Origin of the sequence: uncultured Comamonas sp., assembly GCF_964277875.1 — a bacterium.
GTDB classification, from domain to species: domain Bacteria; phylum Pseudomonadota; class Gammaproteobacteria; order Burkholderiales; family Burkholderiaceae_C; genus Comamonas; species Comamonas sediminis.
The window spans coordinates 112,244-169,914 of sequence record NZ_CAXYJV010000020.1 but is presented as its reverse complement, the minus strand read 5'-3'; the positions used below and the strand labels follow the sequence as shown (position 1 = coordinate 169,914).

Below are 57,671 nucleotides of genomic sequence, written 5' to 3'. Positions count from 1 at the left end.
GGCCGGTCGGCTCGTGCCCCGGGTCCTCCAACACTGCTGCGTAGCTGAAGCGCACATGCAGCTTGCCGTCGCCCGGGTCACGGTCGGTTTCGGCGATCACGCCCTTTTGGCTGATCTCGTTGATGTGGGCGCCGTTGTCATCGTCATTGACCTTGGCCGAGAAGTTGCCCTGGCGCGGCAGCACCAGTTGCGGTGCGCGCGGGTCAAAACGGCCGTCCACCACGGTGACTTTTTCAACACCTCCGCCATTGAAGCGCACATCACCCACCTGGAACGGAGGCGCACCGGTCAAGCCCGGGTTCAGGCCAAAGCGCTTGGTCCAGCCTGTCAGGGTCTGGCTTTCAAAATCGCCATTGACAAAGATCGCGTGCGAATCGCCGCCCGCACCCAGGCCCAGCACCAGCAGCAAGGCCAGGGTCCAGCCGCGCCGGCTGCGCAGCGCGTCTCTACGCTGCAGCCACAGGGCGCCCAACACCAGGGTACTGACCGACAGCACGCTCAGCGCCAGCCATCCCATCGCAGGAATGGCCTTGAGCGCACCGGCAGGTGCATTGATGGAGGCCGAGGCACGGTTGTTCGACAGCACCGGATCGGGCAGCTCTGAAGCCAAGGTCACGGTGTTGACCAGCGGGCCATCCGCCTGCGCCATCACGCCGGTCACATCGATGGTGATGGAGGCGCCCACCGGCATTTCGGCGCGCACGCGGACATCGCTGCCCTGGCCAGATGCTGCGCCGCATACAGCGCCGCCCCGGGCGCTGCAGGTCCAGCGCACCGCTTCCACGCCCGAGGGCACCAGGTCTTCCAGTTGCGCAGCGGTGACTGCTGCCGGGCCATGGTTGACCGCCACCAGCTGGAAGGCCACTGGGCCACCAGGCAACACATGGGGCGTACTGGTGGTCTTGGATACGGCCAGATCGGCCTGCGCAGCGCCTGCCGAGCCGACGCTGACCTGCACCAGGCTGTCGTTATTGGCTGCATCGGTGTCCACCGTATCGGTGTGCGTGGGCGCCACCCTGGCGCGGTGCGTCAACACGCCGTCTACGGTCGCTGTGCCGGTGACCGTGACCACCACCTGGTTGCCCGTGCCCGCAGGCACCTGGGCATCGACCCGCAGCTGGTGGTCTGTGCGAGGGCTCGCATCGCAGGTGGCCAGTCCCTGGGCACTGCACGACCACTGCACATCGGCCAGCGACGCGGGCACGGCGCTGCTCAGCGTCACGCCCGTGCCGGCAGCCAGACCGGCGTTGCTGACCACCAGGCGGTACTGCACCCGCTCGCCCACCTGGTAGTGGGCCTGTGCCACTGTCTGCGTGACCGCGTAATCCACCTGCGCCCGGGTATCGGGAGCGGCACCTTTGAACAGATAAAACTGGGCAAAATGCCTGCGCGCCGATGCCAGGTCATTTTGCGTGGCACCGGCATTTTCTTCGTCGCCGACCACCAGCCAGACACGGACATCCTGCCCGGGTGCGATGGCCCCTGGTACTGCGGACATCGCAATGGCCATATCCTCACCGCCGGCATTCGGCAAGGTACTGTTACTGAGATCGCCGGTTGCCGCACGCGCGAGCAGGGAGCCATTCCAATAACCCATCTCCCCCGCTTCCCAGCGGTCTGCAGCGATATGGCCGGCAGGCGCTGTCAGCGACGGGGCCACCACCGCTTCGTTGAAGAAGGTATTTTGGGCGGCATCCTGGTCTATATCCACAAAGCCGGTAATACGGACATTTTCCAGCGGCAATGCGGAGTTATTGCGAAGTAACCACTTCCACTGCACCCCGTCCTTGCCAAAGCTGGACTTCTCGGTATTGACGAGGGTCAAGCCATTTTGAAGCGGCGCCAGGCTTTCAGCCGGAATCTGGCGTATTTCTTCGGTAGCGGCTCCATCGCTGAGAAAAAGGCTTACCCGTTCCACAGTGAAACTGGCCGCCTGTGCGGCGGCCATGCCGGCCACTAGCAAAAACCATACACCTAACCAAAAACTGCTTACTTGAATTATTTTTCGTTGCAGCTTTGTTTTTTGTCGCTGCGGCGCCTGCTGACCTGTCATACCCCACCCGATCGCTTGATTATAGAAATGGGCGAGATTCTCGCTTGAAACCTTTGTTTTCAACTATCACTGTTTTTAAAAAGCACTATAGTTACTTATGGTTTCTTAACTTATTTATTTCTTACACCCATAACCCGCGGGTATTTTTGGGGCATGTTGGGATGCCACGCCCGCATTTCCTCAGAGGGCGCAGCCCCCATTTATGGAACACAGGCCTTTATCGGTCTCCGGGCTACCACCGCGAGATAGACGCCAAAACAACGCAGCGCCGTTACAACACCATTCCCGACAAATTCCCCAGTTTCAGGGATGGCATTTTTTGTCCACTCGCATACCATCGCGGGGGTCCACCCCCGCGTTTGTCTGGTTGCCCATGCTTGAACCCTCGTTGCTTGTTGAAGATGCCCTTTTGCCGGTCCCGGTGTTGGTCGTGGAGGACGAGCCGCTTTTGCAGCAACGCTTGCGCCAGGTGCTCAGGCAGCTGGGCTATGAGGACGATGCGCTGATTTTTACCGGCACCTTGGCCGAAGCCCGTGCCGTGGTGGCCGAAGAGCCGGTGGGCCTGGCCTTGGTGGATCTGCGCCTGCCTGATGGCAATGGCCAGTCGCTGATCGAAGAGCTGCGGGCCGAAGACCCGGGCCTGGGCATTCTGGTGGTGTCGGCCTGGAGCTCCGAAGAGCTGATCCTGAGCGCGCTGCGCGCCGGGGCCACCGGCTATGTGCTCAAGCAGCGCGATGATTTTGAGGTGATGCTGTCCATCCGCAGCGTACTGCGCGGTGGTGCACCGATAGACCCTTTCATCGCGCGGCGCATCTTGCAGCTGCTGCCCATGCGTGCGCCCAAGCCGGCCGGCAGCGCCACCCCCGCAGCCCACAGTGGCGAGCTGGACGTGGGCCTGACACCCCGTGAGGCCGAGATTTTGCGCCTGGTCGCCGATGGCATGAGCAACCGGGAAATCGCCAACGAAGTGCATCTGTCGCGCCACACCGTGGAGAGCCATGTCAAGCGCATTTACCGCAAGCTCGCGGTCTCGTCGCGCATGATGGCCGTGCGCGAAGCGCGTGCCCGGGGAATGATTGAGTGAGCCGGCGCTGGACCCCCCTTCCCCGGCTGCTGCAAGCCGGGGCGTATCTGCTCGCACTGTGGTTTTGGCTGTGGGCAGGGCCGGCCATGGCCCAACACCCGCCATCGGGCACCAGCAACGTGGCCAGCTGCAGCGTGCGGATTCTGCAGACCGATGCCGCCCGCGCCAGCACGCTCAACCCCGCCCTGCCCGCCCCGGCCGATGGCTGGGAGCCGGTCACGCTGCCCGATCTGTGGACCAGCCGCTGGCCCACGCACGATGGCGCCGTCTGGTACCGCATTGCCTGGGAACGCGCCTGTGATGGCCCACCACAGGTGCTCGATGCCGAGTCTGCGGTGGCACCGACGGCGGTTGCGCTGGGCATCGATGGCATCAGCGTGGCGGGAGCGGTCTATGTGAACCATGACCTGCTGTGGAGCGATGCCTCGCTGGTCGAGCCGCTGTCGCGCAGCTGGAATGTTCCGCGCTGGTGGCTGCTGCCGGAATCGACGCTGCAGCCAGGCACCAATACCATCTATGTTTACGCGGTCGGCCACCGGGCGCTGAGCCCCGGTCTGGGCCAGCTGCGCCTGGGCACGCCGCAGGATGTAGCCGATGTACAAGCGGGCAAGCAATGGCGCCAGCGCACGGTCTACTTTGTCAATGCCGTGCTCTGTGCGATGGCGGGTGTGCTGTTTTTCAGCATCTGGCTGCTGCAGCGCAAGGCCCGCACCTATGGCTGGTTTGCGCTGATGGCCCTGTGCTGGATGCTGTACCTGAGCACCTACCTGGCGGGCACCCAGTGGCCCTGGCCCGATTCGCTGACCCGCAGCCGCTTCAGCCTTATTGCGTTGCTCGGCTATGTGCTGAGCGTGTGCATTTTCACATTCCGCTTTGGCGGGCAGAAGCTGCCCTGGGTGGAGCGCTTTTTGTGGCTGCTGGCCTTCATCGGCGCTGCCATTACCTGCCTGGTACAGCCCGAGCACGCACGCCAGGGCTTCAGCCTGGTGTGGCAGGGCGCGACGGCGGTGTTTCTGGTCAATGGGCTGCAGTTCCAGGTCCATGCCTGGTTTCCGCGCAAACGGCCGCGCAATCTGGCGCATATCCTGCTCGCCTGCATCTGGCTGCTGCTGACCTTGGTGGCGCTGAACAACCTCTATTCGGTATTGGACCGCTGGCAGGTGGCGCGCGACTGGGCGGCGCTCAGCGGCGTGCTGGTGATCGGCCTGCTGATGCTGCTGCTGGGTGGCCAGCTGGTACGGCAGATGCACGAGGTGCGGCGCTTCAACCGCGAGCTGAAGGTGGGCGTGGAATCGGCCCGCAGCGAGCTGGCCCAGGCCCTGCAGCGCGAGCATCTGCAGGCGTTGGAGAACGCCAAGCTGCAAGAGCGCATGGCCCTGGCCCATGACCTGCACGACGGCCTGGGCGGTGCCCTGGTGCGCAGCATGGCCTTGGTGGAGCAGTCGCCCGACACCATCAGCACGGCACGCGTGCTGTCCCTGCTCAAAGGCATGCGCGATGACCTCAACCAGCTGATCGACTATGGCTCCAGCGCCGGCGCATCGGTCCCCGATACGCCCGTGCAATGGGCCGCACCGCTGCGCCACCGCATCACCCGCATCCTCGATGAGATTGGCGTGCAAACGCACTGGAGCATTGCCGCGCAGTGGCAGGGCACGGTCGAAGAAGGCAAGCGCCCCAATGCGCTGCAGTGCCTGCTGCTGACCCGGCTGGTGGAAGAGGCGCTGTCCAACGTCATCAAGCACAGCCATGCCAGCAAGGTGCGGGTGGAGTATTCACAGCCCAAGCCCAACCAGCTGCTGGTGCGGGTCGAGGACGATGGCGTGGGCTTTGATGTGCAGGCGGTGCAGCGCGCCGGGCAATCGGTGGGCATGCGCAGCATGGCCGCCCGCGCCCAGCGCCTGGGCGCCAGCTTCAGCGTGCAATCGAGCCCTGCCGGGACAATGGTGACGGCGGTACTGCAGCTGGGCACCGGTTTGCCGGCGGCGGCGCCAGGGGCGGAGCCCCGGTGAGTGCTGGGCCCCATCCCCGAACGCCTGACCAGCCACAGCGCCCACCGTACGCTGCACGGTAAAAAAGGCCACCACAGATCAATAGCTGTGGTGGCCTTTGACTTTGCGTGTGAGCGGCTCAGTGCTTAGTTGGTCACCGCCTCGCGCCAGCTGATGCGTTTGCCCTGTGGCTTGGGGGTCGCCACGGGGATGACGATATCAATCGGCGTTCCTACGACACCGGTCTGGATGTGGCTGGTCACGGTGCCATCCCGGTTAGCCGTCAGTGCATTGCCGACGATCATCGTATCGGGTACCTGCTCGCCAGCGGGGCCGCCTTCCGGGTTGCCATTCACCGCCAACCCCGTCTCAAAGTTGAGGTAGTTGAGCCAGCCATAGCCACCGGCCAGGCAAGGCTCGTCGGATGGCACATTGCTGGCTACTACCAAGGTGGTGCCGGCCAACAGCATATTGACGTTCACCCGTTCCCGATCGATGGGCAGATCGACATACCAGCCTTTGCGGCGGTCATTGCAGACGGCATGGTCGCGGCTTGCGCAGCGCAGTCTGCGCACAAGTTTGCCCTCGGTATCCCTGTATTCTTCCAATATGGATTCTTTGAGATCCGCCCGGAATGAGGCTGCGCTGATGGCATAGCCTTCCGGCTTGTCATCAAAGCCGTAGATGGACTGCTTGCTTTTATCCGTCATATCACCAGACCCGAACAAGCGGCCAGTGGCGACCAGAATGCGCGGCAGTTGTGTGCCGCCTTGCACCAGCTCTATGCGGGTGGTGATGGGTTGGGGCTTGGTATCCTCGGCCAGCTGTACCACGCGCTGCACCTGGAACCGGCTCGCGGCCACATCCCACTGGAAACGCCAGACATTGCCGTCGAGATCGCCGCCGTAGAGCAAACGGGTGGTGTTGTCGCCGGCAGGGTCGCGCAAGTAGTTGTTGATCTCACGCAGGCCGGTGCCGCTGGGGGTGGTCATTTGCGCGATGGTCGCGCCGGTGCTGGCATTGAGCACAAACACATGGTTCTTGCCGTCGGCATTGTTGTAGCCCGAGGTGAGGAACACCGCCCAGGTGCCATTGGGGTGTTTGGAGACCATAGGCCGGCCAAAGCTCAGGCCCATCTCGGGCAGGCTGGCTTCCCACAGCGGCTGGGGTTGCAGCGGGTTGGTGATGTCGAGCGCGTAGTAGCCTTTGCCCCCCTTGTTGAAGCCGCCGACAAGGATGGTCTTCCAGGCGCTGCCGTCGTGGATATCGGCCACGACGGGCGAGCCATCGACAAAGTAGCGGTGGGCACTGTCGTAGTCCACACTGGCCAGGCGCGCCATCTCGGGCATCACGGCGGTGGGCACAAAGGCCCAGGCTTCGCGCGCGGCCACGGGTACCGTTCGGCCGCCAATGGTTTCTGTCTTGCGCAGATCGGTTTCGGCATGGAAGGCATGCAGCATGCCGTCATTGCCGCCCACATACACCATGGGCCTGCGGTTTTGCTGGCTCAGGCGGTAGGCGGCATAGCCGGCATCGCGGTAGCGGCGCGTGGGCTTGCCCACGTACAGCGGTTGCGAGCTAATGATGTCGCCCAGGCGGCTTTCACGCGGGCGGTAAAGCTTGCGCACATCGCCCAGCGCAAAGTCTTCCAGGCTGCGGTCACCGCGCAGGTAGTTCACCAGATTGGCGCCTTGGGCGGCCTCCTTTTGCGCATCGTTCATCTGCGCGTACTGGGCCAGGCGGGTGCTGATGGCGGACGCTTCGAAATGGCTGCGCAGGCTGCCCAGGTTGGCGTAGGTAAATTCGGCCAGCCTGCCCCCGTTCATGAACAGAATGCGGCGGTTGTCGGTGGCCAGGTCGCGCCTGTCCAGCGCATCCTTGGCCGACCAGCCTTCGATTTGCGTGCGTTTGCCGGAGCTCAGGCCAATCTCGAAAGCCTGCAGATCGCCCGACCAGCGGCCGGTGCGGTAGGTGGCGGCATAGGCAAAGTTGTTGCCCGCTTCGGTGATCGGCGAGGTCACGCCCACGCTGCCGCCAGAGCCCAGCGCCGCGCGGATATCGGCAAACACCTCTGCCAGGCCGGACTGGATGGCTGATGGATCATTGGCGCTGAAATACAGGCCCCGGCCATTGACGGCCGTGTGCCAGAAGTCATCAATGGATTCCGGGCTCTCCTCATTGGCCCCTTCACGCGGCCAGATGGGCCAGGTTTTGAGGCCGCTGCGCAGATCGGCAAAGTCGCCCGCGCCAGTCTTGTAGTCCTTGTGGTACTTCAACGTGCCCGATACCCCCATGCCGATCACATAGGTGCTCATGTGCTGCCAGGTGGCCTTGTCGTCCTCCGCCCCTGTGCCCACCGGCCGCACCTGGTTGGGCCAGCCGCGTGGCGTATCGCTCTCGCCGCCGGGGCGCAGATCGGTGGCGTAGTAGTACTGCGCCACATCGGCCAGCGAGTTGCTGCTGCCGCCGGTGGCCGGGTTCAGGTGGTCCTCATTGCAAGGCAGGCTGCCGCAGCGGGTGTGCGTTGCTGGCAGCGCGGCCCAGGGGGCTGTGCCGGGCTGGGGCCTTCCGGCGGGCGGCAGTTGCGGCGCAGGTTCATGCGGGTAGCAGATCGCAGGCGATTCCAGGTCGCCATTGAACGGCACTTCCCCTGGCGGCCTGACCAAGATACGACCAGTTTCTGCCGTGCCTGTCAGCGTTATACGGTTGGTCCGGTAATCGCCGTTGAAGACCTTCTTGCTACCTTTGGCCTCTTCGCAGGTCTCTGGAGGGCAGTGGTCGGGCTTGGTCGGCTCAATGGTTGTAGAGCCAACCCCTACCCCACTGCAGTCGGTCACTTTGTGGGTGGTTGGGTTGTAGCCGGGCACGCACAGCTCGCCTTGGGGTACATCGATGGTGTGGGGTCCATCCTGAACGCACTGGGTTTCCACGCCGTCCGTAGTGCCCGCCACGCATGCCGCAAACTCCGCCTTTGATTGCAGATAGATCACCCCTTCCGGTGTGCTTTCGTCGATGCTCTCACAGGTGGTGGTTTGCCAACTGTTTTCTGCAACCGGCCGTCCTGCTCCTGGTTCATTCGCAACGATGGCAGCGCAGGTTCCATAGCCTATGGATGCATCGATGCTTCGCGGCTGACAGTTCCCGACTGCCTTGTATTCCTCTACTGGTCCTTGGCAATCGGGCCTTGGTCGCTGGCGCTGCTGTCTCGGTTGGCAACTGCTCGCGATCCAGTTAGGAGCACTGGCGCTCTGCGGAGAGCATGAAGCTACATCCTCGTAAGTTTCTCTCCTCTCACAAGTGCTATAAATGCAACCGTTTTCTGGTGTGGCTTCTTGAGGCGCACAAGCGGCGGGATTTGCGGGTGTAGGCGCTGGTGGCTGAATACCTTCTTTGCCGGGTGCGGGTTTGCAGATTCCAGGCCCAGGCGGCCTTACGGGCGCGTTACTGCATTCGGTGCCTACCCAGCCGTTCAGAGGTGTAGGTACCGCAGACGTACACGATTGCACTTCACGCCACGGGGTATACCGCACTTCGCAACTCAAATCAAAGTCGAGCCCAAAATTTGTGCGGCAGATTCTTTTTTCTGGCGATATGGGTCCGCTCCAGCTGCTCTGGACATTGGTGCATTCCACTGCGTATTCTCCCTCGATGCCTGCTGCACAGGCGCTGGGGGCCACCGTCGAGCTGCTGGCAGGACGACCTCTGCTTTCGCAAGCTGCGTTCAGTCGGCCTGGCTGATCGGGCAGATTACCGGGCTCGCACATTGCTACCATTTCCGAACCGCTCCGCTGTCGGCACTCCGTGTAAGTACTGCTGTCAGGATCCCATACCGGCGCACTGGTGATCTGGCAACTGTTGTCGGTCTCGCCATCGGCACCGTTAGCAGCTTCACGAGTGCAGATGGTGCTGCGAAACCCATTGTCCTGCGTGGCAGCTGCATTGACGCACTGATCTTGAGGCACATAGCTCTCTTCGCGATGGCTGCGATCACAGTTGCTGAACTCCACCATTGACGTGCTGCCGCCAGAGGCAACAATGTCGGCCGCTAGCTGGGGATGCAGACTGTTGCAGGCCAGCACCGGTCCACTGTACGGCGGCACAGCCACACCTTGGCAGGTGATAGTGCCAACGCCTGGTACAAATTGGCCATTGCGGCTGCAATACGTTGAGGCGCTCACATCACGCTCGGTGGGACCGTCGCATTCCACCTTGTAATCGCCAGCAGCTCCTGGAGAGCAGGCTTCCACCACCTTCCAACTGTCGCCTCCCGGCGGTTCGACTTGGCAGCCGCTGGCAAAGGCTTCGCACACTGCTTTGTCAGTGGTCTTGAGTTCCACCTCACCCACCGCTGGGTTACGGTACCAGTAAAAGTAGCGCTTTTCCCGCGTTTGGCTTGCCACCGCCCGTGCCCAGGGGGTCTGGGTCTCCGTATTCCATGTGGTAACCCGCTTGTAGCGGTATTTAGTTTTATTGATGTAATTCCAGGTTACAAGCTGCTGGTACAGATGTTTGGTCTGTGTGTGCGTGCCCTGGCTATGCCAGTACTGTCTTTCGCTATTTGAAAACTCACCACCGTCAGAGGATCGCGCCTTGTGCGAGATGCGCATCGTCTGCGTGTTTGTTCGCTGCCACCAATGTAGATCTGCGGTATACCAGCTGCGCCGCATTACATCCTTTTTGATGATCTTCTTATAGGTCGTCTCAGTCTTAGTGCCGCCACCGGGCACGGTCACTCTCCAGCCGAGGGTGCACTCGTCCAGCCCGTAATTGACTTGTGCATCATGCTCCAACCGGTAACCACTGACCGAACCATCGTAAATAGGACGCGGAATCAAGCCCTCTGGCGGCGTCAGCCCCAAAGGCGGCCCATCTTGCTGACCGACCAGGGTTACACCATCGATCTGCACCGGGCCTCTGCCCTTGGTCTCTTGCCCAGTGTTCCAGTAGCCGTCGGTGGTGACGATGGTGTAGTGGCGCTGGCAGGCGGAGATGACGGGGTCGACAAAGGGCAGCATCGTGTCGTTGATGCTGTCGCTTTTGCCGGCGTAGTAGCGGCCCACGCGGGCCAGGGCCTCGCGCGTGGGCGAGGTGCCGCCCGTTTTGGCGCTCTGGATGGTCTGGAACCAGGTCTGCTTGTCAGTGCCCCAGAAATCCTTCACCGGCAGGAAGTGGCTGTGCGCGCCCGAGCCGGGCTTGGCCACCGTCATGAAGCCGATGCGGAAGTTGTCGTTCAGCGTGCCAAAGGCCAGGCTGACGGAGGACTTGGCCATGTTGATGCGCGTGCGGTAGTAGCTGTACCAGATGGCAAAGTTGCGCTCTTGTGCCGCCGTGATCCTCACGCGCGACCAGCGCCCCGTCACACGACCATTGGGCACCCCGCTGACAAACATGTTGACCAAGTCGCTGACTTGCACGCTGCCGTCATCGTCAAACAGTTTGGGCTCTGCGGGCCAGGTACAGGTTTCTTCGCGTTCCCAGCTGGGCACGGTGGGGAAGCGGCTGTCGCGAGGCGTCCAAACGAAGTGATAGGCACGCTGCGGTGGATCGACGTAGAGGTCACGGCTGCGCGTATTAGCGTCGTATGCCTGAAATGAGGTGGCGAGATTGACGACGCCCTGCGACTGGTCGTAGCCGTCCTTCCAAGCTGCGGAGAAAGTGGGCACGGGCATGTCGGTGGTGCCATCGGCCTGCTTGGGCAGCGGGTAGCTGGTATCGGGGTTGTAGTAAAGCGCGTTGCACAGCGCGCTTTTGTAGCCCACCGGGAAGTACTTGGTTTCACGCCGCTCCCAGCCATCGGGCATGTGGCTCCATTTCATCGAATCCGAGGTGTCGAGCAGCAGCATCACATTGGGCTTGGTCTGGTCGCCCAGAATGCCCAGCGGGATATCGGCAATATCGACCGCATCGCTGGATGTGGAGTCGGCGGCGGCGTTACTGGCAAACAAGCCAGCCACTATGGTGGCTGCAGCGAGCATGGCCCACAGGCTTGCGGCCCGGGGCCACCGCAGCGGGGGTTTGAATTTTTGAAGCATTTCCCTCTCCTTGGTTCTCGTCGTTGGCTGCTGCCCGGGAGTAAGGGGCATGCCAGGGGGCGCGCCTGCGCGCTGCCGTCATCAATACACGGTCATCTGCACATAGCTCACGGTGGCGCGCGGGCCCACTGCACGCGCGCTGATGCGGTACATGGGCCGGTCATTGCAGGGCACTACGCTGCCAGGGCTGTCGGATGGGCCGGGGCAGCCCGTGCCTTCGGGTGCCACGCACGATTGGCCTGCGGCATTCAGTGGGCCCGCTGCGCTGCACAGGCGATGAATCATGTAGCGCACTTCATTGCCCAAGCCGTCATCGGCGGTGGCTTGTTTGCCACTGGCATCCCATAGCAGCTCCTTGGCCGCGACCCTGGGATCGAAGCTGGCAAAGTAGCCTGCGCCGGCGTTGTCACCGTCCAGCGCCGCGCCGTTTTGCGACAGCTGATCGAGTTGTGCCAGCCCATGCTCCAGGCCCAGGTCGGCACCGGTAGTGGCTGTTTGTTTGAGTGCCAGGCTGCCCGCGATGGAAGAGCCCGTCGTGGTGGTACGCACCAGCGCCAGGCTGGTGAGCGTCATTACCAAAAGCACGACCAGTGCGACCAGCAGCACGACGCCGCGTGCGCTGTGTGGACGCGTGGCGGGAAATGGTTGGCGGTATCGGATCGTCATGGTGCTAGTTGCCCCCACAGGGTGTTGCGCAGCGGGATCACGCTTTCGTAGACGCGGTAGCGGTAGTGCTTCCAGCTCGCGCCAGGCGCATCGTCGTTGGTCCAGAACTGCTTGCTGCCATTGGCCCAGCGCGGTGGCTCTGCGGTAACCTCTTCACGCTCAAACTGCGAGCTGCGCACCAAGATGGCTATGCGCACGGCAAGCACTTTGTCCCAAGTCCAGCCGTCGCTGAAGGTGGCTGTCCATTCCTGCGCACTGTCAATCTGGCCGTCCCCGTCCAGGTCATAGCCATACTCCGCCTGAAAGCTGAGCACATCGTGTGCGACGGCAACACTGCTCTCGCTGGTCTCGTTCAATTGGTTGTAATAAACCAGCTCATTGCCCTGCAGGCTCCAGACGTGCAACTGCGGCTCAGGGCCCAGGTTGTAGAGCGCCCCTTCGCCCAGGCTGGTGGTGCCGCCATCGAGCATGTTGCGGCGGCTGCCGCCGTTAAAACGAGGGGTTGCGCTCGTTCCGGTATAGAAGTTGCTATAGCTTCCGGCACCCTGGCTCACGCGCTTGTCGGGATAGGGGACGCTGCCCGAATCCGATGCCACCGTGGAGCGGGCGCCAGCGGTGATTTCCATCAGCAGGCACTCTTGGGTATTGGTGTCTGAGGTACCCACGGCCACATCGCCGGCATGCAAGCCGGCATTGGATTTCTCCATGCTGAAGACGCCGTTGGCACTGGCTTCGTAGCGCGATCCTGTCACCATGTTCGCTGACGAGCCGGTGAGCACCCACAGCTGTGTACCGCCGGTGGCGGTGATGCGCACGGGCACCAGCGGGAACGTGAAAGCGCGGCCATTGGCATGCCCCTGCACATCGCAGCCAAAATGCCGAGGCTCCATGGTCGCAAAGCCCAGGCCTGCTGAGCGGATATCGCGCTCGATGCTAAACAGTGCCAATGCGCCAGCGCTTTGGGCATCGCTGGCAGACGAGACGGTGCGGCGCTGACTCTCCGACACGCCATACAGCTGGTAGATGGCGAGCATGCTGGCTAAGCCTATGGCCAGACCCACCAGGATTTCGACGATAGAAAAACCTGCTTGTGGCGGGCGCTGCGGAGTGCGCCCGCCTGCAAGCCGAATCTGCTTGAAGCATGGCCTATGCGCCATGTCCATGTAGGCGTGCCTAGTGCACATAGGCCTGAATCTGGTAGCTGCGCAGGGCCTCGTCATGCGGGGCCTGCCAGCACAGCGCCACGGTGACCTGATTGAGGTCGCCCGTGGTGTTGACGAGTATCTGCTGACCCGCCTGCGTAGCGCCGGGCAGACCATGCACGTTTGCTTCCGCGCCGCGGGCGGCCGACAGCAGCTGGGCCAGCTCGCTATTGCTGGTTGCACTGCCGCTGAAGCTGCATTGCTGTGCACTGCCGCTGGGCTGGTGCTGCAATGCCTGCAACGATGCGGCCAAGGTCTCAGGCGAACTGCGATCCACCTTGAGCGAGATGGCCTGCACAATCTGCGCGGCAAATATCCCTGCCTCGGTGCGGTACTGTGCCTGGCCTGACCAGGTCACGGAGCGGGCCGTCAGGCCGGCAATGCCCAGGATGCCAAGCACGATGATCATGATGGCGACCAACGATTCGATCAGCATCATGCCGCGCTGGCCCGGTCTGGATGTGCGCGCCGGGGCAGGCATGCGATGGGATGGACTCAGCATTTGCGGTTGTCCCCCTCTTCACCGATCGCCGGGTCGCACATGCGCACCTGGCCACCCTGCGAGATAACCACGCGCAGGCAGCGCTGGGTACCGCTGTCTGCCAGACATGTCGCATTGGTGGGCTTGAAGGTCACAGCGTTACCCGTGGGGGTTCGGCCCACGCTGTCAAAGGTGACGGTTTCCTGTTCTGCCTGGACGGTCAGGTTCGCTGCGCTTTCCACTGCCTTGCTGGCGATTTGCGTGTCACCAACGGTGACCTTCCATCCCAGGTTGCTGTCCGTCATGCCAAGGGCCACATAGGCGTTGCGGCGCAGCGCCTCGGCTCGCGCCAACTGGGCACCATCGTAGTAGGCCTGTGCGGCCGCGCGGATTCTGGAATCGACGATGTAGACGCTAGCCGACGGAATAACCAGCAGCAGCAAAAAGACCGTGATGGCCAGCCCGACCATCAGCTCGACCAAGGTAAAACCGCGAAGGGTGCGTTTTGTATGCATCAGCAGCGCCCTGCCTTGTTGGTCGACCAGCAATCGGTGCCTTTGGTCCAGCCCGAAGGGGTGTCAGTGGTACGGCGCTGGCCTTTTTCATCCAAGGTGAACACAAAGCCGGACATGCTACCCAGCCCTATAGCCGAAATGGTGAAGGTGGTGGCAGCCAGGTCGCAGTCGTATCTAAAGCGTGCGGTGGCGGCAGGCTCTGGCGCGATAGAGCCATCCACACAGGCACCGTCATATTTGCGCTTGTCCTGAAAATGCTGCTCCAGCTTGGCGCCCAAATCGGCCAGTGGCGTCAGCCCATCCGTAATCTGGCCACGCTTGATGTACTCGCTGTAACTGGGCAGGGCAATCGCCGACAGAATCGCCACAATGGCGACCACAATCATGACCTCGATCAGCGTGAAGCCGCGCCGCGCGGGCGCGATTGCCAGACGCACGGCACGGCGGCTTGCAGGTTGAGCCGGCAGCCATTGGCCTGCTGCTTGAAACACCATGATGACAACCTCCCTCACCCGCTTGCGCGTGGCGCTGCGATCCTCTAGTCCATTGGATGAAGAGATCGCATTGAGGCATGGAGATAAGCAGCCACCGACCCAATCATCAATAGAATTTATTGATATTTAGAAATTCATATTATTTCTAACAAGGTCGCATCATAGGGGATGCCCGGTAGTTTCTTACCAATAACTTACGTCAATAGATATACCAATATTCAATAACTACCCTGAAGATCAGCGCAAAGTCGCGGGGGCAGCGACTCGGCGCTTGGCCACACCGACATCTGCAAGCAAGGAAGTTTTGATAGCAGCGCAGGCAACAAATCATCAGACGCTGGCGTTAACCGCGGGAGGGGGCCGCGCCCAGCCCGTAGCCCGGCTTTGCGTGGCGTCGCGCCGCAATGTTGATACATTCAATTTCATGTATCTGCTCACAAAATCCAAAATGCCGTTGCAAATGTGCATCTTGAGAAAGATCAAGCTTACAGATGCGCTGCGGTGGAAGACCACGAGGACAGCCCCCGACCACAGCGGCAGTGCAAAGGACCGCCGGTGCAAAGCGAGCAGGTAACGCAGCCGGTCGGCTTTGGCGCAGCCGCTGAGAAGCGGGGTGCAGCATCCACGCTGCCTGCGTTGGCGCAGGGGCAGGCAGCGTGCTCTACAACCAGCGTTGGTCAGCCCGCTTGCAAGGCCTTGAGCAAGGTGGCAGCGTTGGTCTCGACCATGTCCACATAGGTGGCAGCCGGGCCACCTGCAGGCGACAGCGCATCGGAGTAGAGGCGGCCACCGATGACAGCACCCGTCTCGCGCGACAGCTGCTCGAGCAGGCGCGGGTCGGAGATGTTCTCCAGGAAAATGGCGCCGATGCGCTCTTCGCGCACCTGCTTGACCAGCGCCGCCATGTCGCGGGCCGAGGGCTCGGATTCGGTCGACAGGCCGCGCACCGGCACAAAGCGCAAGCCATAGGCCTGGGCAAAGTAGCCAAAGGCATCGTGGGTGCTGACGACGGTGCGCCGCGCTGCGGGCACGGCGGCAAAGCGCTGGCGCAGGCTGGCATCCAGCGCAGTCAGGCGGGCAATGTACTGGGTGGCCTGCTGGTCGTAGCGGGCTGCGTTGGCCGGGTCTGCCGTGGCCAGGCCTTTGGCGATATTGCGCACATAGACGATGGTGTTTTTCACGTCCTGCCAGGCATGGGGGTCGTTGGGGCCATGGTGGTGGCCGTGCCCATGGGCGTGATCGTGGTCATGCCCCGCCTTGTCAGCGCCATGGTCATGCCCGTGGTCCTGTTTGTGATCGTGTCCTTGGCCCTTGGGCAAGGCACGTACCGCAATGCCCTGCGATGCGATGATCTCCTGGCCTTGGAAGCCTGCGGCCTTTTTGAGGCGCGGCAACCAGCCTTCAAAATCCAGGCCATTGGCCACCAGCACTTTGGCCTGCTGCAGCTGGCGCGCCTGCTGCGGTGTGGGCTCAAACACATGGGCATCGCCATCAGGGCCGACGAGCGCAGAGACGGTCACCAAGTCACCGCCCACCTGACGCGTCAGATCCTGCAAGATGGAAAAGCTGGCCACGACGGGCAGCGGCTGGCCCGCAGCCCAGACGGCGCTGGCCGGCAGGGCGCTGGTCAGCGCCAGCCCCAGCATCGCGCGGCGGTTCAGGTAAAAGTTGCTCATTCGGATACTCCCATTGGTTCAGACACAAAATCGTTGCCCGGCCTTTGGCGCTGCGCGCGCACGCTGCCCAGCCGGCCCAGGCACAAGGACAACAGGTACAGGCCACCAAGGCTCAAGGTGATGGCGGCCGATGCCGCAATGCCCGCGTGGTAGGACAGCAGCAGGCCCAGCACGCTGCCAGCCATCGCGATACCGGTGGACAGCGCCATCTGCAGGCCCACACCGCGCAGCCAGAACCGCGCACTGGCGGCGGGCAGCACCACCAGGGCCACCGCCATCAAGGTACCCAGCGAATGGAAGCCCCCCACCAGGTTGAGCACGAGCAAGAGCATGAACAGCGCATGGCTGATGCTACCCATGCGTCCCTGCAGGCGCAAAAAGCCGGGGTCCAGGCATTCCATCAGCAAGGGCCGGTACATCAGCGCCAGGCCCAGCATCGACAGGGTGGCGATGGTGGCGGTCAGGTACAGGGTGGGATCGTCCAGCGCCAGCACCGAGCCGAACAGCACATGCAGCAGATCCACATTGGAGCCGCGCAGCGAGACCAGCAACACGCCCAGCGCCAGCGAGATCAGGTAGAAGCCGGCAAAGCTTGCGTCCTCGCGCAAGGCGGTGTAACGGGTCACCACACCTGAGAGCATGGCCACGACCAGGCCCGCGGCCAGGCCGCCAATCGTCATCGCCGGCAAGGACAGGCCAAACAGCAAATAGCCCAGGGCCGCGCCCGGCAAGATGGCATGTGACATCGCGTCGCCCACCAGGCTCATGCGGCGCAGCAGCAAGATGGTGCCCAAGGGCGCAGCGCCTGCACTCAAGGCCAGGCAGCCGGCCAGCGCGCGGCGCATGAAGGCATAGTCCACAAAGGGCTGCCACAACAGCTCGGCCATCATGCCCGCCTCCTGGCGGCAGCGCGCGCTGCCAGGCCCGGCAACACATCGCCGGTGTCGCCCCAGGCCAGCTGCGTCCCCGCCAGTGCCAATGCCTGCGGGAAATACCGCTGCACCATCTCGCGGTCATGCAGCACCGCCAGCACCGTTCTGCCCCGCGCATGCCACTGCTGCAACAGCTGCAGCAGCACATCGACGGAGGGCTCATCAACGCCGGTAAATGGCTCGTCCAGCAAGATCACCGGCGGGTTCTGTACCCAGAGCCGGGCAAAGCGCATGCGCTGAAACTGCCCGCCCGAGAGCTCGGCAATCCAGCGCGGCTGCCAGCCCTGCAGACCTACCGTTGCCAGCGCTGCACCGATCTGCGCACGCTGCGCATCACTGACTACCCCCAGCGCGCCGGTTTGCGCCCACAGGCCCAGGCTGACGAAGTCTTCCACGCTGATGGGGAAGTCACGCTCCACCTCGCAGGCCTGCGCCAGATAGCCCAGTGCCGCACGCGAATAGCGGCAGCGCAGCGACCCTTGCATCGGCGCAAGCTGCCCCAGCAAGCCCTTGAGCAGGGTCGATTTACCGCCCCCGTTGGGGCCGACGATGGCCGTCATCGATCCGGCCGCAAACTGCCCGCTGACACCGCGCAGTGCCAGCCTGCCGCCATAGCCTAGGCCCAGGTTGGAGAGTTCAAAGTCCACGCTGCAGCCCGGCACTGGCAAAGGGGGAACGGACTGCATCACGGCTGTTGTACCGCCCATGCCACCACGCCCCATAGCAGCGCGCTCAGGCCCAGTGCCAGCAGGCAACGCGCCAGCGCCGAGGCCTGCAAGGCGCTGCGGCGCCTGGTTGTGTGTATTGATCCCATAGCTCGCCCATTCGCAGGTGCCGCGCACCCAGATTACGCTGGGCGGCACCGGCTAAACACCTGGCACATTTCAAAAATGTGATGTTATAACATCAAAACACGAGACTGACGAAAAAGCGCGGCTCTGCCTGACCACGGCGGCCAAGCGGTGCGGGAAGAAACGCGGTACAGGAACGGGAGAGAAACAGCGATCCGGCGCGCTAGGCAGCGGGCGCAGCAGCGCAGCGGCTGCAGGTGCCATGCATCTCGACATGGGTGCTGCTGGGCCGGAAGCCGTTGGCCTTGGACCAGGTCTTGAGGCGCCGCTCCACCGCAGGCTCCAGGAACTCATCGACCTGGCCGCAGCTATCGCAGATGGCGAACACCACGAGGCCATGGTCATGGCCTTCGGCATGGGTATGTGCGCAGACCACAAAAGAGTTGAGGCTTTCCACCCGGTGCACCAGGCCGTATTCGATCAGCTTGTCCAGTGCGCGGTAGACCTGCTGGGGCGCACGCAGGCCCTCGTCACGCAGCTGGTCCAGCAAGGCATAGGCACTGGCTGGATTGGCCTCACGCGCTAGCGCTTGCAGCACCAGCGCTTGGTGCTTGGTCAACTCGGGCGGGGGCGTTTTGGCGGCTGTGGACATGGTGACAACAAAGGCAGAGGCCCGAGTTTAGCCGCTCTGCTGTGCGGACGCTGCCAGCGGGGGCTCCGCAGCTGCGCGCTCCTGCTCTTGGGCGGCTTGCAGCAACCAGCGCTGCACCGCCTGCCAATGCGCATCGCCGTACAGGCGCCTGAAGCGCTGCGTCTCCTCCAACTCCGCATTGCGCCAGACCGCCAGCCGCTGCGCGATGAAGTCGGCGCTCAAGGGGATGCCGCATTCGACGGTGATGCAGTGTCGCCACTGCGCGTAGGTTCGGGGAATCATCGCTGTCCTTTCCACATCTCAACAGCTGCCAACCCCGGTTCCCAGTGAACGCTTGAGAAAAATCAGCTTGGATGTGTTATGTTATAACATATCGAATCGTCAACACAGGTACCACCCAGCGCTGACCTGGGCATGCAGCCAGCCGCCCGAGCCAGCGCCAACCCCGCATTCCACGATGACTTCCACCACCCTCTCCTACCCACTGGCAACGACACGCCCAGCCAAACTCCCCGTCACCGTGCTCTCGGGATTCCTGGGTGCCGGTAAAACCACCCTCCTCAATCACATCCTGAACAACCGCGAAGGCCGGCGCGTGGCGGTCATCGTCAATGACATGTCCGAGGTCAATATCGATGCCGCCCTGGTGCGCCAGGGCGGGGCTGAGCTGTCGCGCACCGACGAGAAGCTGGTGGAGATGAGCAATGGCTGCATCTGCTGCACCCTGCGCGAGGACCTGCTGCTGGAAGTCAGCCGCCTGGCCAGCGAAGGCCGCTTTGATCAGCTGGTGATCGAATCCACCGGCATCTCCGAGCCCCTACCCGTCGCCGAGACCTTTACCTTTGCCGGCGAGGACGGCCGCAGCCTGGGCGATGTGGCGCAGTTGGACACCATGGTCGCCGTGGTCGATGCCTTCAACTTTCTGCGCGACTACAGCTCGCGCGACCATCTGCGGGCACGCGGCCAATCGCTGGGGGAGGAGGACCAGCGCACCGTGGTCGACCTGCTGGTCGAGCAGATCGAGTTCTGCGATGTGATCGTGCTCAACAAGGCCGACCTGGTGTCTGACGCAGAGCGCGCGCAGCTGATGGGCATCTTGCGGGGCCTGAACCGCCGCGCCCGCATTGAACTGGCCGTGTTTGGCCAGGTGCCGCTGCACAAGGTGCTGCAAACGGGCCTGTTCGATTTTGAGCAGGCGTCCCAGGCCCCCGGCTGGCTGCAGGAGCTGCGCGGCAGCCACCAGTCCGAGACGGAGGCCTATGGCATTGGCAGCTTTGTCTACCGCGCCCGCCGCCCCTTCCACCCTCAGCGCTTTTTTGCGCTGATCAACCAGGAATGGCCGGGGGTGGTGCGCTCCAAAGGCTTTTTCTGGCTGGCCAGCCACCCGACGTTGGCCGGCCAGTGGTCACAAGCCGGTGCGGTGGCGCGCCACAGCGCCGCCGGCTACTGGTGGGCCGCCGTGCCCGAAGAGCGCTGGCCGCAGGACGCAGAGGCGCTGGCCTTGATACGCCAAGCCTGGGACGACCGCGTAGGCGATGCCCGCCAGGAGCTGGTATTGATCGGCATGGACATGGACGAGCGGGCGCTGCGCGCGCAGCTGGACAGCTGCCTGCTGAGTGATGCAGAGATGGCGCAGGGGCCCGCGGTGTGGACGGGGTGGCGGCATTCGTTTGTGGATTGGCCCGACAGCAAGATCTAACAGGCACCCACAAGCGCGAAGACCCATGCAGCCTTACAGCGCCTTGTAAACCGCCAGGGTCTCCGCTGCGCAGCGCTGCCAGGAGTAGTTGGCCGCCCGCTCCAAGCCCTTGGCACTGGCATCGCGCAGCCATGCCTCGTCTCCAAGATGGCGTTGCAGACCGCGCAGAATGTCGTCCACGTCCAGCGGGTTGACCAGCGCCGCTGCGCCGCCCGCCACCTCGGGCATACAGGAGGCGTCCGAGGTCAGCACCGGCGTGCCGCTGGCCATGGCCTCCACGATCGGCAGGCCAAAGCCTTCATAGAGCGAAGGGTAGGCGAACAGGCGCGCGCCCGCATAGAGCATGGGCAGGTCGGCCTGGTCGACATAGGACAGGTAGTGCAGCCAGCCCTCGTTGGCCGCCTGCTCCATGCGGCGGTGTATGTCTTCGGATTTCCAGCCCTTGCCGCCTGCCAGCACCAGCGGGCAAGCCTTGCGCAAGGCTGGGTCCAGCTGCGCGTAGGCCTGCAGCAAGCGGCCGATATTCTTGCGTGGCTCGATGGTGCCCACATACAGCGCGTAGCTGCGCGGCTGCAGGCCATGCTTGGCCAGCACAGGGGCCAGTTCGGCATCGCTGCGCGGATGGTAGGCGGCATCCATGCCCAGGCCAATGGCTGTGACCTTGTCCGCCGACCAGCCAAAGTGCTGGATGAATTCCTGGCGCACCGTTTCCGTATCGGTGATCACATGCTCGGTGTGCTTGAGGCTGCTGCCAAAGGCCATGTTCATGAATTCCACCCGCGCCTGCGGGTGAAACTCGGGGTAGAACACATGCGAGAGGTCATGCACGGTATTGACCGTGCGGCCCGGGAAAGGCGGAACCAGGTAATTGGGCGAGTGAAAAATGGCCTGCCCTTCCCCGCGTACTCGCCAACGCGAAATGGCAGGCATCAGCGATTGGTACACCCGCACTGCTGCGCGGTTGGCCGATAAGGTGCTACGCAGACGCGTGAACAAGGTGGGCGCAGTGTTGGGGGTGGTTTGCACACCAGGCGCCGGGACGGTGGGACTTGGACTCTGTCCACCGAGCGCCGCCAACGGATCTGCCACCCAATGGCCATGTGAGAAGTAGCGCAAACGGTCTACATCAGGGTGCTGGCGCAGCTGGCTGGCCAGCTCATAGCTGTAGCGCCCAATGCCGGTCAACGGCGCATGGAGCGCATCAGCGCCCAAGATGATGTCTAAACCCATAACGATCCTTCAAGCCTGCAGCATCCAGCGCAGGGTGTCTTCCAGTTGGTAGCTGCGCCACTCACCGATGGCCTGCTCCAGCGCTGTGGTGTCGGCGCGCAGGATGCGCACCTCGTTGGCACGTACAAAGGCCGGATTCACCCGTACCTCCATGGTGTGACCGCTGATCTGCTGCACCTGCGCCAACACATCGCGCAGCGACCAGGTGCGGCCCGAGCCGACATTGAACACCCCGCCCACTGCCGTGCCCTGCGCCGCGCTATCCAGCAACCGAACATAGGCAGCGGCCACATCGCGCACATCAGAAAAATCGCGGTCCACATCCAGGTTGCCCAGCTCGATCACGTCGGCCTTGCGCAGCGCATGGTCCACGATCTTGGGGATCAGAAACTGCGGCGACTGGCCGAGGCCCGTGTAGTTGAACGGCCGCACCAGCACCACCGGCAGCTGTGGCAGCCACAGCCGCGCCATGTATTCCATCGCGAGCTTGCTCACGGCGTAGTCATTGGCAGGGTTGGCGGTAGTGCTCTCAGGCAAGGCGCCTTCATGGCTGTTGCCATAGATATTGGCACTGCTGGCCAGCAACACGCACTGCGGCTTGACGGGCAAGGTACTCAGGGCCTGCAGCAGGTGGCGCGTCCCCACCACATTGACGCGGTAGAAATCATCCGCCGAGCCGTGGCCTACAAAAGCAATTGCCGCCAAATGCACCACTGCCTGCGGCATGATCTGGTGAATGGCGCTTTGCAGCGCTGCTTCATCCAGTAAATCCGCCTGCAAGCACTGCGCTGCTGGAACCAGCCCAGCGTCATTGGGGACGGACTGATCCAGCGACCAGACATCCCAGCCAGCAGCGCGCAGCAAGGGCACCAGATGCTGACCGGTAAAACCTTGCGCACCTGTCAGCAGCACCCGTTTTTGCGCAGCTGCGCCCACGGCATTGGCAGCGATGTTCATCAGAACGAGAACCCGGCTTGGTTGCGGCGCAAATCGGCCTCGACCATCATCTGGCAGAGCTGCTCCAGGGAGGTATGCGGCTCCCAGCCCAGCTTGGACTTGGCCTTGGCGGGGTCGCCAATCAGCAGTTCCACCTCAGCTGGCCGGTAGAACTTGGGATTGACGCGCATCACCGTCTTGCCGGTGGCAGTGTCAATGGCGGTCTCATCCTCTGCCTTGCCTTCGAAATCCACATCCATGCCAGCGCCCTTGAAGGCCATGCGCACAAAGTCGCGCACGGTCTCGGTGCGGTTGGTGGCCAACACAAAGGTGTCGGGCTCATCGGCCTGCAGCATGCGCCACATGCCTTCCACATATTCCTTGGCAAAACCCCAATCGCGCCGGACATCAATATTGCCCAGCTCCATCACACCCTGCTTGCCCAACTTGATCTTGGCAACGCTGTCGGTGATCTTGCGCGTGACGAACTCGCGACCGCGCAATGGGCTTTCGTGGTTGAACAGAATGCCGCTGGCGCCAAAGATCCCGTAGCTCTCGCGGTAGTTCACCGTCATCCAGTGTGCATACAGCTTGGCGACGCCATAGGGGCTGCGCGGGTAGAAGGGCGTGTCTTCCTTCTGCGGCACCGCTTGCACCTTGCCAAACATCTCAGAGGTGCTCGCTTGGTAGAAGCGCACCTTGGGATTGACAATGCGAATCGCTTCCAGCAGGTTCACGGCCCCCAGACCGGTGATTTCTGCCGTGGTCACTGGTTGCTCGAACGACACACCGACAAAGCTCTGTGCCGCCAGGTTGTACACCTCGGTGGCTTCTGTGGTCTGCAGCAGGCGGATGCTGGACGACAGATCCGTCAAGTCGTACTCGACGAGATGCAGGTTCGGATGGTTCTGGATACCCAGCTCTTCAATGCGCCAGAAATTGACCGAGCTGGTGCGGCGGAAGGTCGCATAAACGGTATATCCCTTATTCAAAAGCAATTCAGCCAGATAAGCTCCGTCTTGACCTGTGATTCCTGTGATAATGGCTTTTTTTTGGTTCCCGTTAGACATTATTCAAACCTCACTTGCTTAACCGCGAATGAAATAATACGCTCGTCTCCATTGATACCGATGGCTTTAGGACTAGTAGGGTCTTTATAAGAAAACGTAATTCCTACTAACCTATCACGAGCGATTGCGGCTTTTTCAAACGGCGTAAGCTGCAGCGTAAATGCAGGACTATGGCCATCTAGCGCAATATCTCGAGCAGCAGCACCATTGACGCTTAGTTGAAATTGCAATACTGGACGAACAGCCGAGACTAACGGTGTTCCTGTGATTTCAATGGCATTGAAATCTGCAGAACCTAGAGGAAACTCCAGCAGCGACCGTCCCCCGCTCGACCATACGCCGCCTTCCCCAATCTCTCGGTCCCAGCCGTCGAACAAAGTTCTTATTCCTTCGGATTTCAAACTAGTCATCTGATATTCTGCTCCGCGCACTACAGGCTTTACAAAACTATCAGCACTGATTTCATGGGTCACAGGAAGTCCGTCTCGCTTCCAACCAGGGGCAATGACAACATAATCATCCACTGCACCTATGAAATCCTCATTAGGTTTAATACTTTTCAAGACCCGAGGAAGAATTTGGTTAGAAACAATATACAAAGTATCCTTGTGATAGCTTCCACTATCAATCATTTCAAGATTTGAATTATTGAGTTCATTCAACCTATCATAATTAACACGAGCCAGATATATTGAATCTGTTTTCATATGATAAGAATTGGCATAGGCGCCAAAAACCGACCACTCCGGTGTAACGTTACCAGCAGGCAAACGCCGGACAGCTTGATAGCGGCGCCCAGCAGTTTCCCAAAAGGAATCCTTCAATCCTAAATTCCAACCGCTAGACTGCGCACTAGCCACTTGCGCTTTCACAGGCAGCCAGCCGGCGCTGGTATCAAAAATCTGGAGTAATGCCGCAATCGAAAAAATGGCGATGCCAGATTTCCTGCTGTAACGAGCACCAACGACGAAACACACGACAAACAATAAGAAATACAAGGCAGGCCACACCAGCCGCCCTGCAGCACGAAACACAGAGGTGAATTTCGACAAAAATTCCGGTAGCGGAATTACAAAGGAATAGGAAGAAAAGCCAATATTATTGGTTATGGCATAAATGGTTAGAAGCAGAAGAACAGCTACTAAAAATCGATTTCCCGGCAGTTCACGCCATTTCAAGCCACCAAAAGCGACAGAAAAACCTGCAGCCAATATCAGAAAAATATATCCAAGACCAAGGTACGCAAAGCCTTCACCATCACCTGGACCGCCTGGAAAGTCTTTGATGAGGCGCGACCAGCCATTGGGGTCAATAGGTGATATCAGATTGAATCGATATAAGCCGTAAGGGTTTCCTGCCGCACTGACGCCCCCACCAACGCTAAAATATCCCACCTGCCAGCAGAAAAATACGGCGGTACCCAAGACAAAGATGGACTCGAGAAAAAGCTTTTTACGTGGGGTACTGTTCTGAAATCCTCTGCGCAACAGGTCGGAGAACCACAATGCTAGCAGCATCAACAAAATATAGGCATTGATACAAGCTGCACAAGCAATGATGATCAACCAGAATGCTTGGAATCGCTCATGCTTACGAATACATATAAGCAAAGCAGCCAAAATAAGAAAATGTGCCATCAACGGAAGATGGCCCAATGCCCGGCTTAAGAATGGCAGCTGAAATAGAAACAGCACCGTCACACAGCCTCGGATCCAAAAGACATTGGTAACAAGTGATGCCAATCTCCAGCCCAGTACCCCCTGCAGCAAAAAACATCCCAGCAGCCATATTCCATGGTATTGGAATATGGTTGGTAGAACTGCATCGAACGCCTTTAAAGGAATGGCAAGCAACGGAATAGTATCCGTCATGAAAATACTACCCGCAATATCCATTCCATAATAGGGATTGGCACTGATTGGATACTGCCAAGGTGATCTTCTAAAGAAATCCCAACCTAAAAAATAAGTACGTGTGTCCTCATGAATGCCTAGCCAACCAATATTGGCAGGATCAACAATATTAACAGGGATAACCAATAAAAAGGCGACCAGACCTAAAATGAGCCCGGTCAGCCACCCTCCATGCTGGCGAAATAAATTTTTTATCATTTCACCTTCCAGCCGAACACTATACCCTTGATCATCTTCAAACCTAGCTTCAAAGCTACCAGATTATCGATATTACCGCCTTTGCTCTCTCCGATGCGTTTATGGAAAGTTATCGGCACTTCAATCAATCGCAAATCATCTGTTAAAGCGTTATCAATGAAGTATGGATTGAATTCAAGATTTACCTTTGGATCAAGCTTAGGCAACAGCTCAGCAAGCGCAGTGGTCCGACACAGTTTATAAGTCGTACCCACATCGGTCAACGTCGCTTTTCCAAGGTGCTTGATTTCCAGAAGTTTGCCGACAAACAGGTTTCCGTAGAACATAAAGGTACTCAACTGGGTATCTTTTGCTCTCAGCTGCTCAACAGTCCGGGTTCCCACAACGATGTCTGCGTGGGGCATATATGCGAGCAACTTATCTATGTCGTATGCGCGGAAAGTCATATCACCCTCGCACAGCACGACCAACTCTGTATCTTGAAATTTTGCGCCTTCGCTCAAGGCGCGATAGACGCACGCACCATACCCCTGCAATGTTTCATTGTAGGCAATAGCACCTGCATCGATAGCCGCTCCAAGCGTATTATCTTTGCTATTGTTACTAATAACAATGACTCTAGCAGTCAGTGGATGTGACAAAAAATCTTTGACAGCTTCCCCGATGCTCAATTCATCATTGTAGGCCGTCAATACGACGGTCACCTTATGATTATTGATTGGATCATTTTTAATATAATCATTTACCCGCTTTTTAGGATAAAGTACAAATAAATCCACCAAGATCAACACGAGACCCAGGAGTATGGGAAAGCCAGAATACCACACCAGACTTTCATTGAACAAATGAAGCCCGACATTATCCGGAAATATCAATCGCCGAGGAATGGCGAGCAGCACCCCACCCGCATACATGACAAGGCCTATAATAATAAGCACCACGCCGTAAAGCGCAAGTTTTTCGCGCTTCATTTTTACACCTTTCGGAATACGCCGAGCATTTGCTTAGCCATCGGTCGTAACGGAAAATCCAAATACAATTTGGTCAGCATATATGTTTTCGGCAGTCGAGACTTCAACGAAAACGGCACGAATTTCTTTTCCATGGCATTGGTTTTAAAACCATTGGCCGAGAAGAAGTCTTGCAAGGACTGGTGGCTGAATACTTTTTTATGCGTATAGTCATCGAAATACTCCCGATACGCATAGTAATAGTTAGGCTGCATAGTAATCATCAGCCCACCCACCTTGAGAACACGATGGAACTCTTTCGCCGCCCGTTCAAGCTCATTGTCATCAAGGTGTTCCAGCAGATTACTGCTAAAAATAAGATCAAGTGAGCCGCTCTCAACAGCCTCAAGTTTATCTGCCGTGCTGTTGATGAATTTAATACCAGGGGCAAGATAATTAGCAGCATCTGGATTCAGGTCAACTGCAAATTTATTGGGACACTTCAGGTTGTTAATAAAATCGCCATATCCACATCCCAAATCCAAAGCAGCATTTGGCTCCTTCAAGTATTTCTTACTGATGTAGTCGACAATAGCACACCACACTTTAGTCCGACCTGGATCAGGCGTGTACCGGGTTTCATAGTAATTGCTCACGATTTACTTTCAGTAGTTTTATCAGGTACGGGCCACAAGAACGATGCCAACCAAGATCACGGCAATTCCGACCCAACGGGCCAGAGGCACAGCTTCATTGAGCATTGGCATGGCCAACAAGGGTGTCGTTACATAGACCAATGCGAACAGGGGTTGCAGGAATGTGATATCTACACGCTTCAGCATATAGATCCAAATGACAACAGGGATAAAGTAGCAAAATGCTCCGAAATACAAACGCCACTGCATCAAGGCTTGCATGATTGCCGTGGCGGCACTGCCACTGTGGTCAACATGTATAGCGCCGAGTTTTAAAAAAATGCCACCTAGTGAACTTAAAAAGACCCCTACGACGAGCAGCGCCCAATCAAGTAAACGCATATACCACCTCTATTTAAAATTGTTTGTATTTATCTACTAAAAATTTACCTGCTTTTGCAGAACCGTTTATATTAAGGTGATGAAAATCCCTATAGAAAATTTCACCTTCTCCCGTCATGTGACATACCTTACCATCGCAAAATGCGCCGCTGAGGTCAACCACAGTTGCACCATGGCGAGCTGCTATACTCTGAATAAACCCCTTATAGGAGTTTAGTTCAGCTTGATAAGGTGCGGCAGGCATGGAGCAGTCACCTTGTGCCCAATTTATCCAGCGATCACCTTTACAAACACTGGGTTCGAATGGAAAACTTGGTGTATCCAGTGCAATAACTACTTTTTTATTATTTTTGATAAGAAAATCAACAGTTGCATCAAGTTCTTTTTCGAAATCAACGCCTGGCTTGAGTAAGTCTATTCGTCCGCGCCAACGCGCAGAGATGATCACAGTAGATGCACTTTTCAAACCTGCCGCATACTCTATAAGGTATTTTGCCTCAGGATTTGAAAGAAAAGGCATCTCTCCCTTTGTCAAGAAGGTCACATTTTTATTATCCAATGCACTTGCTACGCCAATGAATAGATGTTCTGCATGACTATCCCCGAGCAAGACTACATCAATGTCCGGACCGGGCTTTGATTGTGCGCATCGAACAAAGCTCTCCCATCTGTCTGCCTTCTTCTCGATTTGTGGGTCAGTGCAGGGGAAGTAGTCGTTGGCAACATACTCATGGAATTTCGTATGACCAAGGTCTCCTCTGAAATTCTGCAAATTGGCATATTTTCTCGATGCAACGCCGTCATTTCGGTAGATAACATATCCTGCAGTACCAACCAGAATGACAGCGACCAAAAGAATAATCGATTTGCTCTTGCTCTCTATACTCCGTAGTGGTTTCTCTATACAACGATAGGTGAGAAAAGCCAGCACAAATGAAATCAATAGCAATACTGTTTGCCACAAATAACTAGGTTGTAGGCCACCGACTACCTTTGGAAACACCAATAATGGCCAGTGCCATAGATACAGAGGATAGCTGATTAAACCTATGAATACAACTGGCTTACTAGAAAGCAGTTTTCCATTTATCCAAGACTGAGGTCCTGCGGCAATAAGCATCACAGTTCCGAACACTGGAAATATGGTTTTCCATCCGGGGAAGTTGTTTTTCTCAATTACCAGAAATCCAACCACCAGTAGGCAAAGACCTAAAAAGGCAAAAATATTCGATCTTTGCACACTTGGCATTTGATTGCGGCTGTACGTGTACCATGCAAGCAAGGCGCCGCATAGCAACTCCCATGCCCGCGCAGCAGGATTGTAGAAAGCCGCACTCAGGTCAACCTTAGCCAAGCTAATGCAATAAGCGAATGAGACAATCGCAATGATTAAAATAACAGGAAAAATATATTTCTTATTAACTTTAAAAATAAGCAACAGGAGAGGCGGCCACAACAAGTAAAATTGTTCTTCGATAGCCAAACTCCATAAATGGAGCAAGGGCTTAGTCTCAGACGCGTTATCGAAGTAATTAATTTCGCTCCAAAGTATGAAGTTTGATAAAAATGCGGAGCCGCTCGCAACATGCTTGCCCAGTTGCGCATATTCATGCTGGAGCAACCCAAACCAACCAACGCACATCGAAAAAATCAGCACCGCCAAAAGTGCTGGAAATATTCTATTGATACGCCGTTGATAAAAATCAATAAACGAAAAACTGCCTTGACCTATGCTTTTATACAGAATTCCTGATATTAAATATCCAGATATGACAAAAAATACATCAACGCCAATGAATCCCGAATGCAAAATTCCAGGAAATGCATGAAATATTAATACTGAGACGATCGCGATTGCTCGCAAACCATCTATATCAGCTCGGTAATAATTTTTATTCAAGCTAGAACTCTATCTTTATTGGAATAATTATGTAGCCGCAAGATCTGTCTATCAGGACAGATTTATCGCTTCAAAGAGATTTTCTGAGCTTTGCTTCCAAGTCAGCCATGGCATATTCTTGGATTGTGGTGCCAGACCCTTTGAATTCAGTTCGAGCCATGTCAGCAGTGCTTGCTTCAACGCATCGGTTTGCTTCCCATCGAAATAATGTGCATGCTCACCCGCTACTTCGCGGAACACTGGTATATCTCTGGCAACTATAGGCAGCTGTCGCTGAGCGGCTTCAATCAGTGGTAGTCCGAATCCTTCGCCAAAGGATGCAGCAATAAGGCAGTCTGCGCGTTTATACACCTCATCCAGGAATTCATCGCTGATGCCTTCCAACCAAAACAGCCTTTTGCCTCGCTGAGGGTGCTCCTGCAAACGCTTGGCAAGAACGTCCACATCCCAACCTTGCTTGCCAACTATCACTAAATTTATATCGTGGCCCACTCTCCACAGTTCTTCAACGGCATCCAGACCCTGCTCATGGCCTTTACGCGGCTCAAGGGTTCCCACCATGAGAAAAGTGATCCTTGCAGACAACTGCGTAAGCGTGGTGCTGGAATTTGCAGGTCTGCCTGTAGATGGGACAGAGCTTTGTATGTCTGCCCCCAAATGGAAGTGTCTGACCCGAGGGGTCGCAGCAGACGCGGATGTCTGAAGCCAAGCTTTCAACGAACCTGCAGTGGCTTGTGACACGCAGACTATTCCATCACCACGAGCTGCTACGCGCAGCCATTGGGCATGGTTCGCGGCGGCGCCGTCTGGGAAGTACTGCGGCATGGTAATCGGCAACAGGTCATGAACCAAGAAATGTATGGCCACGCCGTTATCACGCATCCGCTGGTAAAACGGCGCTTGGAACACCTGCACTTGTGGCTGCATGTCCAGTGCGATGAAGATATCTCCAACGCCATAGTCGATCACCGCATCCTGTGCATCTTGCAGCTGGCCTCTGAACTGCTGGACGAAGCGATCCGCGTAGCAGTACCCCAGCTTCTTATCCGTTGCATAAACAGCGCGCACCTCATAGCCTGCAGGCGGATTGCTGAGCCATTCATGAAGGATGCTGCGCACCACCCGCTGGATGCCCGTTCTGGCATCTTTGACGATCAACTCTGAAACATCCACCAGTAACTGCGGCTGCGCATTTTGCTGGTTGCTCGCCACTGCTTGCGACAGCGCAAACAGGTCAACGCTCGCATCAGGCTGCGCGAGCAGCTGTGCCACGGCTGGTAACAGTTGTGAGGAGGTCGAATTACCTGCGCTACTTACCGGTGAAGACCCAGCCAGACTTTCAAAGGCCGTCCATGCCGTTTTGGCCGATTTGTCCCAGGAAAAGCTCGCTGCCTGGGTCAAAGCGTGGGTTTTCAGTGCCTGGTAAAAGTCAGTGTCAGTCAGCGCTGCTGCCATCTTTTGCGCAATTGCCTCAGGCTGGTGCGGATCAAACATCGCGCGTTCCCAACCAATCACTTCCGGCACGCTGGTGGTGTTGGCTCCCAGCGTCGGCGCGCCGCAGGCCATCGCCTCCAATGCCGGCAGCCCAAAGCCTTCGTGCCATGAGGGGAAGACATACAGCGCACATTGGTTGTATAGCTGCACCAGGTCATCGTCACTGAGGCGACCGGTAATGACGACCTCGTCTGAGCCCAGATTGCAGGCCTGAATATGTGCTTCGAGCTGCTGACGATGTTCATCTGGAAGACCGCCGCCAAGCACCAACTGGTAAGCGCTGCGGAGTTCCTTTGGCAGCAACGCGAACGCTTCAATCAGACCACGGTGGTTTTTGCGCTCGTCGGTTGCGCCTGTGTACAGAATGTATTTTTTTTCAATCTTCAACCGCTTTTCCAAGCTTTGCGTTTGGGCCTTGGAGTAACTCACAGGGCGAAAAACATCGTCCACAGAAGAAGAAATATTGACGGCTCGCTCGCTAGGAATGGCGAAGTGCTGGACAGCTTCATCTCGCGCCGATGCTGACACAGACACAATCAAATCCGCGTGCTGCAGCTGGCCAGCTTGTCGCAGGTAATACTGTTCGTAAGCGGGATTGGGTGAGAGATAGATTTCACGATGAATCAGCGGGATGGCATCGTGGAATGTGACGGCGACAAAGGCGGAGTGGCTGCGCGGCCAAATATCGGGCACGGCATCATCTCCGAAGCCATCAAACAGGCTCCCCACATGCAGCACGTCGGGCTGGATCTCGCGGATCACGTCGTCCCGCAGCAACTGGGCGATGGCTCTGCGGGTTCCGTTGGCATCTTCGCTGGCATCAACGGGTGCGATGGCTTGCCACACCCGGATATGCGATGCTGGCAGCCATGGTGCAAATAAGTCACGAATCGGACGGATGGACTCTTGCAGCATGCCATTAAGCAAAATGAACACTTCATGGGTGCCCTTGTTGCGCGCCATGGCAAGCGCGTGGGCCAATGTCGAGCGTCCAATACCTCGGTGGCGACTGGCGGACTGAGCGCCCTGAAGATCAATCAAAATTCGCATGTCAGCTCTTTAACTTTGCAATCTCTTGAACCAAGCTGGCATGGATGGCCTGGGCACGGGGAGAAATATCAGCAATGGATGCGGGTGCGTCCGTCTTTTCCTCGGACCAATGTACTTCCGGCGACCATCCATTTTGAATTGCTGCGCTGCGCAGCCTTTGATGCAATCCAGGAAATTTCAGGATGACTCTATTGATCTTGTCGCTGAGCTCTGGGTACTGCAACACCTTTGCCATAGTGTACGAGCCTGGCGATCTTAAGAAACTGACTGCCCCTCGCAGGGGCGCAGTGATACGCCAAGAAATGCTCCTACGCAGATCTGCATTTTCTTGTAAAGCTGCAGCTAGGTTTCGATTTAGATTTCCTATTTCACTGCGAATGGCATCAATCTCCTTGCGCAGTTGGTGCTCAGCACGGTTGATTTCTGCGCGTAGCTGATGATCTGCATTTACGGTGTCTGCGCGCAAATGATCTACAGCTTTCCTAGTCTCATGGTGCGCCGACATGAAATCATCCAACCGATGATCAAAACGATTCGCGAGATTGTGCAGATCAACGCCTCTGCGCTTGGAAAAGACCTCAGAGAAGAGATTTAAAATTTCGGCAGACGCAGATTTTTGGGCTACCACTGCGTAATCTGGGCTCACAGCTGTCAGCACATCCGTAAGCTTGATATCTTCTCGTGTGTGGATGTCAGATTTTTCTTGTAGGCGCACGGTTGCAACACGCGCGAAACCATGAAATTCAGGCAAGAAGCCCAGCAACATAGGCGTCACAGGTCGTTGGTGCGTCGGATCCAGATAGAAATTTCTTGTCGCGACTTCGATGTTCTCTGGATTGGGTGTCTCCATAATCAAAAGACCGCCCGGTTTCAGAACACGTAAAGCCTCAAACACCAGCGTTTGCAGCTGCTCAAACTCTATATGTTCGACCACATGGAAAGCAGATATGACAGCTTGGGATTGATCCTCCAAACTTTGCAGGTACGTGATCGCATCGCCCTTGGCGACAGATAGCCCCAGCTCTTGGCATGCGCTCAACATACCTGCATCCAAATCAACACCAAAGGGCTTGAAGCCTTGTGCCTGCATGAGTTCAAGCCACTCTCCACGCCCGCAACCCAGGTCAAAGGTTGCTGCACCCGGATAGATCTTCGCCAACTCCGAAATATAGGGCAGGTACTGCATCCGCAATGTCTTAATGACACTGCGTGGAGCATAAAACCGCTCCTCAAACGCCCGATAAAATCCCGACAAATTCATCGCTTGCATTCCAATTTGGGAGGGAGCCAATTGCTGCCTATAAAAGAATCCCGATTGACATTGATGACATTGAACATCAACGCCAAATCACGCCATTCATAGTTCGTTCCAAGATGGGTGTCTGCCACATGGAGCGCAGTAGATACCGAATACGAGCCTGCACCAAAGTTTGCAGGAAAGGAAATGCGCAATTCAATTTTTTCGCCTTTTCGTACCTGCTTGATCTCATGACGCATATGGTAGGTATTGGTGCCGAAGATCTCCTGACCCAGGCGGTCCTTGATCAGATAACCAAATACCAGGTCGGGGATATCTTCGTAGCACTCAATCTCTGCGATCAGGGTGACGGACTCACCCACATTCACCACTTCCAGCGACTCTCCTGCAGCGTTGAGCAACTGCAGCGTGGTGACACGCACCTCTCCAGAGCCGGACACAGTTTGGACCCGGCCATCGCCAAGCACTTTGACGTCTATCGATGAGTTCTCGCGCTCGGCAATCAGCGCGTTGTAGTAGTCCATCACTTCTTCTGGCTTGCCATCCAGGCGCACCAAGCCTTTTTCCAGCAGAATGGCGCGGTCGCACAGACTCTGGATGGCACTGCGGTCGTGCGACACGATCAACAACGACGTGCCTTGCTCTCTGAACTGCCGAATTCGGTCAAAGCTTTTGTGCTGGAAATAGGCATCACCCACCGAAAGCGCTTCGTCCACGATCAACAGATCGGGCCTTATGGCCGTTGCCACGCTGAACGCCAGCCGCATCTGCATTCCGCTTGAATACAGACGCACAGGGCGATCTATGTACTCGCCAATTTCAGCAAATTCCTCAATGCTGGCTATGCGCTCACTGATCTCGGACACGCTAAGTCCGAGCAATTGGCCTGCCATATATACATTTTGCCGGCCGGTAAAATCGGGGTGGAACCCCATGCCCAATTCCAGCAAGGCTGCTACGCGCCCACCCCTTTGCACACCGCCTGCCGTAGGCTGTGTGGTGCCGGTGATGATCTTGAGCAAGGTGCTTTTACCGGCGCCATTGACACCGATGATGCCCACGGCCTCACCAGGCTTCACGGTGAAATCGATATCCTTCAGAACCCAGGTTTTTTCGTGCGTGACCCTACCCGTCAACCACTCCCAAATGCGCAGCCATTTATTAGGGTAATGCTTATAGGCCTTGCCAATGTGGCTTACGGTCAAAGCATTTGTCATAACTCATCCACCATTTCTCCGACCCGCATCGAAAAAAACCGGGCGGCCATCATCAATAGGATGATGCTAGCCACCGCCAAAGGCCATAGTGGCCGGGCTGCAGGCCACTGGTGTGTCAGAAAAATCTGCTGGTACGATTGAATCAGCGCAGTTAAAGGGTTCAGCGCAAAAATATTTCTTATTTTTTCTGGCAAAGCACCCATGGTGTAAACAATGGGCGTGAGCCAAAACCAGAACTGCAGTACAACGCCCGTCAGCTGCCCGACGTCACGAAAAAAAACATTCAACGTCCCCAGCAATACACCCAAGCCCATCGCAAACGCTACCTGCAAGAGCAGCAATGGAAAAATAGCCAACAATGGCATTCCAGGCCAATAACCAATGAGTGCCAAGAAAATCAAATAAACCGCCATCACAATGGCAAAGTTGAGGAAGGCCGACAGCACGACAATGATCGGCAAACAAATGCGTGGGAAATTCGATTTCTTGATCAGATTCCCGTTGTCGATGAACACACCATTCAGACGCGACACCACCTCAGAAAAGAAATTCCAAGTGATCATCCCCGCACACAGATAGATGGGGAATGCAAAAGGCGTCTTTTCATAACCAGGCAAGGTCGGACGCATCAGTTGGCCCATCACCAAGGTGTAGATCAGGATCATGGCCAAGGGATTGGCCACTGCCCAGAACGCGCCAAACAGTGACTCGCGGTACTTGCCATGGAACTCGCGCATCACGCTGCTCCAAACAAAGCCCCGGTACGCCCACAACGAGCGCATCATCGTGAAACCCGGCAAACTCATTTGCCACTCACAGTGTCTGGCGCGCGTCCGTAGGTGTCTTCAAAACGCACGATGTCGTCCTCACCCAGATAGCTGCCCGACTGCACCTCGATAATCTCCAGCGGCACCTTGCCAGGGTTGGCCAGGCGGTGGACATGGCCCAGCGGAATAAACGTGGATTCGTTTTCACCGAGCAGGAAGATCTGATCCCCGTTCGTTACTTCGGCTGTTCCCTTGACCACAATCCAGTGCTCGGCACGGTGGTGGTGCATCTGCAGGCTCAGCTGTGCACCCGGATTGACGACGATGCGCTTGACCTGGAAGCGGCTGCCGCTGTCGATGCTGTCGTACCAACCCCATGGGCGGTGCACCTTGCGGTGGGCTGAGGCCATGCTGCGGTTCTGGGCCTTGAGCTGGGCCACCACTTTCTTCACATCCTGGGTGCGCGATTTATCGGCAACAAGCACCGCATCGGCCGTCTCCACCACCACCACGTTGTCCAGGCCTACCGCTGCGATCAGGCGGCTTTCCGAGAACAGCAGGCTGTTTCTGGTATCAATGGCCAGGGTTTCGCCAGTGCCGGCATTGCCTTGTCCGTCACGTGGCAGCACGTCCCAGAGCGCATCCCAGGCACCCAGATCAGACCAGCCGGCATCGAGCGGTACCACGCGTGCGGGTACGCCCAACTCAGGGCGAACCGGCAACTTCTCCATCACTGCGTAGTCGATGGAATCTGCGGGGCAGGCGCCAAACAGCTCGCCATGGGGGCGGATAAAGTCCATATCGCGGCTGCTCTGCGCCATGGCCTGCTCACAGGCTTGCAGCATCGCTGGCTGCAGGGCGGCCATGGCCTTGAGCCACTGGTCGGCACGCACCATGAACAAACCACTGTTCCACAGGTACTGGCCGCTGCGCAGATACTGCTCAGCGACCTCCAGCGAAGGTTTTTCTGCGAAGCTCTCGATCGCAAAGGCGCCGTGGCCATCGGCAGCGCCCTTTTGGATATAGCCATAGCCCGTCTCGGGGCGGTCGGCCACAATGCCAAAGGTGACCATCGCGCCTTCGCTGGCCAGCGGCCAGGCCGCTTCCACAGCACGGTGCAATTGCTCGGGGCGCGTCATCACATGGTCGGCGGGCATCGCCAGCAATACCGCATCGGCTTCGGCCGCCAAGGCAGCCAAGGTCAGCGCAGGCGCTGTATTCCTACCCGCGGGCTCCAACACCAGCTTGGCATCGGCAATGCCTTGTTCCTGCAGTTGCTGCGCGGCCAAAAAACGGTGGTCCGCATTGCAGACCAGCACGGGGCTGGTTTGCGCGATGCTGGGGTGTACGCCATGCAGGCGCACCGCCGTGTTCTGCAGCATGGACTGGCCATCGTCCTGCAAGCTCAAAAATTGCTTGGGATAGTGCTCGCGCGACAAAGGCCACAGGCGGGTTCCACTGCCACCACACAGAATGACGGGCGTTAGTTTTGGCATTCGAATCAATCTCGATAAATAAGGAGTTGCAGCGGCGCTTTAGCGCTTGTCGTTGGAAACCTGCTGGTTCTTCAGCTGCAGCAGCGCCAAACTTTGGTTGAGGCGCCGCACCTGCCGCTCGATGCGGGTGTTGACCATGTCCGCATGCAACGCCTTGATGAACAAGACGCCAACGGCGCAGACCAGCAGCAAGGTCGGTGAATAACGGATGCCCAGGCCATCGGCAAAGTGGTCGAGCATGCGCGGCCACACGCCGAGCAGCACGGCCAGCAGCGCGACGGCCATCCAGAAAAGGCCCAGGCGCAAATACAGCCTGTCACCCCGGATCAGAAACAGAATCACAGCGGCAAAAAGCACGCCCAGGACTGTGGTTGTAATTTGATAATTGGCCATTCCAACCTTGATTCACAGGGACATGGCATGAGGCCAAGATAAGGCCAAAGCGAAGCATGTCCCTTTGCGGCGTGTTTACTGCCAGAAACAGAAAATTCTTTTACCCCGTTCAAATAGCTTATTTGAACAGCCGCATGATTCTACTGTGCATGGCCGCAACGGATTGCTGCCAAATGTCACTACAAGCCCTTTGCACAGTGGACAAACACCTCCACCTTCCCCCTGACTGCCACCTGGGTTTCGGTGACTACCGCATAAAACCCCAGTACCCGCCGCCACGGCCAATCCATGCCACACTTGCCGCCTATGTCTAATTCCGAATGGGCCCGCAACGCTGTTTCCGCCTTCGATCGCATGGTCAATGCCGAGGGCGGCTTTCGCTCGCGCCCCGGCCAGCGGCTGATGGCCGAAAAAGTAGCGGAGACCTTTGCTGCAGCGCAGCTGGGTAAGCTCGAAGAAGACGAGGAGCCGCAACGCGCCATTGCGGTGATCCAGGCCGGCACGGGGGTCGGCAAATCGCTGGCCTATGCGGTGCCAGCGATTGCGATGGCGCTGGAGCGCGGCACCCGGGTGCTGATCTCGACAGCCACCGTGGCGCTGCAGGAGCAGCTGGTGAACAAGGATTTGCCGGCACTGGCCCAGCAGATGGACCAGTCTTTCAAATACGCGCTGGCCAAGGGCCGGGGCCGCTATGTCTGCAAGCTCAAGCTGGAGCGCCTGGCCAGTGTGGCCCAGGGCGATGGCACGGACGGCGGCGAGCCCATCGACGACGATTTCTTTCCTGAAGAAGCCGCGCAGGCACGCCAATCGCAACGCAGCCCGCAAGAGAATGCCGCGCGCCTGCAGTTCTACACCAGCATGGCCGATGCGCTGACCACGCGGGGCTGGGATGGCGACCGCGACAGCCTGGACACCCCGCCCGAGCCCGAGGTCTGGAGCCCGGTCGCTGCCGAAGGCAGTTCCTGCACCGGCAAGCACTGCCCGGTGTTTGGCAGCTGCACCTATTACGAAAAGCGCAAGGACCTGGTCCAGGCCCAGGTGCTGGTGGCCAACCATGATCTGCTGCTGTCCACCTTGGGCGCACGCCTGCTGCCCGAGCTGGACAACTGCCTGCTGATCCTCGACGAGGCCCACCACCTGCCCGGCACCGCGCTGTCGCAGTTCGCCTGCGAGATGAACCTGAGCCAGCTCACCTGGATCGACAAGCTCGCCAGCCGCGCGCAGCGCGTAGGCGGGTTGGTGGAGGTCAGCGAGATTGCCGACATCCCGCGCCATTCCGCCCAACTGCGCCAGCATTTGCAGGATTGCGCAAGGCTGCTGATGGACGAGTACGGCGAAGGCATGCGCCAGCAGCTGCAATCGGGCGGCCGGGGCCCTGCCCGCGTGCGCCTGCCGCGTGGCGAATTGCCCCCTGCGCTGGTCGAGCCGCTGGCCCAGGCCGCGCACCACGCCAGCGCCTTCCTGGATGTGCTGCAGGCCATCTCCAAGGCCTTGCGCTCGCAGATGCGCGACCGGCCCGATGAGGCCAAGCGCCTGTCCACCCTGTATGCCCAGGTAGGCAGCCTGGCCCCGCGCCTGGAAGCCGTGCACGACACCACCCAGCTGCTGCTGCAGGATGCGCCCCAGGGCAGTGTGCCGGCGGCCAAGTGGTTCACCTTGGACGTCGTGGGCGATTTTGTCGCCATCAAGGCCTATGCCAGCCCGGTGATCCCCGGCTCCACGTTGCGCCACCATCTCTGGAGCCAGGTGCGCGGCGCGGTGCTCACGTCGGCCACGCTCACCAGCGGCGGCCAGTTCGATTTCTTCTTGCGCGAATCGGGCCTGTACAACGATACGGCCGTCTCCACCCTGGAAGTCGCCAGCCCCTTCAACTACGCCGAGCAAGGCAGTCTGGTCGTCACCGAGACCCAGGCCGACCCGCGCACGCCCCAGCAGTTCACCAGCGAGATGGTGGATGCGCTGCTCGAAGACCTGGCCCAGGTGCAATCGGGCGGCCTGGTGCTGTTCACCTCGCGCGAGCAGATGCGCCTGGCGGTTGATGCGCTGCCCACCGCGATGCGCCAGCACGTGCTGGTGCAAAACACCTTGCCGCGCAGCCAGCTGCTGCACCAGCACCGCGAGCGCGTGGCCGCCGGCCTGCCCAGCATCATCTTTGGCATGCAAAGCTTTGGCGAGGGGCTGGACCTGCCCGGCGCGCTGTGTGAATCGCTGTTCATCACCAAGCTGCCGTTTGCGCCGCCCGATGACCCCGTCGACGAGGCCCGCGCCGAGTGGCTGAAGAACTCGGGCCGCGATCCGTTCAGCGAGATCGTGGTGCCCGCCACCGCCATCCGCCTGGCCCAGTGGGTGGGCCGCGCGATCCGCACCGAGGTGGACCAGGCCCATGTCTACTGCTACGACAAGCGCCTGGTGCGTACCGGCTATGGCCAGCGGCTGCTGGCCAGCCTGCCGCCCTTTACCTTGCACCGCCGCATGGCCAACGCCTAACGCTGCTTGGCAGGTGCCTCGCCCGGGCTGCGCAAATGCACGCCCTCCAGCGAGGGGGGCACCAGCGCTGGCAAGGGCGAGGCGACGGGTGCCCCGAAGCCTTCGCCGTTCTGCCAGTCGCGCAAAAAGCCTTCGATCTCTTCCTGGCTCTGGCCGACAAAGTTCCACCAGATCATCACGCCGCCTTCATAGGGCGTGCCGCCCAGCAGAATGCAGCGGCTGCCGGCGCCGCATTGCAGATCCAGGCTCGTCTGACCATCGGGCAGGTAGACCAGCTCATTGCCGGGGGCCGGCTCGCCATTGACCTGCAGATCGCCGTACAGGCAGAGCACCGCATACTCAAAATCGGGCCGCAGTGCCAGGGTAGCGCTCGTGGCCTGCGCCGCCTCCATATCGACGGCCACCAGCGGGCTGTGCACCTCCGTCGGCGCCTGCTGGCCCAGCCAGTCACCGGCCAGCACCGTCATCTGGATGCCCTGCTGCTGCAGCCGGGGCAACTGCGGGTAATGCTGGAAGCGCGGCGGCATAAAGCGCTGGTCCTTGGGCAGCGCAATCCACAGCTGCACCGCATGAAAGTCCGGCTTGCCCAGGCTCTCTTCCGAATGCGCAATGCCCTTGCCAGCGGTCATCAGGTTGACCTGGCCGGGGCGAATCGGCTGCTCGCTGCCCAGACTGTCGCGGTGCAGGATCTCGCCCTCGATCATCCAGGTGAAGGTCTGCAGACAGGTGTGCGGGTGCGGCCCCACCTGCATGCCGGGCCCGCTCTCAAAGTGCGAAGGGCCCGCGTGGTCCAGAAAACACCAGGCGCCCACCATGCGCCGCCCGCGCTGCGGCAGTGCACGCAACACCGTAACACCACCTACATCGGCCACCCGTCCAGGGTAGTGCCGCAATGCCTTGTTATCCATCTTCCATCTCCTTGATCAGCGCCTGCTGCCGGCTCGCGCAGATTCCGCCGAAACACGCCTACACATGATTGCCTTGGCAGTATGGTACAAACAAGTGGTGAGGCAGTTGTGACCAGAGAGGGCATGGCTGCCACATTCAACGTGTTAGCGCCAAGATTGCGTGGCGCGACGACAGGCTCTCAGAGATTCGCTCTGGCAGCCGGTGCAACTCTCAGATTTGCCAGGTCGTGCTGGCGGTTTTCATCATTGCGGCTTTGCAGCCCCGGCTGCAAAGCTGGAATTCGGTGCCCCCTCATGGAAAGGAGACAACCAATGACGACTCAACACTCCCACAACTACCCCGAGAACTTCAAGGCTCGCGTGGTAGGCATTGTTCAGCACCGTATCGGAGACGGTCAGCTGGAAACCATTCCCACCCCCATGGAAGTGGATGTCTCGACGGCCATTGCCAGCTTTGTGCTGTCCTGGACCATCGAAGGCCAACCCGTGACCGTCTCGCTGGCCAAGCCGGACTTTGACTACCACGTGGACCACCGCAACATTGTGGTGCAGTAAACCGCCTTGACGCTGTTGACACGCCGCCATGCCTCCTGTTGGAGCCATGCGCCGTTTCAACGGTTGACGGCTGTCATGGCACTGTGAAGTGCGTTCCCCGCATGCCTGCAAGGGCGTGCTTTATTCCGGGTGTCCGGCCCGCCCGCGCATGCATTGGCATGCTCAAGCCAGCGTCGTGACCACCCTCACCTCCCCCACCAGCAATTTGTGCACCGGGCAGGCTTCTGCAATCTGCTTGAGCCGGCTGCGCTGCTCCTCGCTCAAATCACCTTCCAGGTGAATGCTGCGCACGATGTCGTTGCCCGAAGCGGCGCCGCCATCGGGATTCAGCGCCAGTTCCACCTTCACGCCGGTCAATGGCCAGGCCTTGCGCTGTGCGTACATCTGCACCGTGATCGTCGTGCAGGCACCCAGGGCCGACAGCAGCAGCTGCATGGGGCTGGGCGCCGTATCACCGCCGCCAACGGCCTGCGGCTCATCGCCATGCCATGCATGGCCTTGGGGGTTGTGCAGATCCACGCGGTAGTTGCTGGTTGTGCTCTGTGCCTGGGCTTGTGCCTGCTGCGCCATATCGCTATATCTCCTTGGTTCGATACGGCAATATAGGCTTTTCTGCCAAACCGCGGTTGCAAACGGGCACAAAAAAACCAGCACCGTTGCCAGTGCTGGTTTTGTGTGTCTTATGCTCCGGGCCTAAACCCGGGCACAGAGCGCGCCAGGCGCTTACTTGGAGGTAACGACGCGCACCATCTCCAGGCACTTGTTCGAATAGCCCCACTCGTTGTCGTACCAGGAGACGACCTTCACAAAGGTCTTGTCCAGCGCAATACCGGCTTCGGCGTCGAACACCGAGGTGCAGGTCTCGCCACGGAAGTCGGTGGCCACCACCTTGTCTTCGGTGTAACCCAGCACGCCCTTGAGCGCGCCTTGCGACTGGGCCTTCATCTCGGCGCAGATCTCTTCGTAGGTCGCTTCGCTGTTCAGCTCCACGGTCAGGTCGACCACGGACACATCCGAGGTGGGCACGCGGAAGGACATGCCGGTCAGCTTCTTGTTCAGCTCAGGGATCACCACGCCCACGGCCTTGGCAGCGCCGGTGCTCGAGGGGATGATGTTTTCCAGAATGCCACGGCCGCCGCGCCAGTCCTTGTTCGACGGGCCGTCCACGGTCTTTTGCGTCGCAGTCGCTGCGTGCACCGTGGTCATCAGGCCGCGCTTGATGCCCCACTTGTCGTTCAGCACCTTGGCCACAGGTGCCAGGCAGTTGGTGGTGCAGGATGCGTTGGAGATGATGGCTTGACCGGCATAGGTCTTGCAGTTCACGCCAAACACGAACATGGGGGTGTCGTCCTTCGATGGGGCCGACAGAATCACCTTCTTGGCGCCCGCATCGATGTGCTTTTGTGCCGTTTCCTTGGTCAGGAACAGGCCGGTGGACTCGATCACCACGTCGGCGCCGACTTCGTTCCACTTCAGGTTGGCAGGGTCGCGCTCTTGCGTCAGGCGGATCTTCTTGCCGTTGACGATCAAGGTGTTGCCTTCGACAGCAATCGTGCCCTGGAAGCGGCCGTGCACGCTGTCGTACTGCAGCATGTAGGCCAGGTAGTCAGGCTCGAGCAGGTCGTTGATCGCAACGATCTCGATATCGGAAAAATTCTGCACCGCAGAGCGCAGCACATTGCGGCCGATACGGCCAAAGCCGTTGATGCCTACCTTGATTGCCATAGTGATCTCCAAGTAATGAAATGCCGCATGCCCTCCGGCCTGGGTCACGCTTGCTGCCGCAAGCGCCGCTTTACCGGACTGGCCAGACCCGCAAGCCCGCGGCCCCGGGCACCCAGGATGGCGGTGCAGGGGCGGGGCGGTCTGATTTTGCCGCGTATTGTAGAGAACACTGGCTGGGCCATGGAATAGTGGGCCATTGCCCGCCCCCGGCCAGCTATCGCCGGCGTGACTGCCGGCGCGCAGCAGCCGTGGGCAGCCCCTGACTCAGGCTGTGCAACAATCCTGGGCAGCACGGGGGCCTCCCGCCACCGTCATCCATAGCCTGCAGCAACACCGCCCCAGATGGTGGGCCGCCTCACAAACGCCATGAGTCTGTCGCACCCCTCTTCGCCCTCCAGCCTGCGCACGGCAGTCATCATTCCCTGCTACAAGGTGACGCGCCACATCCTGGCGGTGATTGCCGAGATTGGCCCCGAGGTCGATGGCATCTACATCGTCGACGACTGCTGCCCCGACGGCAGCGGCCGCTTTGTGCAGGAACACTGCCAGGACCCCCGCGTGCGCGTGCTGTTCAACGAGGTCAACCTGGGCGTGGGCGGCGCGGTGATGGCGGGCTACCGCGCAGCGATTGCCGACGGCTATGGCGTGCTCGTCAAGATCGATGGCGACGGGCAGATGGACCCCACCCTGGTGCCGCGTTTTGTGGCCCCCATTGCCAGTGGCCGCGCCGACTACACCAAGGGCAACCGGTTTTTCAACCTGGAAAAGATCACCCGCATGCCGCGCATCCGCATCTTTGGCAATGCGGTGCTGTCGTTCATGACCAAGTTCTCCACCGGCTACTGGAGCAGCTTTGACCCCACCAATGGCTTTACCGCCATTGCCGCCAGCACGGCCGCACAGTTGCCGCTGCACAAGATCAGCCAGCGCTATTTTTTCGAGACCGACATGCTGTTCCGGCTGAACACGGTGCGCGCAGTGGTCCTGGACATCCCTATCGATTCGCGCTACGAGGACGAGGTCAGCAACCTCAAGATCCACAAGGTGCTGACCGAATTCATGACCGGTCACCTGCGCAATTTCTGCAAGCGCATTTTCTACAACTACTATCTGCGCGGCATGTCGGTGGCCTCGCTGGAGCTGCCGCTGGGCCTGGCGCTGATCAGCTGGGGCACCGTGTTTGGCCTGTTCCACTGGGTGCAGTCCATCGTCTCCAACGTCGCCACCACGGCCGGTACCGTCATGGTCAGCGCGCTGCCCATCATCCTGGGCGTGCAGCTGGTGCTGGCCTTTATCGCGTTCGATGTGGCCTCCGAGCCCACGCAATCGCACCGCCATGACGGCGAGGGTCTGCCCCGATAGGCGCTGTCCCGTCACCGGCACCCACCCACCCACCTCACAGGCGCCCATGAAAAAACGCAGGGTGCAGGCCCTGCGGCCCGCCTCCCTGCGTTATGGGTTGCTGAGGCAGTGCGCGTTTAAGCCTTTTGCAGCGCCACTTGCACCGTGTTGGCCACGTTGTCGGCGGTAAAGCCAAAGTGCTCGAACAGCACGCCGGCGGGGGCCGATTCGCCAAAGGTATCGATACCCACGACCGCAGCGCAGCCATACTTCCACCAGAAGTCGGTCACACCCATCTCGACGGCCACGCGCGGCAGGCCAGCGGGCAGCACGCTGCGCTTGTAGGCCACGTCTTCGCGGTCGAACGTGGTCGTGCTGGGCATGGAGACCACGCGCACGGCAATCTTGCGCTCGGCCAGCAGACGCTGGGCCTTCAGCGCCAGCTGCACTTCAGAGCCGGTGGCGATGATCACCGCTTGCGCCTTCTTGTTCAGGCCGATGTCCGATGGCTCGGACAGCACATAGGCACCACGGCTGATGTTGCCGATGGCATCACCATTCTTGGGCGCGTAAGGCAGGTTCTGGCGCGACAGCAGCAGCGCCGTAGGCTTGTTGCGGTTGCTCAGTGCCACGCTCCAGGCCACGGCGGTCTCGGCGGTATCGGCAGGGCGCCACACATCCAGGTTGGGGATCAGGCGCAGGCTGGCTGCATGCTCGATCGACTGGTGGGTGGGGCCGTCTTCGCCCAGACCGATGGAGTCATGGGTGAACACATGCACCACGCGGCGCTTCATCAGCGCAGCCATGCGGATGGCATTGCGGCTGTAGTCGCTGAAGGTCAGGAAGGTGCCGCCGTAGGGGATGAAGCCGCCATGCAGCGCCACGCCGTTCATGATCGCGGCCATGCCGAACTCGCGCACACCGTAGTTGATGTGGCGGCCGATCTTGCCGTCTTCGGTCTTGACCACAGCGCCGCTGTCGTCCACGCGGAAGGCGGGGGTCGACTTGGTGTTGGTCAGGTTGGAGCCGGTCAGGTCGGCCGAGCCGCCCAGCAGCTCTGGCAGCGCAGCGGTGAAGTCTTCCAGCGCCAGCTGGCTGGCCTTGCGGCTGGCCACGGTCTCGCCCTTGGTGTGGGCCTGGGCCACGGCTTCCACGGCGACCTGGGCAAACTGCTTGGGCAGGTCACCGGCCATGCGGCGCTTCAGCTCAGCGGCCAGCTCGGGGAAGGCCTTCGCGTATTCGGCAAACTGCGCATCCCAGGTGGATTCGGCCTTGGCGCCAAAGGTCTTGTGGTCCCAGGCTTCGTAGACATCGGCAGGGATCTCGAACGGTGCCGAGCTCCAGCCGAGCGCCGCGCGGGTCAGGCCGATTTCTTCGGCACCCAGCGGCTCGCCGTGGGCCTTGCTGGTGTCCTGGCGGTTGGGGCTGCCCTTGCCGATGGAGGTCTTGCAGATGATGAAAGTCGGCTTGTCTGCAACCTTCTTGGCCTTGGCAATCGCATCGCTCACGGCCTTGGGGTCGTGGCCGTCGATCGGGCCGATCACGTTCCAGCCGTAGGCTTCGAAACGCTGGGCGCTGTTGTCCACAAACCAGGGCTGCACCTTGCCGTCGATCGAGATGCCGTTGTCGTCGTACAGCGCGATCAGCTTGTTCAGCTTCCAGGCGCCAGCCAGCGCGCAGGCTTCGTGGCTGATGCCTTCCATCAGGCAGCCATCGCCCAGGAACACATAGGTGTGGTGGTCCACCACATCGTGGCCGGGGCGGTTGAATTCAGCCGCCAGCAGCTTTTCTGCCAGCGCAAAGCCCACCGCATTGGTGATGCCCTGGCCCAGCGGGCCGGTGGTCGTCTCGATGCCGGGGGTGATGTCCACTTCGGGGTGGCCGGGGGTCTTGCTGTGCAGCTGGCGGAAGTTCTTCAGCTCGCTGATCGGCAGGTCGTAGCCGGTCAGGTGCAGCAGCGCATAGATCAGCATGGAGCCGTGGCCGTTCGACAGAATGAAGCGGTCGCGGTTGATCCACTGGGGGTTGAGCGGGTTGTGCTTGAGGTGCTTGCTCCACAAGGCCACTGCCATATCGGCCATGCCCATGGGGGCGCCGGGATGGCCCGAATTGGCTTGTTGAACGGCATCCATTGCGAGTGCGCGGATCGCATTCGCCATATTCTGATTGTTGACCATGGGAGTGGAGGGGGAAAAAAGCGACAAAGGCCGCATTTTAGCGGGCTGCCGCTTCTGGCGCCCGGCATGGCAGTCTTGGCCTACGGTGGTGCAGGGCCACCACCTACTCCAACAGCCTTGACAAACACTGACAATGCGCAAGCTATTGCCTTTAAAAATCTATTAATATTATTAATACATACTATCGTTAATGAATTCCAGCTTGAAAGGATTGACCATGCAACGCACCCTGTCCACCACCGCCCTGGCCTTGACGCTCGCGCTGGCGTCGCTGAGCGGCAGCGCCTTTGCCAGCACTGCAGAAAAGATCGCCGCTGTGCAAGCGGCCCGTTTCGATCTGACGCAGGCCATCCAAAGCGCACAGAGCCAGCATGGCCTCCAGGTCTTGCAAGCCGAGATCGACACCAAGAAAAAGCAGCCCATCTACGAAGTCAGCGGCATCAACGCCCAAGGCCGTGAGATCAAGCTCAAGTTCAGCGCGCTGGACGCCGCCCAGGTGCTGGAAAACAAGGACGACGGCGCCGCCGAGAAAAAGGACACCGACCGCCTGGCCGCTGCCAAGATTAGCATCAGCGACGCCATCGCCACTGCCTTGAAGCACACCCCCGGCAAGGCCATCGAGGTGGACCTGGACGACCACCTGGGCGTGCTGACCTATGACGTCAAGATCATCAATGCGGCCAACACCGAGGTGGAAGTGCGCGTGCATGCCATCAACGGCAACATCCACCAGTAAACGGGTCGCGCAGCAAGCCGCCCAGGCCAGCCCAGCGCTGGCCTTTTTTGTGCCCGATGATCGTTCTCAGCCCAATGTTTGCGCCATGTACTGCGCATCGTCGCCATAGCTGTACAGCGCATCCCGCTCTTGGGCCGACCAGGGCAGCAGCGGCGCATAGCCCTTGCGCTGCCAATAGGGCTGCGAGCCCATCACAGAGACCAAGGCCGAGTAGCGCAGCCCATCGCCCTGCGCCTGTTGCAGCATGGCCTGCAGCAGCGCAGAGGCCAGGCCTTCGCCCGCGTGCGCAGGGGCCACGGCCATGTCATGCAGGTACAAGGTATCGGCGGGGGAGGCACAGGCAAAGCCGCCATGCAGCGGCGTCACCTTGCCCAGCACGGACCGGTAGGCGGCCAGATAGGCCAGCACTTCACGGCCCTGCACGATCACCAGCGAGCACTGCCCAGGGCTGGCCAAGCGCTCGGCATACAGCGCGGCGCTCTCCATGAAGTCCGCGCCATAGCAAGCCAGCTGCACCTGCATCAGCCCATCGAGGTGCTGCGCGGTCAGGGGTTCAAGAGACCAGCGGGGCTGGTCGGGGGAAGAAAAACGCATCGCCCGATTGTCGGCGATGCCGCAGCGATCAGCCCAAAGGCGCCAGCGGCTGCGACGTAGATGCCGGCACCGTGGTGCGCGCGGCATTCATCACCATCGACAGCAGGCTGTAGTAGCCATTGATGCCGATCAGATCCATCACGCCCTTGTCACCAAACCGCTGCTGGGCCCGCGCCCAGGTGGCGTCGCTCACTTGGCGCTGCTGGTGCAGCTCGATGCAGAAGTCATGCACAACCGCTTCGTCCTCCGGCATCGCATCGGGGCGGCGGCCTTGGGCCACGGCGTCCACGGTCGCCTGGCTCACCCCTTCGCGCAGCGCAATCGGCGCATGGATGGCCCACTCCACCTGCTGCGTCCACTGGCGGGCAGTCACCAGGATCGCCAGCTCCGTCAGGCGCACACCGAGGGCGCTGCGGTAGCGCAGGTACTCGCCCAGGCGCTGGGTGTGGTCCATCAGCTCGGGGCTGCGCAGCAAGGGCACAAAGGGCGATATCAGTGCGCCGCGCGGGCCATCAATGATGGGCTGGGCATAGCGGCGCTGTTCTTCGCTCCAGGCCTCCGGGGGCAAGGGCGGCATGCGGTCCTGGGAGGGCGTCATGGGCAGGTCTTTCCGATCGAGAAATGCAAGGGGTTCAGGCAGCAATGGCTTGCGTGGCAAGCACGGTGTCAATGGCATCGCCCAGGCGCTCGACCACCTGGTCCAGCTCGGCTTCGCTGATGATGAAGGGCGGTGCCAGCAGCACATGGTCGCCATGCAGACCGTCAATCGTGCCACCCATGGGGTAGCACAGCAAGCCATGGGCCATGGCCTGGGCCTTGACCTTGGCATGCAGCTTGAACGCCGGGTCAAACGTGGCCTTGCTGCTGCGGTCCTGCACCAGCTCCACGCCCCAGAACAGGCCCCGGCCCCGGATGTCGCCGACATGCGGGTGCGCATCAAAGCGGGCATGCAGCTGTTTTTGCAGGTAGGCGCCGCGTGCCAGTACCTGGGGCAGCAACTGGTCGCGCTGGATCACCTGCTGCACCGCCAGTGCGGCCGCCGCCGCCATCGCATGGCCGATGTAGGTATGGCCATGCTGGAACATGCCACTGCCGCTGCGCATGGCTTCGACGATCTTGCGCTGTGCCAGCACCGCGCCAATCGGCTGGTAGCCGCCCCCCAGGCCCTTGGCAATGGTCATCAGGTCGGGGCTGATGCCCTCCTGCTCCACTGCATGCAGGGTACCGGTGCGGCCCATGCCGCACATCACTTCATCGGCAATCAGCAAGATGCCATAGCGGTCGCAAAGCGCGCGCAGTCCTTGCCAGTAACCCGGTGGCGCCGCCACCGCGCCCAGGGTTGCGCCCACCACCGGCTCGGCCACAAAGGCGATCACGTTGTCCGGGCCCAGCGCCTGGAACTTGGCATCGATCTCGGCCAGCAACCGCGCCACATAGGCGGGCTGGCTCTCGCCGTCCAGGCGGTCGCGGTACTCATAGGCCGGGGCCACGCGGCCCACGTCCATCAGGATGGGGGCAAACTGCTTGCGGCGCCATTCATTGCCGCCGACAGCCAAGGCACCCAAGGTGTTGCCGTGGTAGCTTTGGCGGCGCGCAACAAAGTGCGTGCGCTGGGGCTGGCCGATCTCGACGAAATACTGGCGCGCCATTTTCAGCGCCGCTTCCACCGCCTCGGATCCGCCGGAGACAAAGTAGACATCGGTCATGCCTGCGGGTGCATGCGCGACCAAGTGGTCGGCCAGCGCCTCTTGCGCCTCGGTGGTAAAAAAGCTGGTGTGGGCATAGGCCAGCTGGTCGAGCTGGCGGTGCATCGCCGCCAGCACATCCGGGTGCGCATGGCCCAGGCAGGACACCGCCGCCCCGCCGCTGGCATCCAGGTAGGCCTTGCCGGCCTGGTCGAACAATTCCACGCCTTTGCCGCCCACTGCGACAAGAGGCACATGGGCCAGAGAACGATGGATGACATGGCTCATGCGAGCACTCCTTCACAATGCGTCACCAGCCCTGCGCCGGCAGCGATACGCATAGTATAAGGATCATTTGTATTTTTTCAATAGATTATTGGATCATTTGTTCCGAATCTATCTGTATCTGTTCTCGGGCTTCTCCGCCCTCCCTCTCGCAATCTCTTCAACGCAAGCCGCCTACATAGCGCCGGGCAGAAGCCACCAGACCCTGCGGTGCAGCAGGATCGGCGGCCGGCACCGCCGCTGCAGTTGCCAGGGTCGCTGACGCTGGTGCTGGCGCGCCCGGCAGACTGGCCGCAAAGCGCAGCGCCAGCCGCTCGAGCTCCGCATCCTGGTGGCTGCGGGCATGGTTCAGCGCAAACTGGGCCATGGCCTGGCCATAGGCGGTATCGCTGGCCATCCACTCGGTATCGGTCACCCGGCCTGTCTTGCGGCGCAGCGCCACATGCAAATGCGCGGCGATGGCCAGGCGTTCACTGTCGTTCATACAAGCTCCTCCGTGGCAGAACCTGATGGGCAGGCTGCACGCCCAAGGCGGTGCAACCCGGTGGCGCGGCGGCGCAGCGCGGCACCGCGCATGGCAACTCAGTTTTGGCTTTCCTGGTGCAGGCTGACATCCAGCCCATCGAGCTCCTGCTGCGCGGTCACCCGCAAAGGCAGAACCACACGGATCAAGGTCAGCAAAATGGCGCTGCCCACCGCGCTGTAGAGGGCCACCGCCGCCACGGCCACCAGCTGGTTCAGCACCGTGGCATCCACCCCGGCAATGGCCCGGTCGGCAAACACGGCGGTGAGCAGCGAGCCGGCAATGCCGCCCACGCCATGCACACCAAATACGTCGAGCGAGTCATCCACACCCAGCCGGCGCTTGAGCCAGGTGGCGCCCCAAAAGCAGGCCACGCCCGCGATCAGGCCAATGGCGACCGCACCGCCTACCTGCACAAAACCGGCAGCCGGTGTGATGGCCACCAGGCCACCAATCAGGCCGGAGAGCACACCCAGCAAGGTGGGGGCGCCGCGCACCCACCACTCGACCAGCATCCAGGACAGCGCACCGGCCGCAGCGGCCACCATGGTCACCAGCATGGCCAGCGCAGCCCGGCCATCGGCTGACAGCGCCGAGCCAGCGTTGAAGCCAAACCAGCCAATCAGCAGCAGCGCTGCGCCCATCGCCGTCCAGCCCAGGCTGTGCGGCTCAAAGGCCTGGCGGCCATAGCCCTGGCGCCGGCCCAGCATGGCCGCGCAGACGAGCGCTGACACCCCCGCATTGACGTGCACCACCGCGCCGCCGGCAAAGTCCAGCGCGCCCAGCTTGTTGAGCCAGCCATCGCTCTCCCACACCCAGTGGGCCACCGGCGCATAGACCAGCACGCTCCACAGCGCAGAGAACAGCAGCAGTGCCGAAAAGCGCATGCGCTCGACCACGGCGCCAATGATCAAGGTGGTGGTGATGACGGCAAACGCCATCTGGAACAGCGCATACAGCGATTCGGGCAGGTGCGGCGCCAGGTGGCTGACGGACACGGTGCCGGCCGCCGCCTCCAGGCGCATGGGCGAGAACCAGGCCCTCTCCAGCCCGCCCAGCCAGGCCGACGACTTGCTGAATGCCAGCGAATAGCCCAGCGCAAACCAGGTCAGCGCCACCACGGCCGCCACCGCAAACACCGCCACCATGGTATTGACCACGTTCTTGCGCCGCACCAGGCCGGCATAGAAGAGCGCAATGCCCGGCAGTGTCATCAGCAACACCAGCACCGTAGAGACCAAGAGCCAGGCCGTATCGGCCTTGTCAATCGCAGCCACCTGCACCATTTGCATGCCATCCCCTTTGTACGTTGTCATCCATTGCGGGTTTGTTTCAAAAGGTAGCAGTTTCTATGCCATCGGACGGGAAAGCGCCTGGATACGGGGCCTGCGGGCATGCGCAGTGTGGGCCAGGCCGCCGGCTTGAGCCCGATCGCACTACATCGGTGCCCTGGGCGATGGACCACCCCCAAAAGAAAACCGGCGCATGCATCGCTGCAGGCGCCGGTTCTGTAGGAAGGGGTTAAAGCGGGATTCAGTCCGCCGCGAACACCTTGCCCGGGTTCATCAGCCCCCACGGATCGAGCGCCTGCTTGATCGCGCGCATGGCGGCCAGCTCCTGCGGGGTGCGGCTAAAGCCCAGGTAGGGCATCTTGTGCAGGCCAATGCCATGCTCGGCAGAGACACTGCCCTGGAACTGCTGCACCAGGCCGTACAGCACGGCTTCCAGCGCCTCGTCCTCGCCGTTGATGGTTTGGCTGTCGGTGGTCACGTGCAGGTTGCCGTCGCCCACATGGCCAAAGAACAGGCTGTGGTGGCCGGGCCAGCGCGCATCAAAGGCAGCGCGGCAGGCAGCGGCAAAGCGGCCAATGTCCACCTGGGGCAGGCTGACGTCGAAGTTCACCGGCGGGTGCATGTGCGCCGTCATCTCGGCCGGCGCCTCACGCAGCTTCCACAGGCTCCTGGCCTGCTCGCCCGATTGCGCAATCACCGCGTCCACCACCTCGCCGGCCTCCATGGCCTCGCCCAAGGCCTCTTCAACCGCAGCGCGCAACGCGGCCTCGTCCTTGCCGTCCACATCGATCAGCGCCTGCAGCGGATGCTGCTGGGCAAACGCGGGCTGGAGCTTTTGCCACTGCATGGAGGTCTGCACAAAGTCGCTCCACATCAGCTCGAACGCGGCCACGCTGTTGCCAAAGCGGCCTTGCATGCGCGCCAGCACCGCCAGCGCCTCGTCAAAGCCCGGCAGGGCCACCATGCAGGTGGCCTTGGCCTGCGGAGCGGGCCGCAGGCGCAGCAGCACGCGGGTGATGATGCCCAGGGTTCCCTCGGCACCGATAAAGAACTGCTTGAGGTCGTAGCCGGTGTTGTTCTTCAGCATCGGACGCAGCATCGGCAGCACCGTGCCATCGGCCAGCACCACCTCCAGCCCCAGCACCTGCTCGCGCATCATGCCGTTTTGCAGCACGCCATTGCCCCCTGCGTTGGTGGAGACATTGCCGCCAATCTGGCAGCTGCCGCGCGCGCCCAGGTCCACACCAAACACCCAGCCGGCCGCCACGGCCGCTTCCTGCACCGTCTGCAGGCTCACCCCGGCCTGCACGGTCATCAGGCCGGTGCGCGCATTCACGTCCTCGATCTGCTGCATGCGGTCCATCGCCACCGCCACGCCATGGGCCACCGGCACCGCCGCGCCGGCCAACCCGGTCAGGCCGCCCTGCGGCACCACCGGCACCCGGTGGGCATGGCAGATGCGCAGCAAGGCGCTGACCTCTTCGGTGCTGCGCGGGCGCAGCAGCGCCAGCGGCGGCACCGGAGGCGTGCCGCTCCAGTCGGTCCAGTACTTCTGCGCAATGGCGTCTGCGCCGCGCGAAAAGCCGTTAGGGCCCAGCGCTTGCTCAAGGTCGGTCCAGAAAGCCGCCGCAGGAGCGGCTGCCGCGTTGTCGGTGCGAGAGGTAGTCATAGCCCGCTATTGTCGGGCGGTTTGCCCGGCAGGCGCGCGCTGCCAGCAGCAAAACCTGCTGGGCCGGTACAGCAAAAAAGCGGCATCCCGGGCCTGCATGGCAAGCGCTGGATACCGCTTTTGGAGGCGCCGGGATCAGCGTGCCGATTGCTGCACGTAGGCCAGCAAGGTCTCCACCATGCGGCGCACATGGGGCTGCACCTTGGCGGCTACGGCCGGCAGGTAGTCAAACGGCATGTGCTCCTGCATATAGCTGCTCTGCGTCATCTCCAGCTGGATGGCATGCACGTTCTGTGCCGGCTGGCCATAGTGGCGCGTGATGTAGCCGCCCTGGAAGCGGCCATTGAGCACGCTGGTGAAGCCGTCGGCCTCGCCTTTGCGCGCCTCGGCCAGCAGCGCCTCGCCCAGGCCTTCGCCGCAGCTGGCGCCCTTGTTGGTGCCCAGGTTCAGATCGGGCAGCTTGCCCTCAAAAAAGCGCGGCAGTACCGACTGGATCGAATGCGCATCCCACAGGCCCGCAGCGCCATGCTGGGCCTGGATGCGGGCCAGCTCGGCGGCCAGCTGGTCGTGGTAGGGCTTCCAGACCTGGTCACGGCGCTGGGCAATCTCGGCATCATCGGGCTGCAGCGCGGCGCTTTGGTAGACGGGGGTGTCGGCAAAGGTGTCCACCGGGCACAGGCCGGTCACGCTCTGGCCGGGGTAGAGGCTGGCGCCATCGGGGGGACGGTTCATGTCCACGACCAGGCGCGAATGCGTGGCCACCAGGGTCGAGGCGCCGATCTCCTGCGCAAAGGCGTAGAGCAGCGGCAGGTGCCAGTCGGTGTCATGCACCTCGCGCGCCTCGGGCGTAAAGCGCTCGGCCAGCGCCGGCGGCACATAGGTGCCCACATGGGGGAAGGAGATCAGCAGCGGCGCCGTGCCTTGGCGGAACTCGAAGGCGGCGCGGTCGGTTTCAAAATGCATGGATCATGGCTCCTGAAGAAGTTCGGTGCGCGCGGCGACAAAGCCGCGCTGCGCGCTGTGGTGCAGCGGGTGGCGGCCGTCAGCCACGCGGCACTGGCCGCCCACCCAGACACTGGCCACCGCACTGCTGCGGCTGCTGGCAAACACATGGGCATCGAGCTGCTCGGCCGCCGGCAAGCCGGCCAGCGCCAGGTGCTGGCCATCGAGCACCACCCAATCGGCCTGCTGGCCCACGGCCAGGCCAGCCACCGCGCGGCCGCTGGCCTGCGCGCCGCCCTGCACGGCCGCCAGCAGCATATGGCTGCCCACATGCGGCTGCTGCGCACTGGCCGCCACATTGCGCTGCTGCGATTGCAGGCGCTGGCTGTACTCCAGCATCATCAGCTCTTCGGCGGCATTGACGCCGATATGGCTGTCCGAGCCAATGCCCCAGCGACCCGCGCCGGCCTGCCAGCGCGGCAGGTCGAAGATGCCGTCGCCCAGGTTGGCTTCGGTCAGCGGGCACAGGCCGGCCACCGCCTGCGAGGCAGCGGCGGCGGCGTATTCGGCCTCGTCCATGTGTGTTGCATGCACCAGGCACCAGCGCGCGTCCACCGGCATATGGTCCAGCAGCCAGGCCACCGGGCGCTGGCCGCTCCAGGCGACGCAGGCGTTGACCTCGGCCATCTGCTCGGCAATGTGGATGTGCACCGGTGCCTGGGCGCTCAGCGCATGCAGGCCCTGCACGGCCTCCTGCAAGGCCTGGGGCGCCACGGCGCGCAGCGAATGCGGTGCCAGGCCCAGCGCTGCGCCTTGGGCGCTGCAGGCCGGTGCCAAGGTTTCCAGCAGGCGCAGCATGTTGTCGGTGCTTCGGATGAAGCGTTTTTGCCCCTCATTGGGCGCCTGGCCGCCAAAACCGCTGTTCTGGTACAGCACCGGCAGCAAGGTGATGCCGATGCCCGCCGTCTGCGCCGCCCGCAGCAGCGCCAGGCTCAGCTCGCCGTCGGGCGCATAGGCCTGGCCATCGGGGCGGTGGTGCAGGTAGTGGAACTCGCAGACGCTGGTGTAGCCCGCTTCGAGCATCTCGATGTACAGCCAGGTGGCAATTGCCTCCAGGTGCTGGGGGCCCAGCCGGGCCGCAAAGCGGTACATCAGGTTGCGCCAGCTCCAAAAGCTGTCCTGCGCCTGGCCCCGGAACTCCGACAGCCCGGCAAAGCCGCGCTGGAAGGCATGCGAATGCAGATTGGGCATGCCCGGCAGCACGGGGCCGGTAGCCTGCACCACACCGTGGCAGCAGCTGGCATCCACGCCGGGCTCGACCGACGTCAGACGCCCCTGCGCATCCCAGCGCAGCAGCACGTTCTGGGCCCAGCCGTCGGGCAGCAGGGCCTGGGCGGCAAACAGTTGGTTATGGGTATTCATCGCATCAGACACCGGCAGCTACCTCCTGCAGCGCGACGGCGATCAACAGGGCCTCATCGCTGCTGGCGTCCAGCTGCAAGGGCTGGCCCAGCGCAGCGGTCCAGTACAGGCCGTCTTCGCCACCGGCCGCCAAGGTGGCCGACTGCGCAGGCAAGCGCCAGCTGCCCGCCCGCGCCAGCAGCATGCCCTGGGCACTGGTCAGTGCCAGTCTGCCACCCCGGTGGATGGTGACCTGCGCCTGCACCCGGCCACGCCGGGTCATCACATTCAGATCCTGCGAGGCGCCGCCCAGCAGCTGGCAGTCCAGCGCCACATCGCCCGAAAACGCAAAAGGCTGCAGGCAGTGCTGCAGCAGGTGGTCCACGCTGCCATCGGCTGCTTGCAAATGCACGCCGTCACCGTCCAGCAAGGTGATGATGCGGTCGACGCCGGCAAAGGCCGAGAACGGCCCGCTGCTGGCAATTTGCGCAATGCTGATGCGCCAGACAAAACTGTCGATACTCGCGCCAGGGGGCCAGCACAGCACCTCCTGGGTGGTGCCGCCGCCGTTCTTCCATGGCGTAGCGGGCAGCGCGCTGCTGCTGAAAAATTGCATGCTCATAGCTACCCGTTTATTGCTTGGTCAACACGGCCTGCAAAAAGCTGCGCGTGCGCTCCTTGGTCGGGTTGCTGAAGATGGTCTGCGGATCGCCGGCTTCGATGATGCCGCCGCCATCCATGACGACAACCACATCGGCCACTTCCTTGGCAAAGCCCATTTCATGGGTCACCACCATCATCGTCATGCCTTCTGCAGCCAGCATCTTCATCACCTGCAGCACCTCGCCCACCAGCTCGGGGTCGAGCGCCGAGGTGGGCTCGTCAAACAGCATCACCTTGGGGCGCATCGCCAACGCACGGGCAATCGCCACGCGCTGCTTTTGCCCGCCCGAGAGGCTGCCGGGCATCGCATCGGCCTTGTGGGCCAGGCCCACCTTTTGCAGCAGGTCATGCGCCAGCGCATCGGCATCCTTGCGGCTGAGGCCATGGAGCTTGCGCGGGCCCAGGGTCACGTTGTCCAGCACCGACAGGTGCGGGAACAGGTTGAAGGACTGGAACACCATGCCGACCTCTTCGCGCAGTGCGTTGAGGGCTTTCTCGGGCAGCATCTGGCCGTCCTGCACCAGCGTGCGGCCACAGATGTCGATGCGGCCGCCTTGCGGCGCCTCCAGCCCATTGCAGCAGCGCAGAAAGGTGCTCTTGCCCGAGCCGCTGGGGCCGATGACGACCACCACCTGTTTGGGCTTGACATCGAAGTCGATGCCGTCGAGCACGACATGCGTGCCATAGGCCTTGCGCAGGCCACGGATGCGGATCATGGATTCGGAATTCAACGGAGCTGCGGTCATTGCACCATGCCTCCAGCGCGCATGCGCTTCTCAAAATGGCGCAGTGCCAGGGTGGTCACGCCGGTCAACACAAAATAAATCACGGCAATCGCCAAATACACTTCCAGCGAGCGGTAGGACACGCTGATGATCTTCTGGCCCTGGTGCATCACATCGTGGATGGTCAGCAGCGAGACCAGCGCCGAGTTCTTGATCAGTGCAATGAACTCGTTGCCCAGCGGCGGAATCATCCGCACGATGGCCTGGGGCAGGATCACCGACAGCATGGCCTGGCCGGACGACATGCCGATGGAGCGCGCGGCCTCCATCTGGCCGCGGTCGATGGACTGGATGGCGCCACGCACCACTTCGGACACATAGGCGCCCGAGTAGATGCCCAGGCCCAGCACGCCGCAGGCAAAGGCCGGCAGCATGATGTTGAACTGCGGCAGACCAAAGAACAGGATGAACAGCTGCACCAGGAGCGGCGTGCCCCGGATCACGGCCACATAGGCTGTGCAGATGCTGTAGATGATCCTGTTCTTGGGGTTGAGCCGGCCAATGCCGATCAGCAGACCCATCACGCAACCCAGCACCAGCGCTGCGGCCGTGATCTCCACCGTCACCGCTGCACCGCGCAGCAGATCGGGCCACCCTGCCCAGACGGGCGAAAAATCCAAATCCATAGTCAATCCTGTCGTCTCAGATCAGCGCGCTGCCCGGGCAGCGCGCTGCGGCACCCATGCCGGTTACTTGCTGCCGGGGAACCACTTGTCCACGATGGCC

General features: G+C 60.6%; 49 protein-coding genes (2 of these 49 running past the window's edge). 7 read left to right on the top strand and 42 right to left on the bottom strand.

Annotation, left to right across the window (positions count from 1 at the left end; genetic code table 11):
• Positions 1 to 1,825, bottom strand: partial view of a putative Ig domain-containing protein gene (locus ACHWUQ_RS08250; RefSeq protein ID WP_394680856.1) — the 5' portion only. It extends 8,570 nt beyond the left edge of the window; only the first 1,825 of its 10,395 coding nucleotides appear in the window; the start codon lies at positions 1,823 to 1,825; its stop codon lies beyond the left edge, outside the window.
• A gap of 601 nt (positions 1,826 to 2,426) precedes the next feature.
• Here ACHWUQ_RS08250 and ACHWUQ_RS08245 point away from each other — a divergent pair.
• Positions 2,427 to 3,137, top strand: a complete 711-nt coding sequence (locus ACHWUQ_RS08245) for a response regulator transcription factor (RefSeq protein ID WP_239809955.1) — start codon at positions 2,427 to 2,429, stop codon at positions 3,135 to 3,137.
• An 86-nt stretch (positions 3,138 to 3,223) separates the two neighbouring features.
• The gene (locus ACHWUQ_RS08240) at positions 3,224 to 5,149 is read left to right on the top strand and encodes an ATP-binding protein (RefSeq protein ID WP_394680855.1); all 1,926 of its coding nucleotides are present in this window, start codon (positions 3,224 to 3,226) and stop codon (positions 5,147 to 5,149) included.
• Between the two features lie 125 nt (positions 5,150 to 5,274).
• Here the strand turns inward: ACHWUQ_RS08240 and ACHWUQ_RS08235 are convergent, their stop codons facing one another.
• From ACHWUQ_RS08235 to ACHWUQ_RS08185, 11 genes are all read right to left on the bottom strand, one after another.
• The gene (locus tag ACHWUQ_RS08235) at positions 5,275 to 11,160 is read right to left on the bottom strand and encodes a pilus assembly protein (RefSeq protein WP_394680854.1); all 5,886 of its coding nucleotides are present in this window, start codon (positions 11,158 to 11,160) and stop codon (positions 5,275 to 5,277) included.
• An 81-nt stretch (positions 11,161 to 11,241) separates the two neighbouring features.
• Positions 11,242 to 11,826 carry a hypothetical protein gene (locus ACHWUQ_RS08230; protein ID WP_394680853.1) on the bottom strand — a complete coding sequence of 195 codons (585 nt, stop codon included), beginning with the start codon at positions 11,824 to 11,826 and terminating at the stop codon, positions 11,242 to 11,244.
• The gene (locus tag ACHWUQ_RS08225) at positions 11,823 to 12,860 is read right to left on the bottom strand and encodes a PilW family protein (protein WP_394680852.1); all 1,038 of its coding nucleotides are present in this window, start codon (positions 12,858 to 12,860) and stop codon (positions 11,823 to 11,825) included. The genes ACHWUQ_RS08230 and ACHWUQ_RS08225 overlap by 4 nt, the downstream gene beginning before the upstream one ends.
• 139 nt (positions 12,861 to 12,999) lie before the next feature.
• Positions 13,000 to 13,509 (bottom strand): hypothetical protein, encoded by a 510-nt coding sequence (locus ACHWUQ_RS08220; RefSeq protein ID WP_394680851.1) that lies wholly within the window; start codon positions 13,507 to 13,509, stop codon positions 13,000 to 13,002.
• Positions 13,510 to 13,523: 14 nt separating this feature from the next.
• Positions 13,524 to 14,057: a GspH/FimT family pseudopilin gene (locus ACHWUQ_RS08215; RefSeq protein WP_394680850.1), complete on the bottom strand. Its 534-nt coding sequence runs from the start codon at positions 14,055 to 14,057 to the stop codon at positions 13,524 to 13,526.
• Entirely contained in the window at positions 14,024 to 14,461 is a 438-nt protein-coding gene (locus tag ACHWUQ_RS08210; RefSeq protein WP_394680849.1) for a type IV pilin protein, read from the bottom strand. The genes ACHWUQ_RS08215 and ACHWUQ_RS08210 overlap by 34 nt, the downstream gene beginning before the upstream one ends.
• A gap of 734 nt (positions 14,462 to 15,195) precedes the next feature.
• Positions 15,196 to 16,194, bottom strand: a complete 999-nt coding sequence (locus ACHWUQ_RS08205; protein ID WP_394680848.1) for a metal ABC transporter substrate-binding protein — start codon at positions 16,192 to 16,194, stop codon at positions 15,196 to 15,198.
• Positions 16,191 to 17,081, bottom strand: a complete 891-nt coding sequence (locus ACHWUQ_RS08200) for a metal ABC transporter permease (RefSeq protein WP_394680847.1) — start codon at positions 17,079 to 17,081, stop codon at positions 16,191 to 16,193. The genes ACHWUQ_RS08205 and ACHWUQ_RS08200 overlap by 4 nt, the downstream gene beginning before the upstream one ends.
• The gene (locus tag ACHWUQ_RS08195; RefSeq protein ID WP_394680846.1) at positions 17,081 to 17,812 is read right to left on the bottom strand and encodes a metal ABC transporter ATP-binding protein; all 732 of its coding nucleotides are present in this window, start codon (positions 17,810 to 17,812) and stop codon (positions 17,081 to 17,083) included. The genes ACHWUQ_RS08200 and ACHWUQ_RS08195 overlap by 1 nt, the downstream gene beginning before the upstream one ends.
• 328 nt (positions 17,813 to 18,140) lie before the next feature.
• Positions 18,141 to 18,569, bottom strand: coding sequence for a Fur family transcriptional regulator (locus tag ACHWUQ_RS08190; protein ID WP_312414796.1), 429 nt, complete (start codon positions 18,567 to 18,569; stop codon positions 18,141 to 18,143).
• Between the two features lie 27 nt (positions 18,570 to 18,596).
• Positions 18,597 to 18,851, bottom strand: a complete 255-nt coding sequence (locus ACHWUQ_RS08185; protein WP_369460276.1) for a hypothetical protein — start codon at positions 18,849 to 18,851, stop codon at positions 18,597 to 18,599.
• A gap of 175 nt (positions 18,852 to 19,026) precedes the next feature.
• Between ACHWUQ_RS08185 and zigA the strand changes: the two genes are divergently transcribed.
• A complete protein-coding gene (gene zigA, locus ACHWUQ_RS08180) occupies positions 19,027 to 20,268 on the top strand; it encodes a zinc metallochaperone GTPase ZigA (protein WP_394680845.1) in 1,242 nt (413 codons plus the stop codon).
• Between the two features lie 33 nt (positions 20,269 to 20,301).
• Here the strand turns inward: zigA and ACHWUQ_RS08175 are convergent, their stop codons facing one another.
• From ACHWUQ_RS08175 to ACHWUQ_RS08110, 14 genes are read right to left on the bottom strand one after another with little or no spacing between them, the layout of a single operon-like run.
• The gene (locus ACHWUQ_RS08175; protein ID WP_394680844.1) at positions 20,302 to 21,498 is read right to left on the bottom strand and encodes a glycosyltransferase family 4 protein; all 1,197 of its coding nucleotides are present in this window, start codon (positions 21,496 to 21,498) and stop codon (positions 20,302 to 20,304) included.
• Between the two features lie 9 nt (positions 21,499 to 21,507).
• Positions 21,508 to 22,455 carry an NAD-dependent epimerase/dehydratase family protein gene (locus ACHWUQ_RS08170; RefSeq protein ID WP_394680843.1) on the bottom strand — a complete coding sequence of 316 codons (948 nt, stop codon included), beginning with the start codon at positions 22,453 to 22,455 and terminating at the stop codon, positions 21,508 to 21,510.
• The gene (gmd, locus tag ACHWUQ_RS08165) at positions 22,455 to 23,504 is read right to left on the bottom strand and encodes a GDP-mannose 4,6-dehydratase (RefSeq protein ID WP_394680842.1); all 1,050 of its coding nucleotides are present in this window, start codon (positions 23,502 to 23,504) and stop codon (positions 22,455 to 22,457) included. The genes ACHWUQ_RS08170 and gmd overlap by 1 nt, the downstream gene beginning before the upstream one ends.
• On the bottom strand, positions 23,504 to 25,615 hold the full coding sequence (locus tag ACHWUQ_RS08160; protein ID WP_394680841.1) for a DUF6311 domain-containing protein: 2,112 nt from the start codon (positions 25,613 to 25,615) through the stop codon (positions 23,504 to 23,506). The genes gmd and ACHWUQ_RS08160 overlap by 1 nt, the downstream gene beginning before the upstream one ends.
• Entirely contained in the window at positions 25,612 to 26,586 is a 975-nt protein-coding gene (locus tag ACHWUQ_RS08155) for a glycosyltransferase (protein ID WP_394680840.1), read from the bottom strand. Before ACHWUQ_RS08155 ends, ACHWUQ_RS08160 begins: the two co-directional genes overlap by 4 nt.
• 2 nt (positions 26,587 to 26,588) lie before the next feature.
• A complete protein-coding gene (locus ACHWUQ_RS08150) occupies positions 26,589 to 27,221 on the bottom strand; it encodes a class I SAM-dependent methyltransferase (protein ID WP_312453590.1) in 633 nt (210 codons plus the stop codon).
• A gap of 21 nt (positions 27,222 to 27,242) precedes the next feature.
• On the bottom strand, positions 27,243 to 27,602 hold the full coding sequence (locus ACHWUQ_RS08145) for an EamA family transporter (RefSeq protein WP_312453581.1): 360 nt from the start codon (positions 27,600 to 27,602) through the stop codon (positions 27,243 to 27,245).
• A gap of 13 nt (positions 27,603 to 27,615) precedes the next feature.
• On the bottom strand, positions 27,616 to 29,502 hold the full coding sequence (locus tag ACHWUQ_RS08140) for an acyltransferase family protein (protein WP_394680839.1): 1,887 nt from the start codon (positions 29,500 to 29,502) through the stop codon (positions 27,616 to 27,618).
• Between the two features lie 51 nt (positions 29,503 to 29,553).
• The gene (locus ACHWUQ_RS08135; protein WP_394680838.1) at positions 29,554 to 32,046 is read right to left on the bottom strand and encodes a glycosyltransferase family 4 protein; all 2,493 of its coding nucleotides are present in this window, start codon (positions 32,044 to 32,046) and stop codon (positions 29,554 to 29,556) included.
• A gap of 1 nt (position 32,047) precedes the next feature.
• Positions 32,048 to 33,307, bottom strand: a complete 1,260-nt coding sequence (locus ACHWUQ_RS08130) for a class I SAM-dependent methyltransferase (protein ID WP_394680837.1) — start codon at positions 33,305 to 33,307, stop codon at positions 32,048 to 32,050.
• The gene (locus ACHWUQ_RS08125) at positions 33,304 to 34,521 is read right to left on the bottom strand and encodes an ABC transporter ATP-binding protein (protein ID WP_313332382.1); all 1,218 of its coding nucleotides are present in this window, start codon (positions 34,519 to 34,521) and stop codon (positions 33,304 to 33,306) included. Before ACHWUQ_RS08125 ends, ACHWUQ_RS08130 begins: the two co-directional genes overlap by 4 nt.
• Positions 34,518 to 35,327 (bottom strand): ABC transporter permease, encoded by an 810-nt coding sequence (locus ACHWUQ_RS08120; protein ID WP_394680836.1) that lies wholly within the window; start codon positions 35,325 to 35,327, stop codon positions 34,518 to 34,520. Before ACHWUQ_RS08120 ends, ACHWUQ_RS08125 begins: the two co-directional genes overlap by 4 nt.
• Positions 35,324 to 36,784 (bottom strand): mannose-1-phosphate guanylyltransferase/mannose-6-phosphate isomerase, encoded by a 1,461-nt coding sequence (locus ACHWUQ_RS08115; protein ID WP_313332385.1) that lies wholly within the window; start codon positions 36,782 to 36,784, stop codon positions 35,324 to 35,326. Before ACHWUQ_RS08115 ends, ACHWUQ_RS08120 begins: the two co-directional genes overlap by 4 nt.
• A gap of 39 nt (positions 36,785 to 36,823) precedes the next feature.
• Positions 36,824 to 37,177 carry a DUF2304 domain-containing protein gene (locus tag ACHWUQ_RS08110; RefSeq protein ID WP_239809976.1) on the bottom strand — a complete coding sequence of 118 codons (354 nt, stop codon included), beginning with the start codon at positions 37,175 to 37,177 and terminating at the stop codon, positions 36,824 to 36,826.
• 306 nt (positions 37,178 to 37,483) lie between these two features.
• Here ACHWUQ_RS08110 and dinG point away from each other — a divergent pair, with 306 nt between their 5' ends.
• On the top strand, positions 37,484 to 39,664 hold the full coding sequence (gene dinG / locus ACHWUQ_RS08105) for an ATP-dependent DNA helicase DinG (RefSeq protein WP_394680835.1): 2,181 nt from the start codon (positions 37,484 to 37,486) through the stop codon (positions 39,662 to 39,664).
• Here dinG and ACHWUQ_RS08100 read toward each other — a convergent pair.
• Positions 39,661 to 40,572, bottom strand: a complete 912-nt coding sequence (locus tag ACHWUQ_RS08100; RefSeq protein WP_394680834.1) for a pirin family protein — start codon at positions 40,570 to 40,572, stop codon at positions 39,661 to 39,663. The two genes, dinG and ACHWUQ_RS08100, sit on opposite strands and share 4 nt — an antisense overlap.
• Positions 40,573 to 40,884: 312 nt before the next feature.
• On the opposite strand from ACHWUQ_RS08100, the gene ACHWUQ_RS08095 reads away from it, so the two are divergent.
• Complete coding sequence (locus ACHWUQ_RS08095; protein WP_239809979.1) at positions 40,885 to 41,127, top strand: hypothetical protein; 243 nt, start codon at positions 40,885 to 40,887, stop codon at positions 41,125 to 41,127.
• Positions 41,128 to 41,289: 162 nt separating this feature from the next.
• Here the strand turns inward: ACHWUQ_RS08095 and ACHWUQ_RS08090 are convergent, their stop codons facing one another.
• Both ACHWUQ_RS08090 and gap read right to left on the bottom strand, forming a co-directional pair.
• On the bottom strand, positions 41,290 to 41,697 hold the full coding sequence (locus tag ACHWUQ_RS08090) for an OsmC family protein (RefSeq protein ID WP_394680833.1): 408 nt from the start codon (positions 41,695 to 41,697) through the stop codon (positions 41,290 to 41,292).
• A gap of 153 nt (positions 41,698 to 41,850) precedes the next feature.
• Complete coding sequence (gene gap, locus ACHWUQ_RS08085; protein WP_239809981.1) at positions 41,851 to 42,852, bottom strand: type I glyceraldehyde-3-phosphate dehydrogenase; 1,002 nt, start codon at positions 42,850 to 42,852, stop codon at positions 41,851 to 41,853.
• Between the two features lie 366 nt (positions 42,853 to 43,218).
• Between gap and ACHWUQ_RS08080 the strand changes: the two genes are divergently transcribed.
• Positions 43,219 to 44,214, top strand: coding sequence for a glycosyltransferase family 2 protein (locus ACHWUQ_RS08080; protein WP_394680832.1), 996 nt, complete (start codon positions 43,219 to 43,221; stop codon positions 44,212 to 44,214).
• 116 nt (positions 44,215 to 44,330) lie between these two features.
• Here the strand turns inward: ACHWUQ_RS08080 and tkt are convergent, their stop codons facing one another.
• Complete coding sequence (gene tkt / locus ACHWUQ_RS08075) at positions 44,331 to 46,370, bottom strand: transketolase (protein WP_394680831.1); 2,040 nt, start codon at positions 46,368 to 46,370, stop codon at positions 44,331 to 44,333.
• 217 nt (positions 46,371 to 46,587) lie between these two features.
• On the opposite strand from tkt, the gene ACHWUQ_RS08070 reads away from it, so the two are divergent.
• Positions 46,588 to 47,106 (top strand): PepSY domain-containing protein, encoded by a 519-nt coding sequence (locus ACHWUQ_RS08070; RefSeq protein ID WP_394680830.1) that lies wholly within the window; start codon positions 46,588 to 46,590, stop codon positions 47,104 to 47,106.
• Between the two features lie 66 nt (positions 47,107 to 47,172).
• Here the strand turns inward: ACHWUQ_RS08070 and ACHWUQ_RS08065 are convergent, their stop codons facing one another.
• The 12 genes from ACHWUQ_RS08065 to ACHWUQ_RS08010 all read right to left on the bottom strand — a co-directional run.
• Positions 47,173 to 47,700: a GNAT family N-acetyltransferase gene (locus tag ACHWUQ_RS08065; RefSeq protein ID WP_394680829.1), complete on the bottom strand. Its 528-nt coding sequence runs from the start codon at positions 47,698 to 47,700 to the stop codon at positions 47,173 to 47,175.
• A 28-nt stretch (positions 47,701 to 47,728) separates the two neighbouring features.
• Positions 47,729 to 48,298 (bottom strand): carboxymuconolactone decarboxylase family protein, encoded by a 570-nt coding sequence (locus ACHWUQ_RS08060; protein ID WP_394680828.1) that lies wholly within the window; start codon positions 48,296 to 48,298, stop codon positions 47,729 to 47,731.
• A 34-nt stretch (positions 48,299 to 48,332) separates the two neighbouring features.
• Entirely contained in the window at positions 48,333 to 49,673 is a 1,341-nt protein-coding gene (locus tag ACHWUQ_RS08055) for an aspartate aminotransferase family protein (RefSeq protein WP_394680827.1), read from the bottom strand.
• Positions 49,674 to 49,830: 157 nt separating this feature from the next.
• The gene (locus tag ACHWUQ_RS08050; RefSeq protein WP_312414744.1) at positions 49,831 to 50,154 is read right to left on the bottom strand and encodes a hypothetical protein; all 324 of its coding nucleotides are present in this window, start codon (positions 50,152 to 50,154) and stop codon (positions 49,831 to 49,833) included.
• Between the two features lie 98 nt (positions 50,155 to 50,252).
• Positions 50,253 to 51,485: an ammonium transporter gene (locus ACHWUQ_RS08045; protein WP_394680826.1), complete on the bottom strand. Its 1,233-nt coding sequence runs from the start codon at positions 51,483 to 51,485 to the stop codon at positions 50,253 to 50,255.
• 241 nt (positions 51,486 to 51,726) lie between these two features.
• Positions 51,727 to 53,154 carry an FAD-binding oxidoreductase gene (locus ACHWUQ_RS08040; RefSeq protein WP_394680825.1) on the bottom strand — a complete coding sequence of 476 codons (1,428 nt, stop codon included), beginning with the start codon at positions 53,152 to 53,154 and terminating at the stop codon, positions 51,727 to 51,729.
• A gap of 135 nt (positions 53,155 to 53,289) precedes the next feature.
• Entirely contained in the window at positions 53,290 to 54,117 is an 828-nt protein-coding gene (gene hutG / locus ACHWUQ_RS08035) for an N-formylglutamate deformylase (protein ID WP_312414735.1), read from the bottom strand.
• Between the two features lie 3 nt (positions 54,118 to 54,120).
• The gene (locus tag ACHWUQ_RS08030) at positions 54,121 to 55,518 is read right to left on the bottom strand and encodes a formimidoylglutamate deiminase (RefSeq protein WP_394680824.1); all 1,398 of its coding nucleotides are present in this window, start codon (positions 55,516 to 55,518) and stop codon (positions 54,121 to 54,123) included.
• Positions 55,519 to 55,522: 4 nt separating this feature from the next.
• Positions 55,523 to 56,119: a HutD family protein gene (locus tag ACHWUQ_RS08025; RefSeq protein WP_394680823.1), complete on the bottom strand. Its 597-nt coding sequence runs from the start codon at positions 56,117 to 56,119 to the stop codon at positions 55,523 to 55,525.
• A gap of 10 nt (positions 56,120 to 56,129) precedes the next feature.
• A complete protein-coding gene (locus tag ACHWUQ_RS08020) occupies positions 56,130 to 56,876 on the bottom strand; it encodes an amino acid ABC transporter ATP-binding protein (RefSeq protein WP_394680822.1) in 747 nt (248 codons plus the stop codon).
• A gap of 26 nt (positions 56,877 to 56,902) precedes the next feature.
• A complete protein-coding gene (locus ACHWUQ_RS08015; RefSeq protein WP_239809994.1) occupies positions 56,903 to 57,571 on the bottom strand; it encodes an amino acid ABC transporter permease in 669 nt (222 codons plus the stop codon).
• A gap of 63 nt (positions 57,572 to 57,634) precedes the next feature.
• Positions 57,635 to 57,671: the 3' end of a transporter substrate-binding domain-containing protein gene (locus ACHWUQ_RS08010; protein WP_312414727.1), read on the bottom strand. The gene runs 704 nt beyond the window's last position; 37 of the gene's 741 nt are visible here — the last part of the coding sequence; the start codon falls outside the window, past its right edge; the stop codon is at positions 57,635 to 57,637.

Bases quoted from the DNA above. Each gene is read 5' to 3' on its own strand.
- ACHWUQ_RS08220 (WP_394680851.1), bottom strand. From the start codon at position 13,509: ATGCCTGCCCCGGCGCGCACATCCAGACCGGGCCAGCGCGGCATGATG.
- ACHWUQ_RS08160 (WP_394680841.1), bottom strand. From the start codon at position 25,615: ATGATAAAAAATTTATTTCGCCAGCATGGAGGGTGGCTGACCGGGCTC.
- ACHWUQ_RS08030 (WP_394680824.1), bottom strand. From the start codon at position 55,518: ATGAATACCCATAACCAACTGTTTGCCGCCCAGGCCCTGCTGCCCGAC.
- ACHWUQ_RS08040 (WP_394680825.1), bottom strand. From the start codon at position 53,154: ATGACTACCTCTCGCACCGACAACGCGGCAGCCGCTCCTGCGGCGGCT.
- gap (WP_239809981.1), bottom strand. From the start codon at position 42,852: ATGGCAATCAAGGTAGGCATCAACGGCTTTGGCCGTATCGGCCGCAAT.
- ACHWUQ_RS08225 (WP_394680852.1), bottom strand. From the start codon at position 12,860: ATGCTCGCCATCTACCAGCTGTATGGCGTGTCGGAGAGTCAGCGCCGC.
- ACHWUQ_RS08090 (WP_394680833.1), bottom strand. From the start codon at position 41,697: ATGGCGCAGCAGGCACAAGCCCAGGCACAGAGCACAACCAGCAACTAC.
- ACHWUQ_RS08110 (WP_239809976.1), bottom strand. From the start codon at position 37,177: ATGGCCAATTATCAAATTACAACCACAGTCCTGGGCGTGCTTTTTGCC.
- dinG (WP_394680835.1), top strand. From the start codon at position 37,484: ATGTCTAATTCCGAATGGGCCCGCAACGCTGTTTCCGCCTTCGATCGC.
- ACHWUQ_RS08195 (WP_394680846.1), bottom strand. From the start codon at position 17,812: ATGCAGTCCGTTCCCCCTTTGCCAGTGCCGGGCTGCAGCGTGGACTTT.
- ACHWUQ_RS08080 (WP_394680832.1), top strand. From the start codon at position 43,219: ATGAGTCTGTCGCACCCCTCTTCGCCCTCCAGCCTGCGCACGGCAGTC.
- ACHWUQ_RS08050 (WP_312414744.1), bottom strand. From the start codon at position 50,154: ATGAACGACAGTGAACGCCTGGCCATCGCCGCGCATTTGCATGTGGCG.
- ACHWUQ_RS08100 (WP_394680834.1), bottom strand. From the start codon at position 40,572: ATGGATAACAAGGCATTGCGGCACTACCCTGGACGGGTGGCCGATGTA.
- ACHWUQ_RS08170 (WP_394680843.1), bottom strand. From the start codon at position 22,455: ATGAACATCGCTGCCAATGCCGTGGGCGCAGCTGCGCAAAAACGGGTG.
- ACHWUQ_RS08185 (WP_369460276.1), bottom strand. From the start codon at position 18,851: ATGATTCCCCGAACCTACGCGCAGTGGCGACACTGCATCACCGTCGAA.
- ACHWUQ_RS08175 (WP_394680844.1), bottom strand. From the start codon at position 21,498: ATGGGTTTAGACATCATCTTGGGCGCTGATGCGCTCCATGCGCCGTTG.
- ACHWUQ_RS08020 (WP_394680822.1), bottom strand. From the start codon at position 56,876: ATGATCCGCATCCGTGGCCTGCGCAAGGCCTATGGCACGCATGTCGTG.
- ACHWUQ_RS08055 (WP_394680827.1), bottom strand. From the start codon at position 49,673: ATGAGCCATGTCATCCATCGTTCTCTGGCCCATGTGCCTCTTGTCGCA.
- ACHWUQ_RS08015 (WP_239809994.1), bottom strand. From the start codon at position 57,571: ATGGATTTGGATTTTTCGCCCGTCTGGGCAGGGTGGCCCGATCTGCTG.
- ACHWUQ_RS08240 (WP_394680855.1), top strand. From the start codon at position 3,224: ATGGCCCAACACCCGCCATCGGGCACCAGCAACGTGGCCAGCTGCAGC.
- ACHWUQ_RS08155 (WP_394680840.1), bottom strand. From the start codon at position 26,586: ATGAAGCGCGAAAAACTTGCGCTTTACGGCGTGGTGCTTATTATTATA.
- ACHWUQ_RS08145 (WP_312453581.1), bottom strand. From the start codon at position 27,602: ATGCGTTTACTTGATTGGGCGCTGCTCGTCGTAGGGGTCTTTTTAAGT.
- tkt (WP_394680831.1), bottom strand. From the start codon at position 46,370: ATGGTCAACAATCAGAATATGGCGAATGCGATCCGCGCACTCGCAATG.
- ACHWUQ_RS08070 (WP_394680830.1), top strand. From the start codon at position 46,588: ATGCAACGCACCCTGTCCACCACCGCCCTGGCCTTGACGCTCGCGCTG.
- ACHWUQ_RS08230 (WP_394680853.1), bottom strand. From the start codon at position 11,826: ATGACGATCCGATACCGCCAACCATTTCCCGCCACGCGTCCACACAGC.
- ACHWUQ_RS08200 (WP_394680847.1), bottom strand. From the start codon at position 17,081: ATGGCCGAGCTGTTGTGGCAGCCCTTTGTGGACTATGCCTTCATGCGC.
- ACHWUQ_RS08125 (WP_313332382.1), bottom strand. From the start codon at position 34,521: ATGACAAATGCTTTGACCGTAAGCCACATTGGCAAGGCCTATAAGCAT.
- ACHWUQ_RS08120 (WP_394680836.1), bottom strand. From the start codon at position 35,327: ATGAGTTTGCCGGGTTTCACGATGATGCGCTCGTTGTGGGCGTACCGG.
- ACHWUQ_RS08060 (WP_394680828.1), bottom strand. From the start codon at position 48,298: ATGACGCCCTCCCAGGACCGCATGCCGCCCTTGCCCCCGGAGGCCTGG.
- ACHWUQ_RS08190 (WP_312414796.1), bottom strand. From the start codon at position 18,569: ATGTCCACAGCCGCCAAAACGCCCCCGCCCGAGTTGACCAAGCACCAA.
- ACHWUQ_RS08245 (WP_239809955.1), top strand. From the start codon at position 2,427: ATGCTTGAACCCTCGTTGCTTGTTGAAGATGCCCTTTTGCCGGTCCCG.
- ACHWUQ_RS08205 (WP_394680848.1), bottom strand. From the start codon at position 16,194: ATGAGCAACTTTTACCTGAACCGCCGCGCGATGCTGGGGCTGGCGCTG.
- ACHWUQ_RS08095 (WP_239809979.1), top strand. From the start codon at position 40,885: ATGACGACTCAACACTCCCACAACTACCCCGAGAACTTCAAGGCTCGC.
- ACHWUQ_RS08065 (WP_394680829.1), bottom strand. From the start codon at position 47,700: ATGCGTTTTTCTTCCCCCGACCAGCCCCGCTGGTCTCTTGAACCCCTG.
- ACHWUQ_RS08235 (WP_394680854.1), bottom strand. From the start codon at position 11,160: ATGCTTCAAAAATTCAAACCCCCGCTGCGGTGGCCCCGGGCCGCAAGC.
- ACHWUQ_RS08130 (WP_394680837.1), bottom strand. From the start codon at position 33,307: ATGAATTTGTCGGGATTTTATCGGGCGTTTGAGGAGCGGTTTTATGCT.
- ACHWUQ_RS08115 (WP_313332385.1), bottom strand. From the start codon at position 36,784: ATGCCAAAACTAACGCCCGTCATTCTGTGTGGTGGCAGTGGAACCCGC.
- ACHWUQ_RS08025 (WP_394680823.1), bottom strand. From the start codon at position 56,119: ATGAGCATGCAATTTTTCAGCAGCAGCGCGCTGCCCGCTACGCCATGG.
- zigA (WP_394680845.1), top strand. From the start codon at position 19,027: ATGACTTCCACCACCCTCTCCTACCCACTGGCAACGACACGCCCAGCC.
- gmd (WP_394680842.1), bottom strand. From the start codon at position 23,504: ATGTCTAACGGGAACCAAAAAAAAGCCATTATCACAGGAATCACAGGT.
- ACHWUQ_RS08135 (WP_394680838.1), bottom strand. From the start codon at position 32,046: ATGCGAATTTTGATTGATCTTCAGGGCGCTCAGTCCGCCAGTCGCCAC.
- ACHWUQ_RS08045 (WP_394680826.1), bottom strand. From the start codon at position 51,485: ATGCAAATGGTGCAGGTGGCTGCGATTGACAAGGCCGATACGGCCTGG.
- hutG (WP_312414735.1), bottom strand. From the start codon at position 54,117: ATGCATTTTGAAACCGACCGCGCCGCCTTCGAGTTCCGCCAAGGCACG.